Below are 55837 nucleotides of genomic sequence, written 5' to 3'. Positions count from 1 at the left end.
TCCGAAACCCGCTGTGCATGAGTATTTTTCCCGTATCGACCGAAAGGCATCGGAGACGATGCCTGTGCGTTCCAATGCGGCACCGAATCCATTGCCGGTGACATGACCAAGCTCACTCGTCCTCCGTACTTTCAGCATCGGGAAAGCTCTTGACCGCGGCCACGTTGCCGCACAGTGTCCCGCCCACGTCACGGCGTCGAGTGGCAGTTGTGCAGGAAGATAAAAGGATCGAAAAAGGATGCACCGTGCCGGGTTTCGGCCTTTCGCGATCCATGCAATGGTTTTCCCATGCTTGATGTCGCAATCGATCTGGAGAGTGTTCTCGCAGGAATCGATGACCTCTGGAACCCTCGAATCGTCGCCAAAGTCAATGATCACGAGGCGCGAGTAGCGAAATTTCACGGTGAATACATCTGGCATTCACATGCTGATACGGATGAATTGTTTCTTGTCCTCGATGGCCGTCTGAAAATCGAGCTTCTTTCTGAGGACGGGGTGCAAAGCGCCGTCGAGTTGCCGCGTGGCTCCCTGTTCGTGGTTCGTCGCGGACGCCGCCACAAACCAGTCAGTGAAGGGGGTGCCTCGGTGCTGATGCTCGAGTATGGCGGAACGATCACCATCGGCGACGAGGAGGACGTTCCCAGTCACATTCCGTCGACGTCTGGAGTGCCGTTGGCATCTCCGGACTCATCTGCACAGGCACAGGAGGGGTAATGAAGCTCGCGGTGATACCCGGCGACGGGATTGGTCCAGAGGTCACGGCCGAGGCCCTGAAGGTTCTCGACGTGGTCCAACCGGACGTCGATTGCACCATGTACGACTTGGGCGCGACGCGGTACCTTGCCAGTGGGGAATTGCTGCCTCGCACCGTCCTCGAGGAGCTTCGCCTGCACGATGCGATTCTCCTCGGGGCGATAGGTCACCCCGACGTTGCTCCTGGCATTCTGGAGCGCGGCCTGTTGCTTGAACTGCGTTTTGCTCTTGACCACCACGTCAACCTTCGGCCGGCCACAACGGAACCCGACCTAGTTGGCCCTCTGGCAGGCAATCCCCCGATGGACCTTCTGGTGATCCGAGAGGGAACCGAAGGACCTTACACAGGCACCGGCGGGGCCATTCGAGTAGGGACGCCTCACGAGATAGCCATCGAGACGAGCACGAATACTGCGTACGGTATCGAACGCGTCGTCCGCTTTGCCTTCCGAGCAGCCCTCGACCGACGACAACATCTGACTCTCGTGCACAAGACAAACGTCTTGACCTTCGCAGGATCGCTTTGGCAACGGGTCGTCGATCAGGTCGGACTCGATTTTCCCACCGTTACCGTGAGATACCAGCATGTGGATGCGACGACGGTGCACCTGGTGAACAATCCCGGAGCATTCGATGTCATCGTCACGGACAATTTGTTCGGGGACATCATCACGGACCTCGTCGCGGCGATCAGCGGCGGAATCGGACTCGCCGCGAGCGGGAACATCGACAGTTCCGGTACCAACCCTTCGATGTTCGAGCCCGTGCACGGCAGCGCACCCGACATCGCGGGACAGTTCGTGGCGGACCCCGTAGCAGCGGTGAAATCGATCGCACTGATGCTCGGGCACCTCGGTCACCGTGAGTCTGCCGTAAAGGTGGAGAACGCTGTTCGAGGTGAACTTCGCGGTCGAACTCCCGGTTTGCGTCCCGGAACCCGCGATGTAGGCGACCGCCTCGCATCTGCCGCTGGACGATAAAGGAGATCTCAAGTGACACCACCCCGCACGCTCGCCGAAAAGATCTGGGATGCTCACGTTGTCGTTCCCGGCAGCGCCGACGATCGAGCCGAGCCAGATCTGCTCTACATCGATCTACACCTGCTGCACGAGGTGACCAGTCCCCAAGCCTTTGACGGTCTGAGGCTTGCCAAGCGATCGGTGCGACGGCCCGATCTGACGATCGCTACCGAGGATCACAACGTGCCGACCACTGACCTCGACCGTCCTATCGTCGATGTGGTGTCGCGTACTCAGGTGGAGACTCTCCGGAAGAACTGTGCTGAGTACGGGATTCTTCTCCATTCGATGGGTGACCCTGACCAGGGCATCGTGCACGTAATCGGTCCACAACTCGGCTTGACTCAGCCCGGCATGACAATCGTCTGTGGAGATAGCCACACGTCGACCCACGGGGCCTTTGGCGCACTCGCCTTCGGGATCGGAACCAGTGAGGTCGAGCATGTCTTGGCTACTCAGACTTTGCCACTGCGGCCGTTCCGGACCATGTCTGTCACCATCGACGGTGCACTTCCTGCAGACGTCAGCAGCAAGGACCTCATCCTGTCGATCATCGCCACGATCGGCACCGGTGGAGCACAGGGGCACGTTATCGAGTACCGAGGCGCAGCGGTTCGAGCGATGTCGATGGAATCACGAATGACCATGTGCAACATGTCGATCGAGGCGGGTGCCCGCGCTGGGCTAGTCGCACCGGACGACGTTACCTTCGATTACCTTCGTGCGCGTCGTTACGCACCGAGCGCGGGCGACTGGGACCAGGCAGTTGCGAACTGGCGAGCGTTGACGACCGACGAGGGAAGTCGATTCGATCGCGAGATCAGAATCGATGCCAGCACACTGACCCCCTTCGTCACGTGGGGAACAACGCCCGCCCAAGGTCTTCCGCTCGGTGAGGCAATCCCCGACCCTGCACACTGCCTTGACGACAACGACCGTGGGGCGATGACACGAGCGCTGGAGTACATGGGCCTGCAGCCTGGTACTCCCTTACGCGAGGTGCCCGTCGACACCGTATTCATCGGTTCGTGCACCAACGGACGCATCGAAGACCTGCGTGTCGTCGCGGAGATCCTGAACGAACGCCAAGTTGCCGACGGTTTGCGCGTACTCATTGTTCCAGGGTCCCACCAGGTACGTGAGCAGGCCGAAGCTGAAGGATTGGGCGAGATCTTCACTGCGGCGGGGGCGGAGTGGCGTCAGCCCGGGTGCTCGATGTGTCTGGCGATGAACCCTGATCGACTCAAGCCAGGCGAGCGCTCGGCCTCGACCTCAAACCGCAACTTCGAGGGGCGACAAGGCAAACACGGCCGCACGCACTTGGTTTCGCCCGCGGTAGCGGCCGCCACCGCAATTCGTGGAACCTTGTCGGCACCACGGGACCTACTCCCAACAGACGGGACATCGCTGTGAAGCAGTTCATCACCCACTCTGGAATCGGCGTGCCGCTGCTTCGGTCGGACGTCGATACCGACCAGATCATTCCTGCCGAATATCTCAAGCGCATCACGCGCTCTGGGTTCGAAGACGGTTTGTTCGCCTCGTGGCGACATGATGCCGACTTCATACTCAACAGGCATCCCTACGATGGCGGGAGCATCTTGGTTGCCGGCCCTGACTTCGGTACAGGATCTTCACGCGAACACGCCGTGTGGGCACTGCAGGACTTCGGCTTTCGCGTCGTCATCTCGTCGAGGTTCGGCGACATCTTTCGCGGCAACGCGGGCAATGCCGGCTTGCTAGCCGCGCAACTCGCGACCGAAGACGTCGAGATGCTCTGGAAGTCATTGGAGGTGGATCCGACTGTCCCCGTCGCAGTAGATCTGCGTGACCGGACGATCAGACACCTCGATTTCGTGGCCCAGTTTCTCATCGACGATTACACCCGATGGCGGTTCATGGAGGGCCTCGACCACGTCGGCGTGAGTCTGCGGCACACAGATGCTGTTGCAGCGTACGAAGAACGGCGCCCGTCGTTTTTGCCCACCTTGACGACGGAAGGTTGACCGGTGGCTCCTGGACTTCACGGCTCGACTTCGACCACCTCGCGGTGGTTCAGACGCCAGGTGGCCAGACCGGTCGAGGTCACTCAGCGGATCGTCTGCTTTCCTCATGCTGGGGGAACCGCACATGCTTATTCGTCCTGGACGGACAAGTTCCCGTCATCAGTCGAAGTAGTAGCGGTTCAGTACCCTGGGCGCCAAGACAGACTAAGTGAGCCCTGCATAGAGGACATGGGCGATTTGGTCGCAGCGATAGTTGCCGAGATGCCAGCGCTCGCCGAACTCCCGCTCACACTTTTCGGTCACAGCATGGGCTCGGCGGTTGCGTACGAAGTGGCGCAGGCATTGGAGTCTTTAGACACATACCTGGTCGAGGCCGTCTTCGTTTCCGGGCGCCCCGCTCCTAGCGCCCTGCTGAGCGAAACTAAACATCTGCTGCCTGACGCAGAGCTGGTCGAGGCGATGCGGACTCTGAGCGATGTCGACGATGCTGTATACGATCTGCCGAAACTCTGGCCGTTGATATTGCCGCCGCTACGGTCGGACCTACGTCTGTTGGATGGTCATCGTCCCGCCGAACTGTCCCCACTCAATGCCCCGATCGTGGCCATGGGCGGCAAGGCCGACGTCACTTGTTCAATCGACGAACTCGATTCGTGGAGCCGCGCCACTCGACATCCATTAGTTGTGCATGGATTCGAGGGCGGGCACCACTATCCACGACTAAGTGAAGACGAGCTCATCGCTACCATCACGAAGTCGATGACAATCGTTTAGCAACAATGGCTGTCGGGCCCGACTCTTCGGAAGTAGCCACTTTTCACGAATTCGGCATACTTGCTCGGGTCAAACACCACCCTGCGAGGGTGCCAGTGGCGTGGACTCGCAGTATCCTTTGCGATTAGGGAGCGTTGGGTGCCGACCACCATGAGGTTGGAATTATCGCGCAGATGGGTTCGAGCCAACGCTGTCCTGCCGATGAACACAATCCGATCCGCGAAGCGCGCACTTAATTGCGCGGCCACCTAGGCCAACTCGTCTGCATTCACCGCTGCTCCCCCAACCGATCGCGCAACCGCACCAACGTCGTTCGCATCGTCAGAGCTCCTGCGATCTCGGCCACCACATTCGGGTCACACCGTCGATACAACTGCTCCACCGCCGTCCACACAACGCCCTCGGCATCACCGAGACCCGGACGCTTCACCAAATCCAACACCGTCTGCTCAGCAGTAGACACCAACACCGCACCCAAATCGGTATCGATCCGCCCCGCATCCAGACGAGCCGTGTCACTCACCACGACCCTAACCACCGCCAGACGATCCGCCAACCGAATCGGGTCATGTCGCGTCGGCACAGCTACCACCGCAGTCGCCAACGCCCGCGGAATGGCACCGTGCAAGCGGGCCGCGCTGACACCCATCACGACGGCGTCATCGGGACCGTAAGCCGAGACAGCGATACGGGCCACCGCTGCCTCCAACCCGGCATCCACTCGGTCCCGACCTGACTGTCGGGCACCGCCTTGTAGAAGCCTGTCGCCACCCGGTGCAATAGACCCAAGTCCGTCAGCCTCGCAAGCTCGGCTCGCACCATCCGCATCGGAAGCCGCGCGAACTCGGGAGGTAACCCAGTCTGACGACTGTCGACCAAATGCGTTCGAGCCACGGCTGTCCCACCGATGAACACAATCCGATCCGCGAACTGCGCACTCAGGTTGCCACGTAGGTGCGCTGTAGAACCAAGTTGGACGGCCAAGCCGGATGCAGACTCGCCGACCTGGAGGTAATTCTCAGATTCTTGCCACATTGCACCGGCACGCGCGTACACGACGACCGCGGTGACAAGACTGTTTGTCATGCGTCGCGAGCACGGATCAGTCCTTCTTCGTTGCGGCGCGTGCCCATTGCACCGCTGACGGCGAGGGCCGCTCCCCTGGATGGAAGGGTATTGAACTGCTTCGAGCACTCCATCCACCGCACGAATTCCCGCTCGACCACCACCGCGCAACTCCTTGAATCACCCTAGGTTTTGTGCCGCCTCCAGTTGGGGCTGATCCTCGGTGGTGAGGTCAGCGTAGTGGAGTGTTTCGTATTCGATCGGGGGCATGTGGCCGATGCTGGAATGAAGGCGCTTGACGTTGTACCACTCGACCCAACCGGCGGTCGCGTACTCGACGTCTGTGATCGTCTTGTACGGCCCCGAGTGGAAGATCGTCGTTCGGATGCACTCGGTCTTGTACAACCCGTTCGCCGACTCGACGAGGGCGTTGTCGTAGGCGTCCCCGACCGATCCGATGGACGCGGCGATGTTCTCGAGCGCCAACTTCTCGGTCAGCTTCACGGACGTGTACTGGCTACCCGCGTCCGAATGATGTATCAGCTCAGCTGCTTTCACCGGGTGACCTTCGCGGCGGCGCTGCCACAGCGCCATGCGGAGTGGAATCGTCACCAGGTCCACGGTCTTCGACATCGAGGCGTGCCAGGCGACGATCCGCCGGGAGAACACGTCGATGATGAACACCACGTACACCCACCCGGCCCATGTTCGGCAATATGTGAAGTCGGTGACCCATACCCGATTCGGTTCCTCGGCCCGGAACTGTCGGTTCAGCAGGTCACCTGCTCGCACGCCGTCCGCCGATCGGATCGTGGTTCTGATTCCCTTCGCTCGGCGAATACCGTTGTGGCAGAGCGCTTTCATTGCACGGTCCACCGCACCGTAGGACACCCCGGGCAGTACGGTCCGGTCCAGATGTGCGCGCACCTTCACCCTGCCGTACAACCCTTCCGGTGTCATCTTCCGCCGGCCGTGGGCGTCGGTGGTCCACACGAGATCCCTGACCGCGTCGATGACGTGAGCGTCGGAGACGGAGCGTGCGGCCGGCTTGCGTGAACGCCATGCTCGGTAGGTCCGTGCGGCGATCTTGCAGCCCTGATCGCTCAGGACACGGCAGATCGACTCGACCGCAGAACCGTTGGCGCGCAACGAATCTATGAAAGCGATGATCATCGGTTGCGGGGGTCGAGTTCCCCCGCGAAGAAAGTTGTCGCCGCTTTGAGGATGGCGACGTCTTCGCGCAGCTGCTTGTTCTCGGCCTTGAGCTTTTTGATCTCCGCCGATTCTTTCGAGGTAGTGCCGGCGCGGGCGCCTTGGTCGACCTGGGCTTGCACGGCCCAACGCCGCACCGTCTCCTGACCGACACCGACTTGCTTGGCGATCGCCTCCGCCGCGGCGGTCAGCGAGGCGTATTCCGCTGCGTGTGCGTCCAGCAACCGCAGGGCCCTCGAGCGGACCTCCGGATCGATTTTCTTGGGCATGTGCTCATCCTTCCTGACTCAGAAGGAAGCGGCATCAAACCTGGGGTGATTCACCTTGCTAGGAGCACACTCGCCGCGACCAACGACGTTCTCGGAACTTACATCAGCAGATCAACCAGTGGCAGGAACATTCTGCAACTTTCTTGTGACCAAATTTGCACAGTACGGATCATGCCCAGACATCGTCATTCCGTCGAATTATTACTGTTCAATAGTTTGGCGAACTAGCCACTGCGGCTCACTTTGCACAGTTAACGGCCGTCCGACCGGCTACGAAAAGGCGAAACCCGTTGGCACCAAGCAGTGACGCTGCTTGGTGAGCAAATCAATCGAGTCACACCACCCATAAAATTAGCGCGTAACATTTGTCCATCGGTACTGTTAGCAACGAGGCAAGTCTGGGCTTGGGGAACAAAACAGGAGTGAGGGGCGATGGAGTCTGTGTGGCCCGCCATTATCGCGGCGACGGCCGCGATAGCAGCATCAGTTGTAACGCAGTTTTTCATAGCCTCGCGTGAAAAGTCGAAATGGCTAAGCGAAGAGAAATTGAGGTGGGACACCACCCGGCATGGTGCGTATGCGGCTTTCGCTGCGGCGATCAAACATGAACTTCGGCTACACGTGATGTTCGCGGAACATCGCTGGCCGGGTACTTGGATACACCACGCCACCCTCGACTACGCCACCGAGGCTCAGACGCTCACCAGTGCCGAGAGTGCAAGGGCCAATGCGTTTGAAGCCGTAATTCTGCTTGCTAATCCCGAGACTGTCTCCGCCGCACGTCGATGGCAGTCGACAGTGTGGTCGCTGAGGCAAGCGCACGGTGTCGAATTCGAGGGAGCTGGTCAGGAGTTCATGGAGTTGATGGCTTTGACCTCGCCAGCTCGTGAGGAGTTCTACCGATTGGCGCGAGCTGATCTCGGACTAGAGGGTGAGCTTGAACGGGTCGAGCCGACGCCTTACGGAGGCCTACTCCGCTCTTGAGTGAAATCTGAGGCGAGCGTGCAGCAAACCAGGTCTTCAATCAAGTCTCGATGTAGACCTTGGTGAATCCTCCTGTGCAGAGATTTCAAGGAGTCTGGCCCGGACGCCACATTTCCGCGACGCATAAGAAACGAAGTCGCCCTAGCTAAGTAACAAGGCTTTCCTGAGAGCGAATAGCGTGTTAGCCAGTAGACCAACCGCTCTGCCTCCCGCAGGTGAGACCAACACCGCCATCAGAATCCTGACGGCGGCTGCGCTAGCGGGTACCGTCGGCGAGGTGCTGAGCAATCGACCAGTCTTGATGTGCAGAGTGACCCGAAGACCTCTGCATATTGAGGTTCTGCTGCAGCGCGCTTCGTGCGAAATCGTCATGAACTGCCAATTCCGGTTTGGGCTGCTGTCGGCTTCCATGCGCTCATCAACTCGTTGGCGTTCTCCGTTTGAAGACGTCCGCCGTGAGCACCGCGACCGCTGAGCTAACGGGTGACAACTGCCGCGCAGAACGATGAAGCCGCCGCCGCCACGCCACAGCAGCGGTTCAAGCGGCCCGCTCGCTATAGTCTGAGCTATGACAGCCGCCGGCAAGGCACCTGCAACGAGTTCTGACCTATTTGTGTTCGCAGGTGCCGGCGTGTCTATGAGTGCGCCAACCAGTCTGCCGTCGTTCAACTCGATGCGCGACGCTGTGCTTACTCAGCTCGGGTTTAGGGATTACGTTCAAACCGACTGGAATGCAGATCCCTCTGCCAACCAGAAGGTTATCCGAGACATGGCTCCGGAGCCGTTTTTCGGTAGACTAATGGAAGCTGGCACCGACCTGGCACCATGGCTTCGCGATGTGCTCTCCCCAGCTGACGCTCGGGCCAACGCCGCCCATGACGTTCTTGCTGAATTGTGTGCAGCTGGGGCCAAGGTGTGGACGGTCAACTTTGACAAGTACATCGAAGATGCGGCTGCAGACTTAGGCCACGAGATCGACGTTGTTGCTTGGCCGCGACAACCCCAGCCCCACAGTGCAATCGGCGAGTTACTCAAACCGCACGGCACACTCGGCGGTAGTTTCATCATCACACCGGCCGATGTTCTTCGTCCGCTGGCCAACGAATGGCTCACTCGACTACGGGATGACCTCGCAAACAGTACACACATCGTATTTGTCGGCTACAGCGGGCGAGACGTCGATTTTCAAAATATCTGGCGCGACGTGATTACTGGGGGCCAACACATTCTGTGGTTCGATCGGCCCGGAAGCGAAACCGAACGCGAACACAAAGCGCGAGTGCTGAGACCCCTTCCCTCTGTAAGGTTCCCCGCCGCTCAACCCCATATCGGGCGGGCTGGGGAGCCCGACTACAACCCGTCCTGGGACTTCGTAAAATGGTGCCGGGACAATAGGCTCGTCTCCAATGTCGACGTGGCAAGACAAGACAGTTTGCTGGATGATAGAGCATCCCACGACGCTGCCCGCCCCCCGCGATCGGGGCGGATAGCGCGAGCTCGTTTTGCACAGACACTCGGAGACGGTCCGCGTGCCCGTCGACTCCTGTGGCGCAGCATCTGCGTTCCCGGCACCAGCAGCGTCGCTTTCAGGCTTCTGACTCAAGCGTGGCTGAACACTCCGTCTGCAACTGCGCGCGTGGCCGCGGCAGGCTGGCGGTGGATCCCGGCGGCCACGCCGCGGCTCCTGGTATGGCGCGATCGCCTCCATCATTTTCATCTGGTCCAGCGGTACGGCGTCAGCGACCACGTGACCGTCGTGAGCCACACCGACGAACTGCTCAGAACGCAGGGCGAACTGACCGATGCGCTGCGCGGCCTACGCTGGGGCTCTCAAAAGATGTTGGGCAACCACACTGACGTCATAGCCGAGGCGGGGCAGGCTGCACGTGAGAGCCGCAGTACTAACAGCGCGGTGCGGTGCGGTGCGATCTTCCATTGGTGTCACAGCCTGTTGTGGGCTGGCCGATTCGGCGAACTTCGTACAGTTTTCGAAGGCTATTTCAGACCGATCGCGATGATTACTGACACCCGGTGGATGGCTTGGGCAGACTTTATCGAGTCATGTCTGTTGTTGGCAGACAAGGACAATAGAGACGTGGCACGTGCGCTGACGCGGCTCGAGAGTGCTATCGGGCGATTTTCTGCGGAGGGTAATCGCACCGCGCTCGTCAGCCTTCGAACGGTTCAACTGACCGCGATGCGCTTGCGCAACGACACAGCGGGCTACGTTGCCCTTGCCAAGTCTCTGGAAATCGAAAATCGAACAGCCCCTATGGCGACCTTCGGCCGCCAAGCGTTGATTCTTGAACTAGCACAGGGTCTCGCCTACCGGCTCGATGGCACCGAACAAGCGCGTCAGGCTGTAGACCTACTGTGCGAGAGTCAATTTCCCGTCCACGCCGTCGTCGCCAGCGCGCTTCGTGGGCAGCTCGAACCCAATGCGGGGCGGTCTGAGAAATACTTGAGGCGGGCCCGCGAAGCGGCCCAGAACAATGAACTGACCAGCATCGTGGCGTTCTGCGACACCTTGCTCAGCCTGCCTCACGAAGCGCGCGGCTCGATCGAGTTGATCTTTCCCTGAGCAGTACACGACGACTCTAGAGCGTCATCTATGCAGGTGTACCAGCGACGTACTGCCTGTTGCATCTGGCCAGGAGAAATGGCGTGCCCATGGGGGGGTGAAGGACATCCGCGACGAACACCCGGCAGTTGCCGAACTAGGCCAACCGGTAGAGCCGCGTCCCGACTAGATTTGGCCCGACCCAGGGAACGTGACCGGCTATCGGCGCTACACATTCGATACAAACCGAAGTACAGACCAACTGGTTGCTAGCGCGACCGCAAGCCGTTCGTTACTGTGCCTAGTTACCAAAGGCAGCGAGGTGCGGGAGGCGCGGTCAGATGCCAGGGCCATGGAAGGCAGCAGTTACCGGCGCAGGTTCGGGCGTGGGCCGCGAGATCGCCTTGCAACTAGCACGACACAATTGGTCACTCGCGCTCGCCGACAAGAACTACGACGCTCTCCTCGACACACAGTCCCGATGTGCTGCCACGACGGAGATCGCACGCGCGACCCGTGTCGACGTCGCCAATCGCAACGAGATCGACTCGTGGGCAGCATCTTCAAGCAAAGCACTCGACGGTCTTGATGCGGTCTTCAACGTCGCAGGCGTTCTTTACAGCGGCGACGTCATCGACACTCCTCCAGCCGACTTCGATCTCGTGATGGCGACCAACTTCGAGAGTGTGGTGATTAGCTCTCGGGCCTTCCTTACAGACATCCTGAAATCGCGCCGAGGTCGAATTGTGAACGTCTCATCAGCATTCGGGTTCATGTCCGCACCGGGCTATTCGGCCTATAACTCTTCAAAATTTGCTGTCCGCGGCTTCACCGAAGCGTTGAACCAGGAGCTGCGGCTGGCATCACGAACCGCCCGCGCGACGTGCGTCATCCCCGGCGGACTAAAGACATCGATCGCCAGGACAGCACGGTCCGCACCCAGCGTCGACCAGGCCCGCACCGCCGAGCTCTTCGACCGCCGCATAGCCCGAACCGCCCCCGAAGATGCTGCTCGAAAGATCATTGCGGGAGCGTGGAAAGGCAAGTCGCAAGTGATAGTGGGGCAGGACGCCCGCCTCGTGGACGTAACCACACGGGTGCTCGGCCCTCATTACACGCAGATCCTTCCTGCACTGCAGGCACTGCGAAGGCACTGCGAAGGCACTGACTAACCACAGCCCATAGACAATCCACAAACAAGACCTGCGGGGGGTCGGTCAACGATGTCGAACAATTGGATCTTGATAGAGACTTTCGGTGAAGCGGAGCCGTCCGTTATCGGGCTTGGGTCGTCGCCGAAGAGCTTCGTCCCACTCCAAAAGCTCTTTCGGAGCGCGTCGAGCCGTGACGATGCTCGGGCTGCGACAGCCGAGGTGCTCTCTGGCGGGTCTCCCCTGGACGGACGGTCCCGCGATGGCCACAGACGTGTACTTGCAGAACCCCTTCGGACTTTCGCTGGCCACATCCACGGAGTGTGGCTGTGGCTCGGCCGCCACGAGGAGACACCACCTCCACGGGATGCCGCTGGGGCGTGGCAATTCAATCTGACCAGCAGTACCGCGAGTGGTAGCGACGACCTCCTCGACCTTTATCGCGTGCCGGAAGCCGAGCGCGAAACTCAGCGTGCACTCGCAGGTGCCTTCACCCGGCTCGTTACGAATCGCGACGAGAGCGAGGCAATGGCCAAGATCGTGCACTCTGCGCCTGGAACGATTCATCAGGCCGTCTGGACTGTACGCAGAGACGATGGGGAACTTCGAGCAGCACACTTCTCTTGTCGAATGATTCGCGAAAACACCACTGCAGGTGATCAAGTCATCCTTCGCGGAATCACTCACGACATCGGCCCCGCAGGAGAAATCAGCACTGCTCCCCCACCCACGATCCTCGAGCACCGCGTCCTGGAGGCATCTACCAAGGATGGTGAGTTTCGGGCACTTGTGAATCTCCGGACGCTAAACTTGTTGCGTTGGTACAACTCTGAACCGCCGCCGAATATTTGCTGGGAGAACCTTCCCCATCAACCGGCACCGGCAATCCATCCGGACGACTTACCAATTGCGAAGCAGATGTCCAACGCTCTAGCACGCGAACGAACTAGCGGAGTTCTCCGATTCAGAGCGCTCGACGGCGGGTGGAAGCCGATGCACTTGGACGGCGTTCTAGTGTCACTCGATCAGCACACCACAGCCGCGCTCGTGACACTGACCGAGCTTGAGAGAGACTGAAATTGTTCTCAGACTCGCGCGGACCTACAAGGACCGGAGTGGACTGACCGCGGCCGATCGGGCCGATGCGGGAGTGCGTTTATAAGTTGCGTTTTTTACAATGCCTGCGCGCGTGTCGAGCGGGCATCCCGAGTCCTCCGCCACGCAGCGGCCACGGTTTGAGTCGTCACACCGTACGCGCGGGCAAGCAACTCGACACGTTCCTCTGTCTCGGGCTTCCTTCCATGTTCAATGTCAGCGAGAACGGTAGTCGACACCCCGATTTGCTGAGCAGCGTCACCCTGCGACAACGCTGCATGAACTCTCAGGTCGGACAACTTGAGCTGCGCCTCGGGAATCGGAACCAACGCCGCGACAGATGTTCGCAGGGCTTTCGCAATTCGACCAAGAGTCGCAGGAGGTGGAGTCGAGCGCCCCGTTTCCCACGTCGATACGGCCTGCCTAGTCGCGCCCACTTTCGCCGCGAGGTCGTCAGCACTGAACCCCGCACGTACCCGTAGCTCGCGTAAACGGTCAGCGCGGAACCCACGAACTCCGCTTCGCGGCACTGTCCCAACTTCCTGTCGACCTTCCAAGACAGTCCCATCTTCCTCGATCCACCAAGACCTCGAACTGTTGAGAGTTTTATAGTTGCGCGTTACTGTTGCGCGTATGCGCTCATTCGATTTGAGTTACACCAAGCTGAAGCGATTGCGCGGTGCACCAAACCTGTTCTACAGTCCTGATGCGCGCCCAAAAGGGATTCCTCGGTGCTTGTCGATCTCGGCACTGCTTGTAGCGCGGGACATCAGGACGGTCTGCTCCCAGGTTCCGTCCGATCATTCCTGTCGGGAGTTCTACATGTTCGCGTCCACCCTTGCCGCACCGCAGTTGCTGCCTACTGCTGAGCCCAGTGTTCGCAATCGTCGAAGTTCAGCATTGGGCCAATACGGACGAGGTGCGACGGCATGCGCATTTGACCGACATTCCCCCTCTCGCCGAGGTTACGGGGGCGAACCAAAGTGAGTGCCGCCCGGAATGCGATTGAGCCAAATCCTCTCGCACAGCGTCAGTTCTGCCCGGCAATCGTCACGAATCGGACACATGGCGACTTGATTGCGTGCTCGCTCGACCACGGTCACTCCGGTCGCCACCAATTCATCGGCGACGACGGAGCCCTGCTAGCCGAGTGGGGTCCACCCACATCCCGCAACGAGCGATCCATTCCTACCCATAAGCCTTAGACCTGGCAGCGCAGACTGCAACCCGATCCGAGTGGGCTTTCGCTGATAGTCCCACTCGTGAGTTACAGGAACTCCCCGACGTCCTGTAGCTCGACCGGTGGACCGGCGCGAGGGTCGCGCAGCGAGCGCATTTCATCATGTTCAGTGCTGCGCGACCCCGCCGGGACATCACCCTCCGATCTGATACCCGTTCTCACAGAGAGGATCTCGACTAGTGCCGTTTTTCTTGCAGTGGATTCTTTTCGTCCAGTCGCTTCAGTCGTATCTCGGGAAGTAGTGGCGGTGCTGGTGGGGGTGGTATCGGAAGTCTCATACCTTCCGATCCCACTTCCAACGGCCACCGGAATCCACTGTGCAATAGCTCGATTCGCCCGCATCACCCCTCGACTACACACCACATGCTGTCCCAACTCAGTGAGCTCATCCGGGTCGTCAGCTGTCCATCGAAAGGAAGAATGTTGAAGAACAACAACAACTCTCGTGGGAGGCATCGCCGTGTGGCGACTGCCTCGCGCTCCGCGCTGGTGGCCACGGCCACGGTGGCGGTAGCAGCCGCGTTCGCAGGTCCCGCGTTCGCTGACGAGGTGCAGCCTGGACTGTCTACGACGACTCCGGGTCAGCCGGGTTTGTCCACGACCGCTCCAACGGCACCAGTCGAGCCGGAGGGCGGGTTCATTCCCGGCTACACCTCGACGCCGGATGTGCAGTGGCAGTCGCCGCGTACGGTCGACGATTACAAGCAGGGTCGGCAGCAGCGTTCGGTGCAGCCGGCGTACTACGAGGAAACAACTCCGTCGGCTCCTCCGACCGTGCAAGCGCCCCCGGCCCTACAGGCCGCTCCCGAGCCGCCGCCGGTCCCGACGGTGCAGCGCACCCGAATTGCTCCGATCGAGACGCCCGAAGGCAACTACATCCTCGTCGGCGCGGACCCGGTCCCGTACGACCCGAACCTGCTCGATCCGCGCCTTGCTCGCCAGATCAGTAACACCGGCCAGGACCTGCAGGCCCGGGGCGGCAACTGGTTGGTGGACAACGGATTTGCCGACGCCCCTCGCGCTGACAGGATCGCCGCAGGTACAGCGACCGGTGCTGTCGTCGGTGGTGTGACCGGATTCGGTCTGGCTCTGGGCCCGGCCGCGGGCATCACTGTCGGCGGTGCCGCGATCGGTGGCCTGGCCGGTCTGGCCGCGACCACCGCAGCCACTCCCGCGGTGATCTTCGCCGGGCCATTGGGCTACATCTTCGTCCCCGGTGCCGCTGCGCTGGCAGGGGCCGGCGTCGGAGCGGCCATCTCCACTCCGCTCGTCCTCAGCTCCACTGCCGCCGGCGCGGTGGTCGGCGGTCTGATCGGTGCCGGCCTCGCCGGTGGACAGGCCGAAACCATCACCGAACCGGCACCCGCACCGGCGGTGGTTCCCCCGGCCGCGGACAGCGTCCCGACCATCCCGCCCGCCGCAACGGTCGATCTCCCCGGAGCAGTCGGGCAGGTTCGCGACACCCTCGCGGCCGATCCGAACGGCCGCCAGGTTCTCGCGGCCGTCGACACCGCCGCTGCGAACGCCGCGCCGATCGTCGACAAAGCCGTCGACGATGCGTCGGTGTGGGCCGCACCTGCCGTCGAAGCGGCGCAGGGCTTCACCTCCAAGGCCCTCGAGCAGCCCGCCGTGGCACAGACCGTCGCGGCCGCGCAGTCCGCAGCAGCTCCCGTTCTCGACCAGGCCAACAAGGCCGTGAGCGACGCGCTGGCTGCATTCGCACCCGTCCCGGCCTGACCGATCGGGCACGACCGGCCACCACCGGTCGTGCCCGATACCCGGCCACCGCCCCACCCACACAGACCTTTCGAGAAAGGAGGACACCGCAGATGGCTGTCTCCAATACCGACGACGACCAGTGGTTCGCCCCGCTGCCCGCCGAGTCGAGCCCTCCGACATCGCAGCGGCCCGACGCCTCCGAGCCGTCGACGCTCCCTACAGCCCCGCCGCGGGCCTACTCCGATCTCGACCAGCCCGCCGATCGTGGCGGACGAGTTCTCACCCTGCCGGCGTCGACGCCGGCCGTACCGCCGTGGCAGGCCGTGCTCGACGCCGCCGCGCCCACCACCGTGCAGAGCGCACCCGACACCGCCTCGGCCGTGACATCCGGCCCGTCGACGCCGCGGGAGAGCTGGCTGCGACGCAATCGCGCCGCTCTCGCGGTGACCGGATCACTGGCCGCGATCGCAACGCTGGCCACGACCGGCGTTCTCGTACTCACCGGCCCCGACGAGGCACCGTCTCCCGTCGCCGCGCCGCACCTCCTCGACCACTCCGAGACCGCCGCACCCACGACCACCACGGCCCCGACGACGACCGCCCCGAAGGTGCTCACCGCGGCCGAGTGGTGCGCGCAGCAGACCGGTGGCCAGCACGCATCCGCGGATTCCCCGGACCCGGAGCTGGCCGTCATCGGCCGCATCGAGGACGCCTACTACCTCTCCCGCGACATGGCCGCCGTCAACGCTCAACTCGCACCGGGAGTGACGGTCAAACCCGACGAATTCGCTGCCGCGATCGCCGCCATCCCCGCCGGGACCGATCACTGCGTCCTGACCACTCCGCTGGGCCCCTCGCAGTACCGAGTGACGCTGATCGAGCGCCGCCCCGGCGGCGAGCAGAAGCGGTTTGCCTCCGCCATGACCACCCAACGCACTCCCGACGGCACCAGCGCCGTCATCACCGCGATCGGTAGGGCCCCTGAATGACCGAATCCAGCACGGACCCCGGATATCTGGCGTGGCTGACTCCCGCCACCGAGAGCGACGAGAGCCCAGCACCCGAGCCTGCTGCTCCTACCGCGCCCCGTCCCGACACCGGTGCGTCCGACGACCCGGTGGTGGTCGTGGTCGCCGGTGCCCACGGCGGATCCGGTGCCACCGTGGCCACGGTGCTCCTGGCATTGATCGCTGCCTCGGACAGCACCTCGCCCGTGATCGCCCTCGACGGAACACCCGTCGGCGGCGACCTGTCCACCCGCGCCCCCGCAGGACAGCGTTACCCCACCTACTGGCAGGACTGGTTCGTCGGTGACAGCGGAGTACCGGCCGCCCTACCCGAGACCGGCTGGTGCGCCATCGCCCGCGATCGGACACTGGCAGAACAACACTCACCACTGGCAGATGCGGTAGCGGCGCTCCGTGCGATGGGTCGGTCGGTGATCGTCGACGCCGGCGCATCGGTGGGTTCACCGTGGTTCGAGGCCGTGGCGGATCTTGCCGACCACATCGTGGTCACCATCGACGACCGAGCAGGAGCGGCGAACGCGGCCCGCCCGGTCCTGTCCATGCTGCGCCAACGCCTCGGAGCCTCGCAGATGGGGCACGCCGTCCAACTTCTGGTCACCTCACAGCGTCCCGGGGTCGACCACGTCACCGGCCCGCTGACCGAGGCGCTCGCCGGCCGGGTCGCCGGGGTGCACCACCTGCCCTACGACCCGGAGATCGCAGCAGGGATCGAGATCGACCCCGCTCTGCTGTCGAGCTCGTCGTTCGCCGCAGCGCACACCGTGCACACCCGCACTCACCCGAAGGCCGAGCAGCGATGACCAACCCCAGCCGCCTCTCGTACAGAAGCGCCCCACCCGGTTATCGCACCGGCACAGCTCGGCCGACGCCCCGTCCGTGGCCGGACGCGCCTGCTCCTGCGGTCCCACGCACCGCCGTTCCCAGTGAGACCGAACGCATCCATCGACTGTTGTTCAGCGACTACCGAACTGCCGACAACACAACAGATTTCACGCTCACCGACGGACGGAGAACCCGATGACCACCACAGCCCCACCCCGCGGACATGCCAGGACCCGACTGGCGATCACCGCTACCGCGGCCGCCCTCTCGGCCGCGGTGACGATCGCTACCGCCGGAGTCGCACATGCCCAACCAGCACAACCTGATTCGGTCAGCTGCGATGTTCTGCACGTCTTCGGTTGGCAGGGCACCGGCGAATCGGGTGATGCCGCCGAGACCGACCTCGATACCGGATTCCTCGGCACAGCGATCACCATCCCCCTGCGCACGGCCGCCGACCACGCCGACGAGATCGGCCGCACGCTGATCCCCTACGCCGCGAGCTTCGGCGGCAAACCCGGCGACAGCACCAACCTCCCCTACACACAGTCCATTGCAGACGGCTTGGAGTCCGGATCGAAATTCCTCGCCGACTACGCCGCCCGCTGCCCCGGATCACCGGTCGCCCTGGCCGGCTACTCACAAGGGGCACAGGTCGCCTCCGAAATCGCCCGCCTCATCGGATCCGGGAAGGGGCCGATCCCCGCCAAGGACGTCGCCGCAGTCGCACTGTTCTCCGACCCGACCCGCCCCGCCTCGTCGCCGGTGTTCCCGGGCTCCAAGACCCCGAACCAGCCGACCCCGCCTCCCGGGGTCCCCGCCGATGACCTCGACGGCCTGACGGTGACCGCGGCGGCCGCAGACGGCGGCGGCATCGCCCCCACCATCGGCGTCGCATCGGCGTCCGGATCGACCGGCAGCTCCGCCACACAACCCGGATCCTCGAGCAGTACCGCCACGTTCGGGCAGCTCTCGGGCCGAGTCGCACAGTTCTGCACCCCCGGGGATCTCGCGTGCTCGATGCCCGCCAAGTCGACCATCGCATCGACCGTCACCAACATCGCCGGTCAACTGCACCTGCAGGAGCAGGACCCGCAGCAGACCCTCATCGACCTCGCCGGCGCAGTCGGCGGAGCCTCGCTGCGCACCGCCGCCGACGTGGTCACCAACGACGTCGACTTCAAGAACGGAAAGTTCACCGTCTCCAGCGGCGGCAAGACCGTCCTGGGCCGGTTGGCGGAGAACTCCGCTCCCGCCTCGGACACCCCCGATGCCGACGCGAAGATCATCCGCGCCGTCGTCAAGGCCGGTGTGATGGGCCTGGGCGCGGCGGTGACCGTCGCGAAGAAAGTCCTCACCCCCGCCACGATCACCGAACTGGCCACCGTGGGCCTGTCCAACCCTCCGGTCGCTCTCGCATCGCTCGGAGCCAAGGTAGGTGCCGCGGTCGTCGACCTGTTCCCGCCGGCCACCATCTCCTCGGTGCAGCGCAAGATCTACCACGAGATCACCCAGGGAGTCGAGGAGAACCAGGGCCTGTTGACGCTGGCCACCGACGTCCGCTACTGGGACACCGTGCGCCTGCACGGCACCTACGATCAGGTTCCGGTCACCGACAACGGTGAGACTCCGGCGAAGTTCACCGTCGAATGGTTCTCCCGCCTCGCATCCGCCCTCGCATCCGGTGACAGCGCGACCGCCTCGTCGACGCCGGGCAGCTCGACACCGGGCAGCTCGACACTGCCGACCACGGCCACTCCGCGTACCTCCCCGACTCTGCCGCAGGCCTCGGGCAGCGCCACGTCCCGGACGTTGCCGACCCTCGCCCCTCTGACCACCGCCCCGATGACCACCACCGCGGGCAGCGAGGAGTGACCGCCATGTCCACAGTCCCGGTTCCACACTCGGAGTTCACCTCCCACGACCGCGCCCGTGCACTGGTCGCGCTCGCGACCGTCGCTGTGACGTGGTGGCTGGCCTGGTCGGTTCCGATCGCAGAGTGGGCACTGCCTGACTCGACCGTTGCCGACGATCGGGTCGCGCCGACCACCGATGTGATCGCGCAAGGGTGGTGGGCGGTCATCGTCATCAACTTCGCGCTGACCATCGGAAGCGTTATCACCGTCTACCTCGACTACACCCGGGGTCGTCGGTGGAGCGTCACCGCGACGAGAAACGCGGTCGGACTGTTCTGCATCCTGGCGGTGATGTGGGCGGTCTGGACCACGTGCGTGTTCGCTGCGTCCGGGGTGCAGCCCTCGTGAGCGCCGCCGTGAGTGCGAATTCCGTTCGTCGGCAGCGCCGTTCGATCGTCGCCGTCCCGTGCGCTGCTGCCGCGATGGCAGCGCTCGTGTCGGGGTGTGTTCCCGAAACCGTGCTCGATCCGGCCGCAGCGATGCCCGCCCCCGTCTCGGGTGTGGTGGAGCGGGTCATCGACGGTGACACCGTCGATGTTCGGCCGGCCACCGGCGGCGATCCGGTGCGCGTGCGGGTCCTCGGTATCGACACTCCCGAGACCGTCGACCCGGATGCACCGGTGGGGTGCTGGGGCCCGGAAGCGAGCACCTGGGCTCACCAACTGCTCGATCACGCCACTGTCACCCTCACCGGTGACCCGGCTCTGATCTCCGACCACGACCGCTACGGCCGCCTGCTGCGCTACGTGGTGTTGCCCGATGGGCGTAACTACAGCGTCGTCGCCGCAGAGTCCGGGATGGCCCGCGCGTACGTCTTCGGCGATCAGCGACTGAGCGAGGCCGCGAACATCACTGCCGCACAGGCGAATGCACAAACCACCGGTGTCGGTCTGTGGGGTGCGCCGTGCTACGGCCGAGCCACCCCGAGCTGACAGACGCCCGCACGATTGCCCCTCCGACCGTCCACACCACCACCGAGTAAGGAATCGACCCTCATGTCCGGTAGCAGCACTGGCTCGGACGCCGCGACGAAGATCGTCGCCGGCGTCGCCGCGGTGCTGATCGCTGTCGTGATCTCGGTGGTGGTGCTGTTCGTGTCCTCCGGCTCGGACTGCGTGGTCCCCGGCGGGGAGGCGTCCGGCCAGGTCGGAGCAACCGACGGCAGCGGCACCGCCGGTCTGAACGAGAAACAGCTCGCCATCGCCAAGCAGACCGTCGCCATCGGTGAGGCGATGGGTGTACCGGAGCAGGGCATCATCGTCGCCCTCGCGACCGAGTCGCAGGAGTCGACGTTCCGGATGCTCGCCAACTCCAACGTGCCGGATTCACTGAACTACCCCCACGACGCTGTCGGATCGGATCACCTGTCGGTCAACCCGTTTCAGCAGCAGGTCACCATCTGGGGCGATACCGCAACGCTGATGAACCCCGTGACCGCGAACCGCCTGTTCTATCAGCATCTGCTTGCGATACCGGGATGGGAGTCGATGCCGGTCACCGTCGCCGCGCAGACCGTCCAGGGCTCGGCGTATCCCGACGCCTACGCCGATGACGAGACCCTCGCCCGGTCTCTCTACGGCGAATTGAAAGGCGCGGGCAGTGAACTCTCGGACGCCGACAAGGCGATTCTTGCCGACGCCGGTACCTCTGCGGCATCGACGGCAGTTCCGGTCGCGGACGGCGGTTCCGGTGCCGGATGCGCGGCGTCGGTGTCGAACCCGAACGGCCCGACCTTCACCCCCGGCGGACCGTTCGGGCAGAACGTCATCGCCGCGGCGATGCGCTGGCTCGGCACGCCCTATGCGTGGGGCGGCGGCAACACCGACGGCCCCACCAATGGCATCAGCGACGGGGGCGGCGCGGCAGATGCGAACGGCGACACCGGAAAAGTCGGCTTCGACTGCTCCGGACTGACCCTGTATGCGGTGTTCCAGGCATCGGGCGGTGCGATCAGCCTGCCGCACTACACCGGCGACACCTCCAACCCCGGCCAGCTCTACGACGCACGCGGACAGGACATTCCGCTCGATCAGAAGCAGCCAGGCGATCTGATCTATTTCGGATCCGGCGGCAACACCCACCACGTCGGGATCTTCTACGGCGTCGACAACGGCACCGAAATGCTCCTGAACGCACCGCAATCAGGAGACGTCGTCAAAGTCCAACCGCTGTCCGACTTTTCAGGAGAAACGATGTACGTCAGGAGATTCGGATGACACCCACCCCCACCACCCGCCGGACAGGGGCAGCGGTCCTCGTGTTGGCAGCCGGTATCGCTGTGCTCGCCGGTTGTGGAACTTCCACAACCGAGACCCCTCCCGCACCGACCAGTGCTCCCGCACCCTCGTGCACCGCCGGTGTCGACTCCGCCACCGGCGCGGACCTGTGCGACCCGGAGTCGGTGATGACCACGGCCGTGTCGGTCCTGTACTCCTACCACCCGGCCACCCAACCCCAGAAGGGCGTCGACATCGACTCCGCTGCCACGCTTCTCGACCCCGGCTACACCTCACGCCTCGGTGTCTCCTACTCCGCCCTCGCACCGGTCACCGGCAACACCTGGGAGCAGTGGAAAGCCGAGCGGGCCACGGTGCGCGCCGATGCCGCGATCGGCAGCGACGACCACCCCGCCGATACCGACACCGCCATCGCGCGGGTCGTCTCGGTGACCCAGACCGTCCACGACGCCGCCGGTGACCCCGTCTCGCAGCTGCCCACGATGGCGGTCTACACCACCGTCACCCGCACCGGGCAGGGCGGTTGGGCCGTGAGTGGGGTGAGCGTGCGATGAGCGCCGCCCACTGGCACCCCGGCGAGTCCCCGGGCCCTCGCGCCGACATCTGGCCCGGCGCAGTCCCGCGGACACCGCTGTGCGCGGAGCATCCGCTGGTGTGGCTGCTCGGCGCGCACGGCGGCGCGGCCGTCTCGTCGCTGACCGCCTCGCTCGACTGGGCCGGGAACGCCCAGCGCCGCTGGCCCTCCGGTGGCCACGCAGACTCGCCGCTGGTGGCCATCGTGGCCCGTACACACCTGTCCGGGCTCACCGCCGCGCACCGGCTGCTGATGCAGCACTACAACCGCGAGATCCCCGAGTCGATCCGACTGTTGGGTCTGATCACCGTCGCGGACACCGACCGGGCATTGAGCAGTGACCTCAAGCGCGAGCTCGACCGGGTCGAATCCCTCGCCCCGGCCGCGTGGCGGCTCGGCTGGATCGAACCCTGGCGACACATGCTGCCCGCCGACCTGCCCTCCTGGGGCCCGCGCAGCACCCTCCCTCAGGACAAGCGCACCCGCGCCGACACCACCAGAACACCGGTGGCTCCGATCCGCGACGTCCTGCACCCCGGGTTGCTCGCCGCCGCAGCAGCAGCCCTCGATGCCGGTCCACCGCCCACCTGATCACCGACCACCCGACCGGTTCGGATTCGACCGAATCCGAATCTTCATCCCCTCACCGAAGGAAACGATCATGTTGCTCACCACCCTCACCGCCGCCGTCGACCTCGCCGCCGCCGCCGACCTACAGCCGCACACCGATGTCCTGGCTCAGGTCGGACCCTCCGGCGTCGAAGCACCTCCGGGCGAGGAGAAGTACCAGACCTTGATGAACATCGCCCTGTGGGTCGCCACCGGTGTCCTCGCCTGCGTCGGCGTGTGGGCCGGAGTCAAGTTCGCCATCGGCCACCAGGACGGGACGAACTCACGCGGCCAACAGTTCGGGCTCGCGGCCGTTGCGGTCGGAGCCGTCTTCTCCGGCACCGCAACGCTTCTGGTCAACAACTTGATGTACTGACCGGACCAGGACCGACAGCATGACGATGACACTGTCCTCTGCGGCCGCCTACGCCTCGGCGTCGCTGCTCGCCGCTATCCCCACCGGCGACGAACCCCGCACCCCGCCTCCGGAAGCAACCGCACAGCTCGAGCAGATCGGCCGGTACTTCTTCTGGTTCGTCACCGGGGCGCTGGCCCTCGCCGGCGTTCTCGCCGGGGTGTATCTCGCGGTTGCCTACCACCGGCACGGCGAACTCGGCGAAGGCGAAAAACGGGTCGCCATCGTCGCGATCGCCGCCGTGATCGTCGGCACCAGCGGCGGCTGGGCACGGCTGGTCCTGTGACAACCACACCCACTTGGAGGAGAAACACCATGCAGCGCAACACCGTTCGCCGGGCCGTCGTCGGGCTCACCGCCGCCCTGGCACTGACCATCGCCGGATGCGGCTCCGACAGTGCCGATCCGGACGCCAGCAGCGACGGCGCGCAGGTCGTCGACGTCGCCGCCGCCCCGGAAGCGGTGACCTGGACTCCCTACCAAGGAATCTCGGTGCCCTACAGCAGCGTCGACGGACCCACCAGCAACACCGTCTCGGCGGCACCGACCGGATACACCCACACCCCCCAAGGCGCGGTCCTGGCCGCAATCCAAGCCCAGGCCCGGCTCGCCCTGGCCCCCGACTCGAGCTGGACACAGGTCACCTCCACACTGGTCGCCCCCGGTGCCGGACGCGACGCCTACGCCACCGCACGCGCCGGGGCGTCGATCACCACCGCCGCCGACCCGACCACGACCGCAGCGTTCGCCGGATTCCGGGTCCGTGACTACACCGACGACACAGCCGTCGTCGACATCGCCACGAGCATGCCGGGAGGGCAGCTGACCTCGGTTCCGGCGACCGTCCTGTGGCGCGGCGACGACTGGAAGCTTCTGCTTCCCGACCCGGATCCGACGGCCGCCGACGCCGATATCACTGCCCCGGCCGCCACCGATCCGGCCGAGCTGCCCTCGCTCGATGGGTTCACCGCGTTCTCCGCATCCTGATCGACCACCACCTAGCGTGAAAGGCCCTGTGCGCCATGAAGGAATCCCCGTCGCCCGAGCAGACGAACTGGCTCGACGAGCACCCGAAAGCGCGATGGCTCGCGACCTCACGAACCACCGGCATGTTCTCGCTGGCGGTGGTTCTGCTCGTGATCGCACTGGTGGTGGTCGTGTTGGTTCGTGGCCGCGGCGACGACGCTCCTACTGCTGTTCCGCCCCCGGCACCGGCGCCGATCAGCGAGAGCGCCCCGCAGCCGGTTCCCGGCGATGCCGGTGGCGGTTTCGGTCCGTCCATCGCGGACAACCTGGGTCGGGAGATCGCGGTGCCGATCAACGAACAGGGCCAGGTCCTGCCGCAGTCCGATCCCGGTGATCGCGCTCCCTTCGTGGCTGGTACCGCTGTAGCGGCACCAGCGGGCGTCAGATGGGAACGCATCGGCGCGACCGTCGCCCCCTTCTCCACCTCCGACGGGCCCACTCGGATCGAGGGCAGGCTCGCGTACGGATTCGCTCACACTCCACAGGGTGCAGCTCTGGCCGGGTGGCAGATCACCGCCCGAATGCTCCGCAGCGCAGACGATGTCCTCGAGGCCTACGCCAAGCAGGTCGTAGCCGACCCCGGGGTCGCCGAAGCCAAACTCGCCAAGCTCGAGGCCGAGGGACGCAGCGACTTTCGGTTGAACAGGCTCCCGATCTTCCCGGAAGCGTTTCAGGTCACGTCGTACACCGACGAGGTGGCGATCGTGCGATATGCCCTGCCTGCCGGAACCGGTCGGTGGACGTTGACACAACAAACCATGGTCTGGACCGCCGATGGATTCAAAGCCCGCCTCACTGCCAACGAACCCACCTTGGCGGACATCACGACGCTGACGGGATGGACGAGATGGTGACCGCCGCGTGGGGAACCACCGTGCGGCGCGTTCTGGCGGTCCTGATCGCCGTCTGCGCTCTCGCCCTCGCTGTGCCCTCCCTCGCTGCAGCTCAAGAGCCCGCCACCCCCGACACGAGCCAAGAGGAGAGCTCCGGCGACGACGGCGGTCTTTTCGATACGTGCGACACCATCACCGATTCGATCGGAGATGTCGACATCCTCCCGGGGGTGATCAGTTCCGACACCGTCTGCAAAGCAGTCGCGACCGTCGCCGATCCCGGTGCCGCAGTCGGCAAGGCCACCTCGTGGGTGGCCTCCGGCGCTGTCGGTGAAGCAGCCGAAGCGTTCCTCGAAGGCTTCGGGCAGGCGATCAACCTCATGTTCACCTGGTGGCTGAACATTCCGCTGCCCGATCTGGCGAACCCGGAATCGGTCGGCGCGTTCCACGCCTACCTGTACTGGATCAACGCCTCCCTGGTGGCGGTCTCGATCGCGGTGTCGATGGTGCGACTGGCGTTCGCCAATGCCGCCGCCCGCAACGAACGCGCAACCGAAGCGGCGAAGATGCTCACCCGCACGGTGTTCGCGACCGCGACGTTCGCCCCCGCCCTGGTGGCCCTGCATGCCGGATCGGTGGCCATGGGTCGCTGGATCGTCGACGACGCCGCCGGCGGGAACATCGCTGACGTCCTGAAAAACCTCACCGATGTCTCGAACGTCTCGGCCGAGCTGTCGGCCGGGCTGATGTTCATCTTCGGACTCCTGGGAATCCTCGGCGCACTCGTCCAGGCATTGTTCGTGGTCATCCAGTACGCGCTGCTGATCTGCGTGGTGGGGTTCCTCCCTACCGCTGCCGCCGGATCGGGCACCGCACAGGGCGATCAGGCCTACAAGAAGATGATCGGCTTCGCCGTCGCGACCGTGCTGTTCCCCGTGTTCTCCGCCGGCGTCTACGCCCTGGCGCTGTGGTCCGCCGGCGGCGACGACGCGATGAGCCGGTTGTGCGGAATGGCACTGCTCGCCCTCTCGTGCCTGTGCCTTCCGGTCCTACTCCGTCTGATCGTGCCCGCCGTCGCCGCATCCGGCGGCGCATCGGGAGCGTCCGCCCTGGCCGCGATCGGTATCGGCACCGGAGCCGCAGCGGGCGTGGCGATGAAAGCAGTGTCCTCGTCCGGATCGGGCGGAGGCGGATCGAGCATGGCCCCAGCCACCGGCGGCCGCAGCGGCGACGCCCCCACCGGAGCGCAGGCCACACCGCCACCCTCGGGATCGAGCGCAGGCGGGGCAGCGGGTCGCAGCGGCGCAGCGGGTGCATCCGGGGCCGCCGGAGCATCAGGGGCATCGGCAGCAGGTGGAGCCTCGGCCGCAGGTGGAGCAGCCGCCGCAGCAGGCCCGGTCGGCGTCGCCGCCGCCGGAGCCAAACAAGCCACCGCCGCGATCGGCAAAGGCGTCCAAGCCGTCGAAAGCGCAACCGGAGCCGCAGCCGGAGACGGCCACCGCGACGGACACGGGTCGGGCGGTCGATCCGGATGAAACACGGCCGAACACCCCCTGACAGAGCCGACCACCGACCACAACCGACAGACCACAGAGCAGGAGTGAACCGCGATGAGTAACCAGAGCGAGGAACGCACGATCCGCACCTACGCCGGGTGGTTCAACGAACGCCGTGTCTACGCGTTCGGTTTGACCCCGGTCGCCTTCGGAATCCTGGGAGCCATCGTGATCGTGACGCTGGCGATCATGTTCCTCGGCTCGGTGCTGCCAGCACTGATGGTCGGCGGTGTCGGGTTGCTGCTGTGGTTTCCACTGACGATCAACGTCGCCGGCAAGTCGGCCTACGAGGCGCTGTTTCTCAGTCGCCAATGGGGCCGCCAGCAGCGCAAGGCCCAACACATCTACCGTGCGGGCCCGCTGTCGAACCAGTCCGGCGGCCGGGCTCGGCTGCCCGGGATCGGAACGGCGATGGAACTGTGGTGGGCGCTGGACAAGTTCGGCAACCGGTTCGGGATCGTCCGGATGCTCGACACCCACCAGTACACGATGGTGCTGCGGTGCCGGGTCGGCGGCGCAGCAGGCAACGATCAGGAACTGATCGACTCGTTCGTCGGATCGTGGGCGAACTTCCTTGCCGCACTGGGCCAGATCGGCAACGTCGCCGCGATGACCGTCACCGTCGAAACCCTCCCCGAGACCGGCGAGCGGGTGCGGGCGAACATCTCCGCGATCTGCGATCCGGACGCCCCGGCCGAAGCGTTGGCGATCATGGCCGAACGCCTCGCCGCAGCCGACAACGACGGCCAGCGCGTGCACTCGCGAATCTCGATCACCTTCGACTCCACCAGCCCCGCACAGCGCAAGGACCCGATGATGGCCGCCGCCGTGATCGGCAACCAACTGCCGGTGTTCTATCAGCAGCTCGCGCACTGCAACGTCACCGCCCTCCCGATGACCGACCACGAGATCTCCGCCGTCGTACGCCGCGCCTACGCCCCCGAGCAGGAAGCAGATATCGAATCCGCCCTCACCCGTGGCGATTACGTCTGCGACTGGGCCGACGCGGGCCCGATCACCGCCGAAGAAACCAAGGACACCTACCTCCACGACGCCGGCGCATCGCGGGTCTGGGTGATGCGCACCCCGCCGTCCGGATTCCCCACCGAACGGGTCCTGGTCGGACTGCTCTCCCCGAACGCCTCGGTTCCGCGTAAGCGCATCACTTTGATCTACCGCCCCTACAGCCCCGGTGATGCGACCAAGACCGTCGAGGGAGACTTCAAATCCGCTGTCGCGAAGGTCAATACGTCACGCGGCATCGTCGCCGCCGAAGCCGAGATCGAAATCGAAGCGACCCAAGCAGCCCGGCGAGCCGAAGCACGTGGCCACGGCCTGGTGCGGCTGTCGATGGTCGTCACGGCCACCTGCCTCGACGAAGACGACCTCGACGCCCTCGAACCCGACATGAAAGCCCTCGCCGCCGGCGCGCGCCTGAACCTGCGCCCGGCCTACCGCCACCAAGCAGCGGCGTTCCTCTCCGGCCTCGGCATCGGCGTCCTGCTGCCCGATCACGCCACCATCCCCAAAACTCTGCGCGCCTGAACGCCCACCTCACCCAGGAGAATGTCGATGAACAACGAACACACATCCGGCCGACCCACATTCCTCGAAACGCTCGGCGGGAAGGCGATCCCCCTCGGCCACATCAAGGGCCACCTCGATCCCCTCACCGTGACCATCAATGGCGAGAACCGCCGCCTCGATCCACCGGTGTTCTCGACGACGAACAAAGCCGACATCGTCTCCGTGCGAGGCGATGACGAGTTCACCGACGGTGACGGGTTCATGGCCCGTGCCCTGCGGGGTCGCCGCGCTACCGAGAACGGGCCACTGTGATGGCCGATGTCGGTGCAACGTTGCTGCGGCGCAAGCCGATTGCCGATCTCCCCGATGGACACGAAGGGGACACACTCATGAACGACGGCACCAGCCGCACTCGTTCGCCGTTGAATTTGGCGTCGATCCGTCGCCGTGCCCACCTGACGCAGGCCCAGTTGGGCAGCCGATTGGGTGTCAACCAGGCCTCGATTTCCCGAACCGAACGGCAGCACGACCTGCTGTATTCGACGCTGGTCGATTACCTCGCCGGTGTGGCTGGCGATCTACCGCTGACCATCTCCGTCACGGTCGGGAACATCACCACTGTGCTGTCCGACGGTGACAACGGACGTCCGAGTCCGTTCCACGGAGCCACGTCGTCCGACGGGAAGGTGCTGTGATGGCCGGTATCGGTGGAAGGTTCATGCTGCGCAGGAAGATTGCCGATCTGACGCGGGCGAGCGAGCCGCGCCAGGCGACGTCGACTCGGGCGGTCACCGACCCGATGCGGGTGGCCCGCGAGCGTCGCCGCGCCGACGCCCGCGCACGAGCAGCCGCGGAGAAAGCCGAGGTGCGGGCCGCACGTCTGGCCCGTGACCCCTCCCGCACCGACCGCGCTCAGTACCCGTGGCGCAAGGCCGCTCCGATGCGGGCACGCGGGTTCATCGGCCGCGGTGGTGGCCGGATGGGTGTGGTGGACACCCCGCCGAGTTTCCGCGCGACAACCGATCAGGCGTGCGGGATGTGGCCGCACTACGTCGGCACCGGGCACCCGCAGATCGGCACACCCCTCGGTATCGATCCTGACACCGGCCAAAGCGTCTGCTACGACCCCATTTCCGCGGTCTACCGCGCCCGCCTGCAGAACACCCCGTCGGTGTTCCTGCTCGGCCTTCCCTCACTCGGGAAGTCGACCGTGGGCCGGATCATCGTCGGAGGTGCGATCGCCCAGGGTCAGATCCCGATCGTCCCGGCCGACCTCAAACCCGACCAAGCCAAATTGATAGAGGCCCACGGCGGCAAGGTGATCCGCCTCGGACACGGCGAAGGCCACCTCAACCCTCTCGCTGTCGGAGCTCTGGGAACCATCATTCCGCTGCTCGACGACTTCCCGGAGATCCAGCGCAAGGTCCGCGCTCAGGTCTTCCAGCGTCGACGTCGCCTGGTGTTGGGGCTGTGCGAGCTCGAACGCGGCGGAGAGCTCAACCAGAGCGAAACCAACGTCATCTCCACCGCCCTGCGCGAGCTCGACGCCGATTCACGGTTCACCGCCGAGCATCCACCGCTGCTCAAGGACCTGTTCGCGCTGATCGAGGCCGGATCGCCCGAGCTGCACCGCAAGACACTCACGCTCGGCAAGCCCGACCGCTACGCCGACAAGGTCGAACCGCTCCTCGAGACCCTGATCGCCCTGTTCGACGGCGAACTCGGCGAAGTGTTCTCCCAGCAGACCACCACCCCCATCGATGTCTCCGGTGACCGGCCGCCGGTCGGAGTGTGCGTCGACATCTCCGGCATCGGGATCGACGACCCCAAGCTCGAAGCGGCGATCATGCTCGCGTGCTGGTCCGATGCCTTCGGTGCGATCGAGGCTGCCCACGTTCTCGCGGACGCCGGGCTGCGGCCGCAGCGGCACTTCCTGGTGGTCCTCGACGAGCTGTGGCGCGTCCTAGCCGGCGGATCGCGGATGGTGCTACGCGTGGACCAGCTCACCCGCCTGACCCGCACCCTGGGCACGGCACTGATGATGATCACCCACACCGTCAAGGACCTCGAAGCTCTCGACTCCGACGTCGACATATCCCGAGCGAAGGGCTTCATCGAACGCGCGGGGGCGGTGATCGTCGGCGGACTGCCGACCACCGAGATGGACAAGCTCGATTCCATCGTGCCCTTCACCCGCCAGGACCGTGACCTGGTGGCCTCGTGGTCGACCCCGGCCGGGCACGACGACGGCGGACGCGAGATGTCCCCTCCCGGTCGCGGCAATTTCCTGCTCCGCTTCGGCACCGCCCGCAGTCCCGGTGTCCCGTTCAACACCGTCCTGACCCCCACCGAGAAGCGTCTGGACTATCACAACACCAACACCCGATTCGACAACGTCTCCCACGCGGCGTGAGCCCGAGACAGGAACGCACCCATGACAATTCAGCACTGCCTCGTCCCGTTCTCCTCCTCACCGGCGATTCCCGGCCACGACCCTGCGGTGGCTGCGCGATGAGGGGCCGGCCGTATCCGGCAGAGGTGCGCGAACGCGCCACCCGCATGGTCACCGAGCGCGTTCCCGACTCGCCGTCCCCCTGGGCGGCAATCGAATCCGTCGCCTCCCACCTCGGACTGCACCCGAACACCGTCCGGCTCTGGTACCGCCAAGCACAGGGCGTCACCAACGAACGCCCCCTGCTGCCGAGCGAACAGAACGCCGAAATCGCCCGCCTCAGACAGGAACTCGCAGACGCACGCCGACTGAACGCCGAGTTCGTTGCTGGTAGCGGCGATCCCTTCCACCCCACCGAGAGGACACCGCTGTGAGCACAGGACGAGGAGCACGCGGACCGGGAGCTGGACTCGACCCCACCGTGGCCATGCTCGGTGCGGCCGCGGCGATGGCGATCGCCGCCTACGGCGGTAGCGAGGCGGCACTGCACCTGGGCAGTGGCCTCTCGGGCATCGACCAGTCGATCCCCGGTGGCCCCATCTCTCTGGTCAAGGGCCTGGCGACCGGCCAGGTGGTGTGGTCGACCGGGGCAACGGTGGTGATGGTCTTCTTCGGCATTCTCGCCCTCGCGGCCGTCGTCGCCGGCACCGCGTGGCTGATCCGTCGACGCCGGCGGGTGACCCGCGTCGACGACGCCGGGCTGTACCTCGCGCGGCCGAGAGAGGTGGCCCGGTTGACCGACAAGAGCCTGCGCGCCGAGATCGCACGGCTGGGCACACCACTGACCGACGGTGAGGTGCCGGGCGGCACGCTCGGACGGTTGGTGTTGGGTCCGAACAGATTCGGCGTCACCCTCTATCCCGGCCCCGAAGACGTGTGCACGCACATCTGGGGCCCACGCGTCGGTAAGACGACGTGCGTGATCATCCCGCAGATCCTCGCCGCCCGCGGCGCTGTGCTCACCACCTCGAACAAGCGCGACGTCGTCGACGAGACCCGCGCCTATCGAGCCGAGAAGGGCACCGTGTCGGTGTTCGACCCGCAAGGAGTCGCCCTCGAACTGCCGAGCTGGTACTACGATCCTTTGACCTGGGTGCGGTCGGCGCGCCCGTCGGCCACCCGCGCGCTGGCCGACACTCACGGCTCCCCCGACGCAGCTGCCCGGCAGGACGCCCTCGCGGAGTTGCTCGGATCCGATTTCGTCTCCCGGATGGTGCACTCCGCGCAGGAGACGAAAGCTGCGATGTTGGCGAACATCTTCGCCACCTCCACCACCGGCGAGAACGCCCGCCGCGATCCGTTCTTCGATCCGATGGGCGAGCGGCTGATCACCGGGTTCGTCATCGCCGCCGCCGCCGCACGGCTCCCGCTGCCGATCCTGTACAGCTGGGCCACCGACACGAGCAATCAACAGCCGGTGCATCTGTTGCAGGAGCATGGGTTCGAGGCGTGGTCGTCCGCGCTCAAAGCGCAGTACACCGCACCGGACAAGCAACGTGGCGGTGTGTTCGCCACTGCCGCGAACATGCTCGGCTGCCTCGCCTACGCCGAAATCCACCCGTGGATCAGCCGCATGGGCGAGCACGACACCCGCCCGGAGTTCGATCCGGACGCATTCGCCGCCGAAGCCTCCCCCACGCTGTATTCGCTGTCGATGGAGGGCGTCGGTGAGTGCGGCGCGCTGGTGACCGCGTTGACAGTTGCCGTCACCGACGCACTCGTCGACGCAGCCACGGCGACACCGAAGTCGATCGACCCGCCGCTTCCCGCCGGCCGACTACGAGTGCCCGCGACGTACGCCCTCGACGAGGCAGCGAACGTCGTGCGGTGGAAGGATCTACCGAACCTGTACAGCCACTTCGGATCTCGCGGAATCCTGGTTTCGACGATTTTGCAGTCCTGGTCGCAGGGCGAGGAGTGCTGGGGTCAGGGCGGGATGCGCAAACTCTGGGGTGCATCGACCGTGCGTGTCTACGGTGGCGGTGGTTCGACACAGGACGGACGGTTCCTCGACAACGTCTCCGAAGCGCTCGGGGATCACTGGGAGATGACCGAAACCGTCTCGAGCGGCCGCGGTGGCCAGTCCCGGTCGCAGCAACGTCAGCAGATCCGCACCTTGACCAAAGCAGACCTCGTGGCCATGCCCGCCGGGCGGGCCGTGCTCGCCGAAGTGTCCAAATGCCCTGCGGCGCTGGTGGAAACACTGCCCTGGTACACCGGCCCCTACGCCGAAGACGTCGCGGCCGCGAAGGAGCGTGCCGGTGAGGACCCCACTGTCGCCGCCCTCGACGACGACCCGGACCCCGACGACCCGACGTCGGTACTGCCCAAACCGGTCACCCGCCTGCCCAGAGGTGTGAGCCTGGAGAGGACCGCATGAGCATCGACGACACCCCAGCCGACGACACCCCACCCGACGACGAGTTCGACCCCGCCGCCGAACCCCCACCCGAGGACGAGTTCGAGGACACCGAATTCGATATCGACGAAGCCGGCGAGCCCCGGCCGGTCGATCTTCACGCGGCCGGAACGCCCCAACCCGACGTCCCGATGGAGATGCCCCAGCAAGTCATCGACGGGGCGGTCAACCGCAGGCTTCGTCAAGAAGCCGACCGGATCGTTGCCGAGCTCTACCAGAATCGGATGACCCCGGAGCTGGTGCAGCAGATGTACGACGCGACCGTGCGCGCCCTGGACGCGCAGCTGCTCCTCGACGTCCGCGAGGCGCAGGCCACGGCTGCAGCCGCCGAAGCCGCTGTGCGCGATCCCGCTAAGCCGTTCTACCGCAATCGGTTTGAGTTCTTCGAGCAGTTCCTCAGCGAGGTGTACCGCCGCGACGTCGTCAACGGGGGCCAGAAGAAGTGGTGCCTGATGTGGTGGAAGCACAGCGAGGCGGTCCTGGTCGTCGATGCGTTGTGGCGATCGTGGGAGAAGCTACGCGTCGACCCCGGCACAGGAATGTCGGTGTGGAAGAAAGACCACGCCGACCACCACATGAACGTGCTGTTCGATCCCAACGGCACCTTCCAGGACTGCTCGGTCAAGAACGGTCACCGCCCACTGCCGCCGATTCCCTCCGACCCGATCCCCGCCGAGCTGCTCGCCGAAGAGGTCGACGATGCCCCGGTGACCGACGCATGACCGCTGAGCAGCCTGCGGAGCAGGCAATCGCCACCTGGGCCGTCCTGATCGCCAAAGCCGCCGCCCTCGACCTGATCGCCGACGACGACACCGCCCCCACCACACAACCCGAAACCGAGGTATCCCAATGAGCACCGAACACGGCGACATCGGCCGCGAGGGCGGCGCAGTCCTGCGCACGATGCTGCAGGTCGCATTACAGGTCAGCGAACAGCTCGCCCGCCGCCGCGAACAACGCCTTCGCGAGGCAAGCGCAGTCAGCGAACGGCAACGCCACGCCCTCGATGCACGGCTGCGCGCCGAACAGCAGTCGGCCGAGACCGCACTGCGTGCGGTACACCGCGAGCGCTGGTGGGCCTCTGCGACGCCGGAGCAGATCAGCGAGCAGGTCCGATTGGCGCACACCTGGAAGGACCGCTCCCCGATCGCCGCCGACACCGCCGATGTCATCGACGAACAACTGCGCGCCCGCTACGGCATCGCTCGTGACCGCGAGAACCTGGACATGGCCGTGGTCAGCATGGCCGTCCAACGCGACATCGAACGCCACCGCGCCCGCGAGGCCGCCGGCGAACAGTACACCAAGGACGGGTTCACCGTCCTCGAGGAAGAGCCCCGCGCCCCCGGTTTCGTCGACGCGCAGTACCTGCGCACCGGAGAAGGCTTCGACCAACCGATCACCGACGAGCTCGTGCGCCGCGATCCGGCCAGATGGGCGGTACACCTCGTCGACGGACCCGACGGTGTACCGGTGCCCGAGTACTACTGCACCGACCTGGCCGCTCTTCCCGACGTCGACCACGAGCGACCGCAGCTCGCACGGGTGTGGGAGGACAAGTACCTCGACAGCGCGCCACCGGAAAGGCTGGCCGACCTGCACCACATCACCGCCACACCTGCCACCGACATCGCCGCCGGCCGCGCTGCCGGACAGATCCGCGAACGGTTCGGCGTCGACGTCGACGCCCTCGGCGACGATGCCCGCGCCTCCCTCGCGGCGATGCTCACCGATATCGATGCTGCCCGCCGTGCGCCCGCCGCTGCCGAGAAGATCGCAGCCTCGGTCGACCGAGAAGCAGCCCTTACCGCCCTGATGGACCCGGCCGCGGAGATGGACCGGAAGCAGGTCGCGGCCGCATGGCAGTGGTACTCCGACACGCACCCCCGCGAGGCCGAACACCGGCTCTACGTCGGCTCTCCTGCCACCGAGACCGCCGGCGGGCCGTTCGAGGCGTATCTCGATCACGTGGCCACCGAATGGGCCGCACAGCACCACCCCGAGCTGGTGCACGACAACCCCACCGACGGCCAGCGCGACGAGCTGTACAAGGCATGGACCGAACAGAGCGCAACGGGCTACCCGCGACTGGACGACGACGCCACCCGGGCCGTGCTCGGCCCGCCGCCCCCGGTGACCGCCACCGACATCGAGACCGTGGCCGAATGGGCGCGGCACAGGATCCCCTGGGACTACGAACGCTTCACCCAAGGCACCGGGAAGACCAAGGAAACCGGCGAGCTGCATCTGCGGCTCCGATTCGACATCCACCACGCCCAAGAGTGGGCGAACGATCACGCCCCGGCCCTCGCTGCCAAATACGTCCAAACAGAACAGTCCACCGACCGCACCGCCTACCTCAGTGCCCGGGAAGAACTGATCGACTCCTGGAACGCAGTCGGACGGCCCTTCGACGCGCAACTGGCCGACGAACCTGCCCGCCCCGACGAACCGGCCACCGAGAAGTCGGGTGCAGCCGAGCCCAGCGCGCCCGCCTACGACAGCGCCGAACGACGCGAGAAGGAGGCGACCGACCTTCTCGCCGCCGGCGTCGACGAGGAAGCCGTCAACGCCCACCGTCTCGCCGACATCAGCAACGCCAAACCCGCGACCGCCATCGACTTCGACCCGGGCAGCGGCAGCCCCAGAGCAAGCAAGGGTGATCGCTCGAAAGACAAAGACGTCAGTCAGGACCGCAGCAGCCGATAACCAGCGCCCGAGTGCCCCGTCGACAGCTTTGTCGGCGGGGCACGCCGGTGCGTACACAACGTTCGATTCGACCGAGAAAAGATGGGTGAGGGCAGATCATGATGGTTCTGGCTGTGGGGGTCTACGCCGTGGTCGTTGCGGTGCTCGGGGCGGCGCTGCTGCAGCACTGGCGGCGTCGAAAGGACAACAATCCGGCTTCGGTCTATGCAGCGTTGGGAGCCGGGGTCCCGCTCCTGGCGGTGATGGTCGGCGTCGTCATGACTATCGTGGCGGGCTCGATCACCGGACCCGACCCGCGCTATGCCACCGGGTACGTGGTCATCATGGTTGTTGCCTGCGGGTCGGCCGTGGTGCTGTGGACCGTATGGGGTTGGGTCCGCACCCGCGAGCATCTAGAGGCACGCAGGGCCGCCCGACAGCTCGGCACCCCGCCCCCGAAGTATTTCTTCGCGCCCTGGGCAGTGGGCGCGGCGGTTCTCCTGCTCGGCTGGGGTCTCGGCCTGTGGCTGTCGTCGTACATTCCGCGGGCACTGGGTTGGTGGTACGAGAGCCACGGCCCGGTGACGATGGACGAACTGGAACGGATCGTCGACCGCTGGGTCTTGGGGCTCGAGATCTATATGGGGTTGGTCGCCGTCGCTGCTCTGATTGCCGGGGCCTGGCGGTGGAGACAACTTCGCCGGTACGCAGCCGAACTGCGTGAGCAGGCCATCGAGCGCCGTCACGGCGAGGACGATCGCCTCTGAGGCTCTCCCGTGTCAGCGTGAAATAGCGCGCTACACATCGAACACTGAGGTTCCTGGCCGATGGGGTCACCGACGTCGGTGGCCTCCGTGTGACAGACGAACCCGTGCTCATGCCCATTACCCATCTACTGCTCCCGGCCCATGGCCGGTACTGTCGGGCACGTGAACACCGAACACGATGTCGAGCTGCACTCGCATGGTGGCGTGCCGTCCGCATCCGAGGTTGCCGACCTCGAGGAGACACTCCGTCTAGCGCGGGGTGAAGCCCAGCGGTGGGAAACGCTGTTGACTCGATTGGCCAAGTGACTCGCTATCTGAGCGCTGAAGCACTGATTGCCATCAACGCAGAACACGGCGGCACAGGGGCGGGTGTTGCGGACCGTCCGGGCATCGAATCGGCCGCACATCGCCCGCAGACCAATGCCTTTGGTACCGAGTTCTACCCGGACGTGTGGTCCAAGGCCGCCGCATACCTCCACAGCCTCGCCAGCACCCAGTACTTCACCGACGGCAACAAGCGCACGGCATGGCTCGCTGCCATGACCTTCCTGACCCTGAACGGTCATCGAATGCCCCGTGTCGATGACTCCGACTCCGAGGCGCTCGTGCGGTGTGTGGCCGGAGATCTGTTCGCCAGCGACAGCGAACCAGACCGCACGATCGAGGTCGCAGCGGACTGGCTACAGACTCGATACGAACAGCTCAATCGAGTCGGACCCGCCATCGACCCCAGGCTCGAGTTCGTGCAGCTGTGCCACTACTACGAGGTCGATCATGGGCAAGCCGTCTACTCGATGGCCAACGCCGGATTCGACATTCTGCCGGTACCGAACGGGTTTCCACACCCGGCCGACTTCTGCATACTCGGCAGGATCCACTGGCGTCCCGCGGACATCGGTCGGCCCCACACCTTCACTATCACCGTGGCTTCGCTCGACGGCACCAAGCGGGTCAATCGTGCACGGAAGTCCGAGACGCTCTCCGGTCTCCCGGTCCTCACGAGCGATAAATGGCAGTACCCCAACGGCATCGTCCCCTGGACGTTCGCGACAGACATCGACGCAGTGTTCCTCGAAGCCGGCGAGTACGTCATCCGCCTCGATATCGACGGAGAGTGCGCCGCTGAACACGCCTTGACTGTCGTCGATTTCGGGGAACCGCCACCGGACATTCGGCTCGTTTACCCGAGTACCTGAGCACCATGCCAGAGGGTCGGCGCTTTTCCGATGCCAGCAGGTCCAGATCCATAGGGACCGGAGCCGCTCATCTTTCGAGCCCGGGATCATCGCGATGCACATCGCTTCCACTCGATGCTTCGGGTCTGCTCTTGCCCGACTCACCGCGTGCGCGCCGAGCGTCGGGGCCGGCCGTACTGGCCTTCGCGATCCGGTAGGCGTTCAGTGTCTCGGCGTCCAACGTCGATTCGTCGACCGCTGTGGGTTCGGTCTGTCGCTCCGGCGGGCGGTGGGTGCTGCTGACGAGCCGGGAGATCCGCAATCCCTCCGCCGCATCGGCCGACAGATCCTCTCGCTCGTCGGACTGAGCACCGGTCGCACCTGCTGTGGGGGCGTGGGGGTGGACCGCCGAGATGGGCACCTCGGGGCCGGCGCTTGCCCGTGCCGAGTCGACCCCGACACCGCTGCGCGCGGCAACGACATCCGGTGCGCCGTACCGCGCCGACAGGGCCGAATGAAGCCCGTCGAGCTCACCGCTACGCACAGCCACTAGCGCCTGCGAACGAGCCAGATCACCGGCCGCTCTGTGTGCACCCGCGAACGCGTCGACCGTTCGCATGAGCTGACGCAACAACAACACTTGGCTGGCACCCGAACTACGGATCTGGGTCTGCATCAAGATCAATGCAACCCCGCCCGCGCTGGCCCTTTTGTCGACCACCGGTGTGCGCAGGTGCGCCGGGATTTCCGCAGACCGCGCCAACGCCGCCGACGCCGCAGCCAACGGTCCCGGCGTGGTTTCCACCCGCGACGACCACGCCGCGAACACACCTGCCGTGCGGCCCGCTGCCCGCGCCCACTGCGCGTGGTCGTCCACCGGGATCGAGGACAGGTAGCGGTTCCACGTCTCGACGTCGCGAGCGGCACGCGTCATCAACTCCGGGTCGATGTTCGCTCGTTCGCGGCCACCGGTGACCGCCACGGCAGCCCCGCGCCGAGATGCATTCCATTCCTGCTCGGCCGCCGTCGTTGCCGCCGGCGAGGTGTCCCATTCGTCGCGCAGACGAGGCAAGGTCAAGTCCTTGGTCAACCGGCCACCACCGAACCACACCGGCTTGATTCCCTTGGCCCGCTCGGCCTTGCTCGGTGTCGCCGCGACGGAGTATCCGATCACCGAACCCGATGTCGTTCCGGTCGCGTACCGGGGACGCACCAACAGGTTGTCCCCGCGTAGTCGACGCACGAACTCCGCTTCGGTTTTCGACGCCGTTGCCGCTGCCCGCACCCGCCGTTCGATCGTGCGCCGCACCGGCTCGGGCAGGCCCGCCTTCTTCGCCTTCTCCAACTCTGCCAGCGAGACTCCGCGGCTACCGCGCTGCTCCTCCCGCGAGGTGAGCACTTCCAGTCCGTAGCGACGCTCGAGGACGTTGCACGCCTCCTGCGAGCGCGGCCGATCGCGGTAGGTATCGACCTTCGTTCCGTCCTCGCGAACCAGCGACGCCGCGATGTGAATGTGGTCGTTGCCCTCACCGGACAGCCCGTGCCGCACCGCGACCCACCGCGCAGACGGGCGCGGATCGTCCGGGTTGTCGAAGCCCATCTCCTTCATGAAGTCGGCCGCGATGGCAGCCCACTTCTCGTCCGAGAGTTGGCCCTCCTCCGCTTTGAGTGAGAGCGAGCAATGCCAGACATGGGCGTCGAACTTCTCCGCCGACCGGGCGGCGAGTTTCGTTGCGCCCTCGGCCATACGTGCCTTCACCTTCTCGGTGTCGGCCCACATCACCGTCGTACCGAACTGGCGGCGCGGCATGTCGAGTTGATGCGCCACCGACAACGCCCACTGCTTGTCCAGCCGCTCCCCGACCATCGACGCGTCGACCACACTCGAATGCCCCGCAACCAGGTGCGGATCGGTGTGCTCGTTCGCCTTGCCCGGGCCCTGCAAATACACCAGCAACCCCGCGGTCTTCGACCCGCGGGAAATGTTCGCCATCACCGCGAGACGTCCAACATCGCCGCATCGATCCGAACCAGCGTCGCCTGCAACGCCGTCAACGCATTCGACAGCTCTGACGCCAGATCCGAGTCCACAGCACCGGTCGCGTTCGTCGCCTTCGTAATCTGGTTGATGTTGCGCCCGACCTGCCGCACCGACACCGACAACCCAAACATCCGATCGGTGATCTCCAGCTTGTCCGCCGGCGGAAGACCGGTCACCGACCCCTCCGCCGTCGGCGTCAACGCCGCCTCCAACAACAGCCGGGGAACCGTCACCCCGAGCACCCGAGCCCGCGCCTGAATCGCTGCCTCTTCCTCGGCCGACGCCATCACCTGATGCGCGAACGGGCGACCACCATCGACGTTCGGCAACCGTCGCCGACGCAGCGAGCGAGCGATGTTCTTCGCGGCACTCCCCGCCTTCTTCCCCTCGCTCTGCTCGCTCATCTCACCACCCGCCCTTCCTCCTGGTCACCACCGCACTTTCGGCCCAGCGCAGCGACCCCACACCTGGGGACTCACACGTCAGTGTGACAGCCATTCCGGGACCTGTCCAGGAATGGCCCTCATTTACCGTAGGTAAATATTAGCTTGCTCCGCCTGGCGCACGCTGGTGACTCGCGAAGCCAGCGCGGTGAGTCACCAGAAAAGACGCTAGGGACTAGCGCTGCGACTTCCGATTCGGCGCGCGGAGGATGCGCGGCCGTCGAAGGCAAAAATGCGGTTACACAACCAAAAAGAGACAGGACGGTCTCTAGACTTGGTCCATGACAGCGCCCGACGCGAAGCACGTATTTATCTCTTACGTTCGACAGGACGAGGCGGCTGTAGACAAGTTGTGTGACCTGTTGAAGGCCGCCAACATTCCGTACTGGCGCGACCGAGACTCGCTGGGCCCGGGCGACTCGTGGAAACGCGTCATCCGCGACGCTATTCGTGATGGCAGCGCTGTCTTCCTCGCCTGCTTCTCCGAGAACCAGCGGGCCAAAGAAAAGTCCGTGATGAACGACGAGATAGCTATAGCCGTGGAGGAGTTCAAGCAGCGCCGCCCCGACAAGACCTGGCTCATACCCGTGCGTTTCGACGACGGCGACATCGATGCTTGGGACCTCGGAGCCGGGCGATCATTGCGCGATATCAACTACTCCGACCTCTTCGGAGACAGGTACACCACGGAGGCCGTCAAACTCATCGCGAGAATCCAAGACGTGTTCGGCGGGCCTACCTCCGATCCCGCAACGATCCAGGCGTCCGTTAAACAGCTGTCCGAGAAGGATCTGCCGGCCAAGCTGCGAGAGCTGACGAAAACGTTCATTCTCGACCCGACCAAACGCATCGAGCTCGACGACCTCATCGCCTCCGAGACTCAGCGCGTTCTGGCCGAACTGAAATCGACAGATCGGTTTCCGCTCAATGTCACAGCGGAGAACGCCGACCGAGTCGAACGCGACCAGGATCTACTCATCGCGGAACTGGCCACCGACTATTGGCACCTCATCGAACCACTGTGCTGGTCGCTGCAAGTCGCCGCCCGTTACGCCACCACAGGTGAACAGCTGACGCCATGGATTCGCGCACTCAGGGCACTGCACACATTTGCCGCCGAGATGGTCGGCGGACGAACCGTACTCATAAGACTTCGATACATGCCGATGCTCGCCTACGTCGTGACCTCAGCTGTAGCAACCGTCGGTGACGAACGCTGGGACAACTTCCGCCAACTCCTCATCGAGACCACCGTGCCGCTCCGGGCAGGAGACACCACCGTGACATCGGTTGCCGAGGCGGTGGACTTCTACACCCCGTTCGCCGAAGCGGGGAAGAACGCACCCAGCGCACTCGCATACGCGGCGGAACGTGATGAGTACACCCTCGAATCGGCTCTCGCAGCCCTCCGGAACCAAAGCATTACGTACAGACTGCAACCGACTGCGGACTGGATGTGCGCGATGCTTCGCCCCGTGTTCGCCGGCCAATTCGCCGACAACGACTCCTACGAGAATGCGTTCGACCGCGCCGAAATAATGCTCGGACTCGTCACCACGGACAGCATCAGCATGTTCGCTCAACAGAACCCCGATCTGAGCTGGCTCAGCGGCACCCATTGGTTCGGACGGTCCGCCTGGCGGTACAAGCACAGCAGGACTAACCCCGTACACGAGTACGCCCAACTGCTCGACACCGCCGGAACAAATTTCGGCCCCCTGAAGGCCGGGCTCTTCGGTGGTCAAAAGGATCGCGCGAAGGCCGCTATGAAGAGCTACGCGGAACAACTTGCCAAGGTCTCGCGCGGATACTGGTAACCAATCGACCGGCCCTTGCGGTTGTCCCCGGTTGGGGATTCGGACCCGATTGTGGGTGCCTGAGATCGAGCGGAGCGGCCTGGGAACTCTCGGACATCCACATGAGGACACAGTCCGATCCCCAGTTGGGGGCAACCGACCATTTCGAGCCTGGAACACCGGCACTATGAAGCGCATGAGCGAGCACCAGCCACCCGCAGTTTCGGTCGACAGAACACCCAAACGGCAGTCCTGGCAGTCGTCGGGGCTCGCGAAAACTGCGGTCGCCATCAGCTCGGTCGGCGTCGCCTTGGCGGTCATCGCCTTCATCTTGGGGTCGTCTATCGAGTCAGGGCAGGGCACAGCAATCGGTGGGCTGGCGGTACTCGGTGCCGCTGCGGTTACGTTCTACGGCACTCATCTCACACGCGAGCAGACGAAGTCCGACGAGAACAACAAGCACCAACGCGAGGTGATGCGTGATCTTCAATCGCGATTCACCACCAGCGCGACCCAACTCGCAGACGATGCCGCCACCATCAGACTGGCAGGCGTCTACTCACTCGCCTCGCTGGCAGATGACTGGTACACCGCAACAGGATCCACACTCGCCTCCGAGCGTGACCGCCAGGTATGCATCGACGTGCTCTGCGCCTACCTACGCCGCGACACGACCTCCGACACCGCGCTCTACTCCAAGCTGAAAAAAAGCGACAAAGCTGGACGTACCGACGACCTCGAGGCGGAGGAGAAAATTGTGCGCGCGGCGATCATCACCGCGATCCGAACACACACCACGATCGTGCCGAAGGACACGAACGACCCGAAGTGGACGGGCGCGGACTTCGACCTCACCGGGGCGAAACTCGACTCTGCGGACTTGCTAGCCGTAGATCTGGCCACGGCTCTCTTTCCCGGTGCGGATCTCACAAAGGCCACGCTCAACGGGGCCAGACTGAACGGCTGCAACTTCAACGGGACAAAGTTCAGCAATGGGCATCTGAACGGGACGCAACTGACCGGAGCGAACCTGCACAAGGCGCACTTCGACGGCGCGAGGTTGGACGGCGCGAATTTTCAGAACGCAAAAGGACATGCCACGGATTTCACAAATACGAGAGGTGACCTCCCGGTCTTTCGTGGAGCACGGTTGGTCAGCGCGAAGTTCATCCGAGCTCAATTCATGCGGGCCCACTTCGAGGGCGCGTACCTGTACGACGCGAATTTCGAGGGAGCCGAACTGACCCACGCCTCCTTCGATGGCGCAACCATCGACGGCGCAGACTTCACCGGCGTCGACCTAAGCGCTGTCTCGTTCGTCGACGTCGTCATCCACTGGGACGAGCCTGTGTGGCCTGACAACCAGCGTCCGGCTCACGTCACCGTCGCGCCGCCCGCAGAATTTCCCGACCCGAACGATGACTGACGCGACCCGTTGACGCGACACCCGGCGCTGATACCGGCAACCTGACGGATCGAGGGGGAAGTCGACGGGTTCCATCGACGGGCCGGACATAACCAGCGTGCCGAGAGGGCATGATGCGTCGCGTGGCAATGAAGATCATCAAACCAACAATGTTGGCTCTGTCCGCGCCGACTCTGCTCATCGGAATCGGCGCGTCCTGGCACCACCTGACCGAATGGGATCTGACCCAACCCCAGGCGACTCTAATCGCCGGACTGGTTGGCGGGCCATTCCTCATCGCGGCCGCCGCAATCGCTTTTCGTGGACAAGCCCAGACTCGCCAAGACGAACGTGACAAGTTCGAGCAACAGCTTCAGCTCGAGCGCGAGAACTTCGAACGTCAGCTCCGAGAGCAACGCGGACAAGTGGACAAACAGATCGAGATGCAGGCACGCATTGCGGACGCAACGAACGCGACTGTGATGCGAGCGGAAGAGCAAAAGCACCGTCGCGAAGTCACCTTCAATGTGGTCTCCACCGCAATGACAGGGCTACTGGAACTGAGGCTCGCGTTTCTCGCGGCGGGAGAAGCGCTTGATGGCGACCATGACGATGACTTCAGACATAAGGATCCAACATCCGACGACATCTCGACCCCACGGTACGACCTTGCCGCGAAGGAATGTCAGGCACGACGAAACGATGTCAACGCGGCCGCAGCAACCCTGCTCATAGTTGGCTATAAAGATCCCCATGCCGCCCTGGTTCGAGTCACCACGGTTGTCGAGAACAGACTCAGAATTAACCCGAACCGATCATTTCAAGAAGGCGACATCACCCAGTTCGAGAACGCATACAACGACGCGGTGGATTCTTTGCGAGACAAATACGACTGTTGACATCGTGGTCGTGCACACCCATTGGGCGTTATGAACGCAAAGACTCACTAGGCGAAGGCGTCGAGGTCGAGTGCGATTTCGACGCCGTCTTTCTCGACGACGATCTTCGGGTGCACAGCACCGGTCGCCGCGAGGTACTGCCGCAACGTGGACAGCAGTAGATCGTCGCGGCCCTCGATCCGCGACACCGCACCCTGATTCGTCCCGAGCAATGCAGCCATCTGAACCTGGGTGAGGTTGCCGGCCTTGCGTATGTCCGCCAAGCCCTCGGCGTACACCCGGTTCATCGTCTCCCGCTCGGCCGCGAACTCGCGCACCGTCTCCGCGATCACCGGCTTGGTCCGCAACTGCTCAATCCGGTCGTTCGCACGCCGGAACGACTTCTTCTCGCTCATCACTGCTCCCCTTCCGCGGTCTCCCGCAACCAACGCTCGATCGCGACATCAGCCCTTGCGCCGACACCGTCGTAGAACACATCACCCATCCGCGCCTTGTCGGCCGCGAACAACGCCACCACCACCGAACTACTGCCGGGCGGGAACCAACAGATCAACCGCAGCGCAATCTGCGCATCGAACGGATGCGCCGTCCGCCACATCGGAAACTTCTTCGACTGCCGCACCCTCTTGAGGTCAGGCCGATCCTCCACCGGAACACCGTCGAGCTCCCGCAACTGCACCAACGCATCGGTCACCCGAGCGAGCACCCGCACCGACGAAGCATCCCCGGCGTCGGCCTTCGCCTCCACACGATCGAGCCAGTCGAAGAACTCTTCAGGCGCATCGACGTCCACCACCAATTATACCGTCCACGGCATATGCCGCGCAAGATATATCAGGGTTGGTGAGGGTGCATCTGTCGGACCGATTCGATAACGTTGAGGCCGGATATCGGACGGGGTATGAGCCGCCCGAGACCGCGTTGTCAATCAGCGCTGCGCCATTCCGTCGCGCACGCTGCACGCCGTCTCCGGAAGGTCCACACATGTCACTGACCCCTCTCGACCCCGACACCGTTCGCGCCGCCGCACAGGCCGCCCTCGAGACTCGCCTCGGTTTGATCGACGCCATAGTCGCCGCGCAGAACGAACGCGCCATCGCTGCCGCGAAGGTCACCGAAGCGCAAACCGCCGAACGCGCCGCCGCCACCATTGAGCTGGCCGCGATCAAAGCCGCACTCGACGGCGGTTGGTCCGCACCCGAGCTCCGCAAGGCCGGACTGAAAGTCCCCACCTCCGCCGTCACCGGTAAGAAGACCGCCACCACTGCGGCCACCAAGACAACTCCCCGGCCTCCTCGCCTGCAGCCGTCGTCGACGACGAAAACCGAGTCCGACGCTCCCGAGCCGACCGGCACTGAGGCTGAGCAGAACTCGTCCGAGAGCTACGCGAACTCGAGCTGACCGATGCCGTACCTGCTCGGCTCGACCTGGGTACTGGTGTTCGTCGGTGTCGTCGCGGCAGGAGCCGCCGGGCTACGCCTGGCTCTCACTGATGGCTGCGAACCGATGGACCGAACCACCACCGCCTTGTATGCGGCCGCTGCGGTGTGCGGCCTCGCTGCACCCGCGCTCGTCGCACTCACGTAACCGCTTCCTTGCCCGGACCTACCGAAGGCAGACCTTCATGGACACCACCGATCCTCGCGCCTTTCTACCGGCCACCACTCCGCACGATGCACCAACCGCGCCGACTGCACTGATCTCGGTCGAGATCTCGACTCTCGATGAACACGGCGACCCTGGGTTCGTTCACGGCCGCGGGCACTTTCATTTCCACTCGTCCTCGACCACGGCTCGCTTCGCGGTCGTCCAGGCGTACACGATCGCGGACCTGCGGGAGGCCGACGTCGTCGCGGTGACGCTCACCCAGCATGTCGACGACAGTGTTTGCCTCGTGGGCACACCCGGCGAGATCGCGTGCGCACTCGCCGCGATCCCGCTCTACGCACCCGGTGTGCGCTCGGCCGAACTCCCCGCGCCGCGCTACGTCACCGATACCGTCCTCGCCCACACAGATCGGCTCCGGGTGAGCGGGACCGACCCCGATACGCCGACCGTGGACGTACTGGTGCGCTCGGTCCAGCCCGACCCACTACCCGATGCCCTCACCGTCGCTGGGGACGTGCCGGCCGCGACAGCACGCGCCTACGCCGAGTCCCTCGCCCGTGAGATCACCGCAGCGAGCCGCGGCACCAGCGAGGCGGCGGTAGTAGCACTGCCGGGACAGTCGAGGCTGATGGTCGTACACGCCCTTACCGTCTCCGACACCGACGATGCAGCCGTTGACCGCTACACCCGGATCACGCAGCTACGGGCGAACATCGCCGCCCTCGATCCGGTGGCCGATGCCGAATGCGCGGTCGGCCTCACTGCCGAGCTCCACGTACTGGAAAGCCATACCCGTCGGTCGTTCGACGACGAATCGGGCGCAGTGGCGTGATCGACATCGGGTGGAATCTCAGCCTCGCCCCTCCCGCGTCTCCGGCCACCGGCGACGTACCGACCGAAGGACCCACACGATGAGCACACACGACTCCCCCGCCCTGTCCGATCTCGACGCCGTGGAGCTCGACATCCTTGCCGAACTGCGTTCCCCGGAAGCGGTGGCCGCGTTCGAGATGCTGCACGCCTCCGTTCCGGTGGAGACCGGGTCGCGGTTTGCCGAGCTGCTGGCGATCATCAACGACATCTCGGGCCCTAACTTCGCCGTCGACGCATCGCTCGATCTGCTCGATGCGGTGCAGGATTCCGGCGACCTCGCGTTGGTCGTTGCTGCCACGGTCGACGATCCGATCACCGCGCTCGCGCTCGCTCAGCTGCTGCGCACTATCCACCAGGATTGACATGATCCACGCGCCGCAGGAGGCGGCATCAGACCGTCTCGCACTCACTACGGAGCGTGACCGATGGAGCGCGCACGCGTACGCCCGCTATCGCGAGCTCACCGGCCGGATCGACTGGCCACGACCGGACGGTTGCCTGTCCTACGGCGGCTCGTTCACGCAACGCGTCGAAGTGCCGGCATGGTTACGCGAGGTCACTGCTGGGTCACTGACAACCCCGGAATCGCCCGACCTGTGTGTGGCCCGGGTACACGATCCGATCGACTGGCCGACGCTGCTCGCCGCGTACCCGGGTGACCTCGAACTGGTGGTCAACGAGGGGAATCCGGAGTTGAGCCTGACATGAAAGCTGTTGGTGGCGGTGTTCGAGTCGATCACCGGCACCGGCCTGGATGGCGGCCTGCAGCAGCCAATGCGGATTCATCAGTGCGTGCGGTGTGCCGGGGTCCGGCCACTCGAAATCGTCGTCGAGGACGTCGGCCTTGGCGATGTCGAGAGTGGCGGCGGGCGTGGTGGGCTCGTTCATGCCGTCTGAAGCTACGTGTGGCGTCTGTTCGGTGTGCTCACCTGTCTTTGTCACTGTCCTCGCCTTTCGGTTGTGGCCCGCAGAGCACCGTAGTGCCATCCGCCGGTCGTCCGCGTACACGGATCAACTCGCCCGATGGTCAGGATGTGGAGGGTTGCCGAAAAGCGTTAAGTCGGTTGAACGCTGCACGTTGCGCGGTGCCGAGTTCGACCATGTAGTCGAACAGGTATTCCTCGGGTGCCTCTTCGGCGGCCTGGGTCAGTCGTTGGCCGGCGATGTGGAAACTGCGTCGGTAGGACTGGGACAGGACGTTGTCGGCGTAGTGCACGGCGGCGACGGAGTGCGCGCCAGCGGTGACGATGCCCATGAGGCGTTTGCGTAGTGGCGCGTCTTTGGCTCCGTCTGCTCCGGATCGGATGAGCGCGCCGGTGACGGAGGCGAAGTCGTGGGGTTGACCGGCGGCGATGAGGTCGACGATGTGGCCGTACATGCGCGCGTGTGCTGGATCCTCGAAGTCCGCCGAGGTCAGCGTGCTGGTGATCCGCTCGATGTCGGCTCCGTCGGTGCTCTGGCTGCGCACGTCCATCAAGGCGCACAGGAGCATTGCTTCGGGGTCGGTGGCCGGGTCGTAGCCGGGTTCGACCGACGTGTCGAGATTCTCGACGGGTGCGAGGTCCGCACGTGCCTGCGCTGCGTCGTCGCCGGGTGTGGGGACTGCGCGTAGTGCCTTCATCGTGGGCCTCGTGTTCGTGTTGGGGTGGGACGTCGTACCGGTGGGACGTTGCTACCGGCTGTGGTGCATTGCGTCAGTGGTCAGGATGCAGCTTTGTCGATGTCGTTGCGCTCGGCCTCGGCCTGGTTGGCCTGGCGTGCGGTGGGGTGTTCCGCGGTGAGTTCGGCGTCGATCTGGCGGTCGATGTAGTCGGGGTCGGGGGTGTAGACGGGTACGAGTCGCACGGCGGGCCCCCTTCTCTGTATTTGCCGGTTTGTGAGTTTCAGGCGGCGGCGAGCTTGTTCAGGGCGTCGATCTGGAACCCGCTGAAGTGGTGGTTCTCGTCGGCGTAGACGACAGGGGTCTGTCGGTAGCCGAGCTCGTCGGTGATGAATCGGTATGCGTCGGGATCTTCGGTGACGTCGACGATTCGGTAGTTCACCTTCTTTCTATCCAGGAAGATTTTGGTTGCGTTGCAGGGGTCGCATTGCGGTTTTGTGTAGACGGCGATGGGCATATTTCTCTCCTCGTGAGAATTGTTTCGTTGACTCTCATTCTACTGCAATCCCGCTCTTTGTACCAAGGGTTTCACTCCACTTATTGCGACGTAATTGGGTTGTGACATAGCGCTTTTCGGGCATCTGCGCGCATTCCGTTCAGGGGGCCGAACGACTCTATACACGACCGTGCCTTTTTCTCATTCTTTCCGTGTAGCTATTGCATTCGGATGATGCGGCGTAGGATTGGTGGATTCTGTCGGTGATGGACAATGGGCCGGTGACGGCTACGTCAGACCAGTCGACGGTGTGCTCGTAGCAGGTGGGGCAGTCGTGGTCTTCGCATGACGAGCTGGTCGGAGCGCCGCGTGTGTCTTCGTTGAGGCACGGGAGGTCGGGGATGGCACCTGCGGGGCAGTTGTAGTCGCGGCAATCGCAGAGAGTGCCTGCGTAGAGCCCGGTGGTGTGGGTGTGATCGTCGCCTGCTGCGCTGTGGTCCTGGTGCATGACGGGCCTCTGCTCTCCCGACTGGTGGCCGGACCTTCTGCCCTGCCAATTTCTTTTTGCCGTGGTGGCTGGGGAGAGAAGTCAGTGCACGGGGACGACGGGGCAACCCCTCGTCTCGGACAGTTTTCGTGGGAGCGCAGCGACTGCTCGGACAAAAAGTGTTCGGAGCCTTCGGTCGTAGCGCAGCGGAGCGAGGGGTTGAGTCGGCGGTCACGGGTGATGGATGCTCGCCAGAAGCCACCTACGCCACAAAGAAATTTGATTCTTTTCACTCTTGTGAGTGCGGAGCGCAGCGGAGTCCGATTCGGTGCAGCCCGTAGGGGTGCGTGTGGCCCGCGAGGGCCTGCCTGTGAGAGTGGCGGGCCTGCTGTGGTGGGACGCAGAACGCCGCCGGAGCTGGTGCTCTACGGCGGCGCGGTAGTGGGGTACGGCTGTGAACGTGATTGTGCGGGAGCGACGGAGGGTGACCACACTCGGTGTCGCGGTAGCTCGGGGTTATCTCGGTGACGTGCCCACCATGGCCGCGTAATCGTGTAAAAATCACCGCCATGTGGCAACTTCTAGCGCAGGCGAGCGACGCCGCCCCGAGCATTCTCGAACGGTTCGGCCCGGTATTCGTCCCGGTTGGCGTCATTTTGGCGGCGATCATCGCCGGATCATTTGCTGTCCGCAATGCCCGCAAGACTCCACACGAGCAACTGAAGACCCTTGTTGAGATACGGGAGAAGCTGCATATCGTCGATACGCATGTCATTGACGCCGCAATCGACCGTGAAATAGCGAAGATCGATCGCTTGAACGCTGCACGAATCGAGGGGTTCTGGCAATACGCCTGGCAACGGCTGAAGGAATGGTACGACGACCCCACTCCTGACTTGCTGGCCGTGGGCGTCGCGGGCCTCGCCGGTTTGCTGCCGGTTCTACTCAATTTTCTTTTTTAGATGCATGGGGGCCCGCCTCGCAGGGTGAACGGGACGGGCCTGGTGGTCGATGTTTGGCGATCCTCTCGACGTGGGCGGAAGGGGATCGACTGTCGAAATCGCCGGACTGTGGTTGTCGGTGGCCTGTGGCATGGTCGGCGTCTATGGATATACAGACGTCGGCCGTGACGAATCGGTCGCATTTCGATGACTGTCCCCGGTGCAGTAGCCCGATTCCGTTGCCGCTGGGCAACTTCTGTTCTCAGTGCAGGTATCCGTTGCGGGTCGATTCGGAGGAGCGAGGGGCGAGACTTCATGCTGCGAACCTTCGGCGGCTCCGTCGGCGTCGGGGTTAGGGCGCTCTGGTGGTGGCGGGTACGAGGGTGTCGGGTTTGACGAGGTAGGGGTAGACGCCGGGGCCTGGTGTTTCGTTTTCGACGAGGACGAGGCCTCCGTCTTGGATTTCGCGTACGACGACGATGCCGGGTGCGCCGAGTGCGCCGGGTGTGAGGTGGTAGCGGTCGCCGATGTTCACGGTCTCTCCTGTGCTGCTGCGGTGGTGTGTGTTGATTGTCGGTGATCGGCCATCTGCCGGGTGGCCACCGCGGTGGTGGTGTCGGTCATGTGATGGGTGTGATGGCGGCGGCGGGGCACCATTGCCGGTCGAGGTCCAGGCGGCCTTTCTTGTTGCCGGTCGGGATCGAAAAAGACACTGCGGCAAGCCAATCCCCCACACTCGTCCGGGCCCAGGCGAACAGGGTTCCTTCGACGATGGTGTCCATTGCGAGGCCCTCAGCCCTCACTTTCAAGGCCGTGGTGTCTCGGAATCGTCCGCCTCCGGATCGTCCGATCGCGAACGCCACGTTTTGTGCACGTCTGGACAGATTTCCACGTAATGTGTTTTACAACCTTGGAAATGTGAGCGACCGCGGTTTCCCCAGACCTATCAGTCAGAACGTAACGTCTCAGCAACCATTTGGGACTCTTTGGTAAGGGTTCGCCATGCCGGGTTGACGACCATGTCGAGCCAGGCCACGAGATAGATGCTTCCCATGATGAGTAGCGTTGCGTCGACGCCGAAGGTTTGGACGAGTGCACCCGCTGCGAGAGTTCCGATTGGTATTGCAATCCAGCCGATCCCGGACACTGCGCCGAGGACCTGCGGTTGCTGTGGTTCTGGGATTCGTCGGAATTGAAGGTAACCGAAGATTGGGTTGATCAAGCCGGCCGCGAGCCCCGCAACTACCCAGACAGTGACGATTACCGGTAGGTCCTGTGATGTCACCATCACAATGAATCGAGGGCATCCCGCCACGAGGAATGCGACTATGAGCACCATCCGGGTCCTCGACGAGGTTGCGCACGCGGCGAGTCCTACGGTGCCCGCAATGGCGGCACCCGACAGCACCGCGAGCAACACACCGGCAGCAGCGGTGTTGCCGAAGGTCTGTTCCGACCACATGAGTATCAGGAATCCAAGAATCCCCGCGTCGGCGAGATTGACGAGAAAGACCGACCGTGCGAGGGCCCGGAGCGGACGGTCCGCGAATAGAAACTTGAGGCCGGCAAGAATCTGTACCGGTGGCTCGCCTGGCTGGACTTCTGCCGAAAGCGCAGGGAGACTGCGGATTCGCAAGGGTGTAACAGCTGCAATCCCGAACGCCGCAGCTGTAACACTTATGACCGCTGCTGGAGAAACGACGATCAGGAGTAGTGCTGCAACTGGGGAACCTACAATGGTCGCTGTACGGCTCGCCCCCTCCACCAGTGATGTCGAACGCATCAGGGGTGTACCTGAGGCCCTACTGACGTGCGGAATGAGCGCCTGTGCGGCGACGTCGGCTGGTCCCCGGCTGATGCCAATGACGCAACATGTAGCCAATATCAAGGCGTAGCCCCCACCGAACTGGGCTGAGATAGCCAGACCAACTGTGGCGAGAGTAGCGACAGAGTTTCCTACTACGCACGACCGACGAAGTCCGAACTTGAGAACCACACCGCTCCCGAACAATTGCGTTGCCACGTACGGAACCAACTCGGCCGCGGTGGCGGCGGCAGCTTGCGTCGGTGAGTGGCCGACGGACAAGACGAGAAAAGGGATCGCCAACTGAGACACACGGGAACCGAGCATCCCGAAGAACTCAAGTGCGATCAGCGACAACAAAATAGGTCACTCCTCAGGATCTTGCTCGGGGTTTGGGAAGAGTTGGTATTGCACTGTGACCACTACTGATGGATCGTCATCACCCTCTGCGGCTCGCACAGAGTCGTGTCGCGGATAGCGCGCCATGAGTTCAGCTATTTCGTCTTGCAACCCGCGCAGCTCATCTGCGGTCAGACGTAACGAGACATCGCTGATCGTGCTCGCCTCGAGCCAGCGAGTTCCCCACTCATGCTGAACGTTGAGCCATTGCGAGGTACTGGCCTTATGTTGTTCAACTACAGAACGCAGGTATTCAGCTCCGATGGCCTGCGCTTCGGGACCATCGTGGACATTTGTGGTGTAGGTAGACCGTAAGGTTGGACCCCACCACTTCTCCCTGTTGTGGGAGTTCTCGGGTGCCGGAACAGGCTCGATCAATCCTGATTCAGCCAGCTGCCGTAAGTGGTAGCTCGTCAACCCAGAAGAGACGTCGCACCGCTCGGCCATTTTGGTCGCTGTCGATGGCCCAAAGACGCGCAGCAGGCCCAGCATTCGGAGCCGCAGCGGGTGCGCTAACGCAGCGAGTCGCTCACCGCTGACGATCTCGTCCTTAGACGGGTCGAACAGTTGCGGCCGCTTCTCATCCTCGGACACCGTGGTCCACCCTCTTTCCGTAGTTCATGCAAATTACCCCTTGCAAAGGTTACCTTGCAAGGATACGTTGTTGATGTGACCGACGTAATCAGCCCGACAGCATCGGCGTCAACCGACGCCACGCAGTCGGCTCGCGAGACTTACGATTCATTGGCCGAGGTGTACGACGCCTACACTGCCGCCGACGACTACGATCGCTGGTCCTCGATGCTCAACGCAGTGATCGAGGAGATCGTCGGGGTGCGAGCTGTTGGCCGAACCCTGCTTGATGCAGCCTGCGGAACAGGGAAGAGCACGTTCGCCCTGGCCGATCGCGGATATGAGGTTTCCGGGTTCGACATCAGCAGCGCAATGATCGAACAGGCTCGATCCAAGGCGTCACCCGAACAAGCGTCGCGACTGTGGGTAGACGACATGACCGACTTCCACGTCCCACAGCCGTACGACGTCATCACATGCCTCGACGACGCCGTGAACTACGTGTTGAACCCTGCGGATCTACACGCCATGTTTGCGCGAGTTTCCGAAAGCCTCTCTCCTGGTGGGATATTCGCGTTCGACGTCAACAGCCGCCGTACATACGAAACGCACTGGTTGACCGATTCCGTCGATGACAGCTCCGGCAACGTCGTTTTCGCACGACGCAGCCTGACGCCTGAACCCTTCCGCCCTGAACAGCTGAGCAGTTTCATGTTGTACAGCTTCATTCCAGACACGAGCCGCACGAGCTGGCGTCAACTTGTTTGCACACACACCGAGCGCCACTACACAGCAGACTGGCTGACTTCCGCACTGCGCCATCACGGGTTACGTCCGGTTCGCACGATGGGTCTTCATGACAGCGGGACTTTCGATACCCATCTCGACGAGACGTTCCACACCAAGGCAGTCCATTTCGCAGTCAAGGACTAGCCCCCAAAGCTCGGCAATAATGCCGAAACCGCAGACCTTCGGGGTCGCGTCACCATCGAAAGCCGAAAGGAGGTGACACACAATGGGTTCCATCACCGCAACCAGCAAGAAGGCCAGCGCTCTGCGCAACAACAAGAACGTCTGATTGTTCGGCGCACGGGCGCGGAGACCTCCATCCTCCGCGCCCGTGTCCTTTCGCCCAGCAACCATCGGAAACGGATGTGCCGAATGCAACACACTCACTCGCCCGACGCCCAACCGTTCGGCGATACCGTTCCCCGCCTGAAGGACTCTGTCGAGCTGTTCACTTCGCCCGACGGCACAATCCATCTGCTGCCGGCCACCCACGCGACCGATTTTGCGATCACGGACCCCATCGAGGCCCATCATCGGACATTTTCACTTCTCACCGAGGGCAGAACCGCATCAGAGATCTGTCGACTCGTCAACCAAGAGACCGGTATCGACGAGACAGCCGTCGCAAGCTTTCTCCGAGATCTCGCTGCCGCAGGGTTGCTGCACAACGTCACTCCGATTGCATCAGAAATTCCTCCCGACGAGCTGGAACGGTACGACCGGCAGCTTCGATACTTCGCAGAACTCGTGCCTTACGAAACCAAGCCCGTCGAAATACAGCACAGGCTGCGGCGAGCGCGGGTGGGAATCCTTGGACTGGGGGGAATCGGCAGCTGGACTGCGCTCGCGTTGGCCGCAGCCGGGGTGGGTACCTTGCGGATTTGCGACGGTGACACTGTCGACCACAGCAACCTCAACCGGCAGGTCCTATACACCAACGACGATATCGGGCACCCAAAATCGACCGCGGCTGCGTCCGCACTCAGACGGTTTAACCCTTTGGTCTCTGTCGAGACGAGCGATCAGATGGTCATCGACGAACCCTCCGCAGCAGCATTCTCCGCAAACTGCGACCTAGTCATCGAGGCAGCGGACACCCCTGTCGGTGTCCTAAGCCATCTACTCAACGACGTATGCCTGTCCGCCGCGATTCCCCACGTCATCATGAGTCAGTACCCGCCGCTAGTGCGCGTCGGACCGACCTTCGTGCCCGGCTCGACCGGGTGCTTCAAGTGCTACGAAAGCGTTGCAAGTGACGAGTTCGAGCACTACGAGCTGCTGTCTCGCCATCGAACTGACCGCGGCGCGCAGGGTGCCGCATTCGGGCCGATCTGCGGCATCGTAGGAAGTCTCGTCGCCAACGAGGTCGTCAACCTCCTCACTGGGGTGATTTCCCCAGCAACGATCGGGGCCGCCTACACACTCGATACTCGTACCCTTGAGGTCACCCACGAAACTCTGCACATCGCCCCCAACTGTTCAGCGTGCCAACGAAACTGAGCGCGGCGTAGCAGAGGCTGGAAAGTTTGCACCTGCAGCCTACCGACCGTGTTGCGTGCTCGATGCGTCAATAGAGCTCGACGATCGCCGCGTTGGGGTGTAGTCCATCACGATGCGAACAGCGTGATTGCGGTTCCCTCCGTTCCATCGCCGGTTGATCCCACATCCTCCAATCTCCCCTCAACTGAGTCTGTCTCGGGACTGTCTGAATAACGGTTGATCCGGTCCTTGGTTCGACACGCCGAGCTCAGCTTGGTGGGAAGGATCGACGATGACCGAAACACTGGATCCC

At 64.2% G+C, this 55837-nt stretch carries 63 protein-coding genes (1 of these 63 cut by a window edge); 47 read left to right on the top strand and 16 right to left on the bottom strand.

Annotated features, from left to right (window positions below):
* A protein-coding gene (locus AB0O58_RS15405; protein ID WP_366238438.1) for a 2-isopropylmalate synthase crosses the window boundary here: on the bottom strand, positions 1 to 116 show its start. The gene continues 1627 nt to the left of window position 1, outside the view; only the first 116 of its 1743 coding nucleotides appear in the window; its start codon is at positions 114 to 116; its stop codon lies beyond the left edge, outside the window.
* A gap of 172 nt (positions 117 to 288) precedes the next feature.
* On the opposite strand from AB0O58_RS15405, the gene AB0O58_RS15400 reads away from it, so the two are divergent.
* From AB0O58_RS15400 to AB0O58_RS15380, 5 genes are read left to right on the top strand one after another with little or no spacing between them, the layout of a single operon-like run.
* Positions 289 to 714, top strand: a complete 426-nt coding sequence (locus AB0O58_RS15400; protein WP_366238437.1) for a cupin domain-containing protein — start codon at positions 289 to 291, stop codon at positions 712 to 714.
* A complete protein-coding gene (locus AB0O58_RS15395; RefSeq protein WP_366238436.1) occupies positions 714 to 1733 on the top strand; it encodes a 3-isopropylmalate dehydrogenase in 1020 nt (339 codons plus the stop codon). The genes AB0O58_RS15400 and AB0O58_RS15395 overlap by 1 nt, the downstream gene beginning before the upstream one ends.
* 12 nt (positions 1734 to 1745) lie before the next feature.
* Positions 1746 to 3185 (top strand): 3-isopropylmalate dehydratase large subunit, encoded by a 1440-nt coding sequence (gene leuC / locus AB0O58_RS15390; RefSeq protein WP_366238435.1) that lies wholly within the window; start codon positions 1746 to 1748, stop codon positions 3183 to 3185.
* Positions 3182 to 3778: a 3-isopropylmalate dehydratase small subunit gene (gene leuD / locus AB0O58_RS15385; RefSeq protein WP_366238434.1), complete on the top strand. Its 597-nt coding sequence runs from the start codon at positions 3182 to 3184 to the stop codon at positions 3776 to 3778. Before leuC ends, leuD begins: the two co-directional genes overlap by 4 nt.
* A 3-nt stretch (positions 3779 to 3781) precedes the next feature.
* Positions 3782 to 4552, top strand: a complete 771-nt coding sequence (locus tag AB0O58_RS15380) for an alpha/beta fold hydrolase (protein ID WP_366238433.1) — start codon at positions 3782 to 3784, stop codon at positions 4550 to 4552.
* A 268-nt stretch (positions 4553 to 4820) separates the two neighbouring features.
* Here AB0O58_RS15380 and AB0O58_RS15375 read toward each other — a convergent pair whose 3' ends face one another.
* The 3 genes from AB0O58_RS15375 to AB0O58_RS15365 all read right to left on the bottom strand — a co-directional run bounded on the left by AB0O58_RS15375 (position 4821) and on the right by AB0O58_RS15365 (position 7098).
* Positions 4821 to 5273, bottom strand: coding sequence for a type IV toxin-antitoxin system AbiEi family antitoxin (locus tag AB0O58_RS15375; RefSeq protein ID WP_366238432.1), 453 nt, complete (start codon positions 5271 to 5273; stop codon positions 4821 to 4823).
* Between the two features lie 361 nt (positions 5274 to 5634).
* The gene (locus AB0O58_RS15370; protein WP_366238431.1) at positions 5635 to 5781 is read right to left on the bottom strand and encodes a hypothetical protein; all 147 of its coding nucleotides are present in this window, start codon (positions 5779 to 5781) and stop codon (positions 5635 to 5637) included.
* A 16-nt stretch (positions 5782 to 5797) separates the two neighbouring features.
* Positions 5798 to 7098 (bottom strand): IS3 family transposase gene (locus AB0O58_RS15365; protein WP_366238430.1). Its coding sequence is split into 2 segments (ribosomal slippage): positions 5798 to 6825 and positions 6825 to 7098, totalling 1302 coding nucleotides; the frame shifts between segments, so codons are not numbered across the junction.
* Between the two features lie 432 nt (positions 7099 to 7530).
* On the opposite strand from AB0O58_RS15365, the gene AB0O58_RS15360 reads away from it, so the two are divergent.
* The 4 genes from AB0O58_RS15360 (at position 7531) to AB0O58_RS15345 (ending at position 12870) form a co-directional block, all read left to right on the top strand.
* Positions 7531 to 8082 (top strand): hypothetical protein, encoded by a 552-nt coding sequence (locus tag AB0O58_RS15360; RefSeq protein WP_366238429.1) that lies wholly within the window; start codon positions 7531 to 7533, stop codon positions 8080 to 8082.
* 568 nt (positions 8083 to 8650) lie between these two features.
* On the top strand, positions 8651 to 10663 hold the full coding sequence (locus tag AB0O58_RS15355) for an SIR2 family protein (protein ID WP_366238428.1): 2013 nt from the start codon (positions 8651 to 8653) through the stop codon (positions 10661 to 10663).
* Between the two features lie 320 nt (positions 10664 to 10983).
* Positions 10984 to 11814 carry an SDR family oxidoreductase gene (locus AB0O58_RS15350; RefSeq protein WP_366238427.1) on the top strand — a complete coding sequence of 277 codons (831 nt, stop codon included), beginning with the start codon at positions 10984 to 10986 and terminating at the stop codon, positions 11812 to 11814.
* Between the two features lie 51 nt (positions 11815 to 11865).
* The gene (locus AB0O58_RS15345) at positions 11866 to 12870 is read left to right on the top strand and encodes a GAF domain-containing protein (protein ID WP_366238426.1); all 1005 of its coding nucleotides are present in this window, start codon (positions 11866 to 11868) and stop codon (positions 12868 to 12870) included.
* Positions 12871 to 12965: 95 nt separating this feature from the next.
* On the opposite strand, the gene AB0O58_RS15340 is transcribed toward AB0O58_RS15345, so the two are convergent.
* Positions 12966 to 13418, bottom strand: coding sequence for a helix-turn-helix transcriptional regulator (locus AB0O58_RS15340; protein WP_366238425.1), 453 nt, complete (start codon positions 13416 to 13418; stop codon positions 12966 to 12968).
* 1172 nt (positions 13419 to 14590) lie between these two features.
* Between AB0O58_RS15340 and AB0O58_RS15335 the strand changes: the two genes are divergently transcribed.
* From AB0O58_RS15335 to AB0O58_RS15210, 26 genes are all read left to right on the top strand, one after another.
* Complete coding sequence (locus AB0O58_RS15335; RefSeq protein ID WP_366238424.1) at positions 14591 to 15865, top strand: hypothetical protein; 1275 nt, start codon at positions 14591 to 14593, stop codon at positions 15863 to 15865.
* A 92-nt stretch (positions 15866 to 15957) separates the two neighbouring features.
* Complete coding sequence (locus AB0O58_RS15330) at positions 15958 to 16836, top strand: hypothetical protein (RefSeq protein ID WP_366238423.1); 879 nt, start codon at positions 15958 to 15960, stop codon at positions 16834 to 16836.
* A complete protein-coding gene (locus AB0O58_RS15325; RefSeq protein ID WP_366238422.1) occupies positions 16833 to 17675 on the top strand; it encodes a hypothetical protein in 843 nt (280 codons plus the stop codon). Before AB0O58_RS15330 ends, AB0O58_RS15325 begins: the two co-directional genes overlap by 4 nt.
* A 217-nt stretch (positions 17676 to 17892) precedes the next feature.
* On the top strand, positions 17893 to 19572 hold the full coding sequence (locus tag AB0O58_RS15320; RefSeq protein ID WP_366238421.1) for a cutinase family protein: 1680 nt from the start codon (positions 17893 to 17895) through the stop codon (positions 19570 to 19572).
* Positions 19573 to 19577: 5 nt separating this feature from the next.
* Positions 19578 to 19961 (top strand): hypothetical protein, encoded by a 384-nt coding sequence (locus tag AB0O58_RS15315; RefSeq protein ID WP_366238420.1) that lies wholly within the window; start codon positions 19578 to 19580, stop codon positions 19959 to 19961.
* Positions 19958 to 20545: a thermonuclease family protein gene (locus tag AB0O58_RS15310; protein ID WP_366238419.1), complete on the top strand. Its 588-nt coding sequence runs from the start codon at positions 19958 to 19960 to the stop codon at positions 20543 to 20545. The genes AB0O58_RS15315 and AB0O58_RS15310 overlap by 4 nt, the downstream gene beginning before the upstream one ends.
* A 63-nt stretch (positions 20546 to 20608) precedes the next feature.
* Complete coding sequence (locus AB0O58_RS15305) at positions 20609 to 21829, top strand: C40 family peptidase (protein ID WP_366238418.1); 1221 nt, start codon at positions 20609 to 20611, stop codon at positions 21827 to 21829.
* On the top strand, positions 21826 to 22404 hold the full coding sequence (locus AB0O58_RS15300; RefSeq protein ID WP_366238417.1) for a hypothetical protein: 579 nt from the start codon (positions 21826 to 21828) through the stop codon (positions 22402 to 22404). The genes AB0O58_RS15305 and AB0O58_RS15300 overlap by 4 nt, the downstream gene beginning before the upstream one ends.
* Entirely contained in the window at positions 22401 to 23015 is a 615-nt protein-coding gene (locus tag AB0O58_RS15295; protein WP_366238416.1) for a hypothetical protein, read from the top strand. Before AB0O58_RS15300 ends, AB0O58_RS15295 begins: the two co-directional genes overlap by 4 nt.
* A gap of 70 nt (positions 23016 to 23085) precedes the next feature.
* On the top strand, positions 23086 to 23409 hold the full coding sequence (locus AB0O58_RS15290) for a hypothetical protein (RefSeq protein WP_366238415.1): 324 nt from the start codon (positions 23086 to 23088) through the stop codon (positions 23407 to 23409).
* A gap of 19 nt (positions 23410 to 23428) precedes the next feature.
* Complete coding sequence (locus tag AB0O58_RS15285) at positions 23429 to 23734, top strand: hypothetical protein (RefSeq protein WP_366238414.1); 306 nt, start codon at positions 23429 to 23431, stop codon at positions 23732 to 23734.
* A 29-nt stretch (positions 23735 to 23763) separates the two neighbouring features.
* Complete coding sequence (locus tag AB0O58_RS15280; RefSeq protein ID WP_366238413.1) at positions 23764 to 24435, top strand: hypothetical protein; 672 nt, start codon at positions 23764 to 23766, stop codon at positions 24433 to 24435.
* A 35-nt stretch (positions 24436 to 24470) separates the two neighbouring features.
* Positions 24471 to 25328: a hypothetical protein gene (locus AB0O58_RS15275; RefSeq protein ID WP_366238412.1), complete on the top strand. Its 858-nt coding sequence runs from the start codon at positions 24471 to 24473 to the stop codon at positions 25326 to 25328.
* On the top strand, positions 25313 to 26842 hold the full coding sequence (locus tag AB0O58_RS15270; protein WP_366238411.1) for a hypothetical protein: 1530 nt from the start codon (positions 25313 to 25315) through the stop codon (positions 26840 to 26842). Before AB0O58_RS15275 ends, AB0O58_RS15270 begins: the two co-directional genes overlap by 16 nt.
* A 75-nt stretch (positions 26843 to 26917) precedes the next feature.
* Complete coding sequence (locus AB0O58_RS15265) at positions 26918 to 28408, top strand: SCO6880 family protein (RefSeq protein ID WP_366238410.1); 1491 nt, start codon at positions 26918 to 26920, stop codon at positions 28406 to 28408.
* Between the two features lie 27 nt (positions 28409 to 28435).
* The gene (locus AB0O58_RS15260) at positions 28436 to 28702 is read left to right on the top strand and encodes a hypothetical protein (RefSeq protein ID WP_366238409.1); all 267 of its coding nucleotides are present in this window, start codon (positions 28436 to 28438) and stop codon (positions 28700 to 28702) included.
* A complete protein-coding gene (locus AB0O58_RS15255; protein WP_366238408.1) occupies positions 28702 to 29085 on the top strand; it encodes a helix-turn-helix transcriptional regulator in 384 nt (127 codons plus the stop codon). The genes AB0O58_RS15260 and AB0O58_RS15255 overlap by 1 nt, the downstream gene beginning before the upstream one ends.
* Positions 29085 to 30803 (top strand): hypothetical protein, encoded by a 1719-nt coding sequence (locus AB0O58_RS15250; protein ID WP_366238407.1) that lies wholly within the window; start codon positions 29085 to 29087, stop codon positions 30801 to 30803. The genes AB0O58_RS15255 and AB0O58_RS15250 overlap by 1 nt, the downstream gene beginning before the upstream one ends.
* Before the next feature lie 98 nt (positions 30804 to 30901).
* On the top strand, positions 30902 to 31216 hold the full coding sequence (locus tag AB0O58_RS15245) for a transposase (protein WP_366238406.1): 315 nt from the start codon (positions 30902 to 30904) through the stop codon (positions 31214 to 31216).
* Positions 31213 to 33222, top strand: coding sequence for a TraM recognition domain-containing protein (locus AB0O58_RS15240; RefSeq protein ID WP_366238405.1), 2010 nt, complete (start codon positions 31213 to 31215; stop codon positions 33220 to 33222). The genes AB0O58_RS15245 and AB0O58_RS15240 overlap by 4 nt, the downstream gene beginning before the upstream one ends.
* The gene (locus AB0O58_RS15235; RefSeq protein WP_366238404.1) at positions 33219 to 33983 is read left to right on the top strand and encodes a DUF4913 domain-containing protein; all 765 of its coding nucleotides are present in this window, start codon (positions 33219 to 33221) and stop codon (positions 33981 to 33983) included. Before AB0O58_RS15240 ends, AB0O58_RS15235 begins: the two co-directional genes overlap by 4 nt.
* Positions 33980 to 34114, top strand: coding sequence for a hypothetical protein (locus AB0O58_RS15230; protein ID WP_341244130.1), 135 nt, complete (start codon positions 33980 to 33982; stop codon positions 34112 to 34114). Before AB0O58_RS15235 ends, AB0O58_RS15230 begins: the two co-directional genes overlap by 4 nt.
* Positions 34111 to 35970 carry a hypothetical protein gene (locus AB0O58_RS15225; protein ID WP_366238403.1) on the top strand — a complete coding sequence of 620 codons (1860 nt, stop codon included), beginning with the start codon at positions 34111 to 34113 and terminating at the stop codon, positions 35968 to 35970. The genes AB0O58_RS15230 and AB0O58_RS15225 overlap by 4 nt, the downstream gene beginning before the upstream one ends.
* 98 nt (positions 35971 to 36068) lie before the next feature.
* On the top strand, positions 36069 to 36716 hold the full coding sequence (locus AB0O58_RS15220; protein ID WP_366238402.1) for a hypothetical protein: 648 nt from the start codon (positions 36069 to 36071) through the stop codon (positions 36714 to 36716).
* 162 nt (positions 36717 to 36878) lie between these two features.
* Positions 36879 to 37022 carry a hypothetical protein gene (locus AB0O58_RS15215; RefSeq protein WP_366238401.1) on the top strand — a complete coding sequence of 48 codons (144 nt, stop codon included), beginning with the start codon at positions 36879 to 36881 and terminating at the stop codon, positions 37020 to 37022.
* Positions 37019 to 37912, top strand: coding sequence for a Fic family protein (locus AB0O58_RS15210; protein WP_366238400.1), 894 nt, complete (start codon positions 37019 to 37021; stop codon positions 37910 to 37912). The genes AB0O58_RS15215 and AB0O58_RS15210 overlap by 4 nt, the downstream gene beginning before the upstream one ends.
* A gap of 67 nt (positions 37913 to 37979) precedes the next feature.
* Here the strand turns inward: AB0O58_RS15210 and AB0O58_RS15205 are convergent, their stop codons facing one another.
* Both AB0O58_RS15205 and mobC read right to left on the bottom strand, forming a co-directional pair.
* Positions 37980 to 39884 carry a relaxase/mobilization nuclease domain-containing protein gene (locus tag AB0O58_RS15205; RefSeq protein WP_366238399.1) on the bottom strand — a complete coding sequence of 635 codons (1905 nt, stop codon included), beginning with the start codon at positions 39882 to 39884 and terminating at the stop codon, positions 37980 to 37982.
* Positions 39884 to 40336: a plasmid mobilization relaxosome protein MobC gene (mobC, locus tag AB0O58_RS15200; RefSeq protein ID WP_366238398.1), complete on the bottom strand. Its 453-nt coding sequence runs from the start codon at positions 40334 to 40336 to the stop codon at positions 39884 to 39886. Before mobC ends, AB0O58_RS15205 begins: the two co-directional genes overlap by 1 nt.
* 320 nt (positions 40337 to 40656) lie before the next feature.
* Between mobC and AB0O58_RS15195 the strand changes: the two genes are divergently transcribed.
* From AB0O58_RS15195 to AB0O58_RS15185, 3 genes are all read left to right on the top strand, one after another.
* A complete protein-coding gene (locus tag AB0O58_RS15195; protein ID WP_366238397.1) occupies positions 40657 to 42192 on the top strand; it encodes a toll/interleukin-1 receptor domain-containing protein in 1536 nt (511 codons plus the stop codon).
* A gap of 175 nt (positions 42193 to 42367) precedes the next feature.
* Positions 42368 to 43597 carry a pentapeptide repeat-containing protein gene (locus tag AB0O58_RS15190; protein ID WP_366238396.1) on the top strand — a complete coding sequence of 410 codons (1230 nt, stop codon included), beginning with the start codon at positions 42368 to 42370 and terminating at the stop codon, positions 43595 to 43597.
* A gap of 122 nt (positions 43598 to 43719) precedes the next feature.
* Complete coding sequence (locus AB0O58_RS15185; RefSeq protein ID WP_366238395.1) at positions 43720 to 44475, top strand: hypothetical protein; 756 nt, start codon at positions 43720 to 43722, stop codon at positions 44473 to 44475.
* 47 nt (positions 44476 to 44522) lie between these two features.
* Here the strand turns inward: AB0O58_RS15185 and AB0O58_RS15180 are convergent, their stop codons facing one another.
* Positions 44523 to 44870 (bottom strand): helix-turn-helix transcriptional regulator, encoded by a 348-nt coding sequence (locus AB0O58_RS15180; RefSeq protein ID WP_366238394.1) that lies wholly within the window; start codon positions 44868 to 44870, stop codon positions 44523 to 44525.
* Complete coding sequence (locus AB0O58_RS15175) at positions 44870 to 45268, bottom strand: hypothetical protein (protein ID WP_366238393.1); 399 nt, start codon at positions 45266 to 45268, stop codon at positions 44870 to 44872. The genes AB0O58_RS15180 and AB0O58_RS15175 overlap by 1 nt, the downstream gene beginning before the upstream one ends.
* 191 nt (positions 45269 to 45459) lie before the next feature.
* On the opposite strand from AB0O58_RS15175, the gene AB0O58_RS15170 reads away from it, so the two are divergent.
* The 6 genes from AB0O58_RS15170 (at position 45460) to AB0O58_RS15145 (ending at position 47853) form a co-directional block, all read left to right on the top strand.
* Positions 45460 to 45876: a hypothetical protein gene (locus AB0O58_RS15170; RefSeq protein WP_366238392.1), complete on the top strand. Its 417-nt coding sequence runs from the start codon at positions 45460 to 45462 to the stop codon at positions 45874 to 45876.
* Positions 45877 to 45879: 3 nt separating this feature from the next.
* Positions 45880 to 46062: a hypothetical protein gene (locus tag AB0O58_RS15165; protein WP_366238391.1), complete on the top strand. Its 183-nt coding sequence runs from the start codon at positions 45880 to 45882 to the stop codon at positions 46060 to 46062.
* Positions 46063 to 46099: 37 nt separating this feature from the next.
* Positions 46100 to 46915 carry a methyltransferase gene (locus tag AB0O58_RS15160; protein ID WP_366238390.1) on the top strand — a complete coding sequence of 272 codons (816 nt, stop codon included), beginning with the start codon at positions 46100 to 46102 and terminating at the stop codon, positions 46913 to 46915.
* 79 nt (positions 46916 to 46994) lie between these two features.
* A complete protein-coding gene (locus AB0O58_RS15155; protein WP_366238389.1) occupies positions 46995 to 47318 on the top strand; it encodes a hypothetical protein in 324 nt (107 codons plus the stop codon).
* Between the two features lies 1 nt (position 47319).
* A complete protein-coding gene (locus AB0O58_RS15150) occupies positions 47320 to 47664 on the top strand; it encodes a hypothetical protein (RefSeq protein WP_366238388.1) in 345 nt (114 codons plus the stop codon).
* A gap of 9 nt (positions 47665 to 47673) precedes the next feature.
* The gene (locus tag AB0O58_RS15145) at positions 47674 to 47853 is read left to right on the top strand and encodes a hypothetical protein (protein ID WP_366238387.1); all 180 of its coding nucleotides are present in this window, start codon (positions 47674 to 47676) and stop codon (positions 47851 to 47853) included.
* Between the two features lie 130 nt (positions 47854 to 47983).
* Here AB0O58_RS15145 and AB0O58_RS15140 read toward each other — a convergent pair whose 3' ends face one another.
* The 3 genes from AB0O58_RS15140 to AB0O58_RS15130 form a co-directional block, all read right to left on the bottom strand.
* A complete protein-coding gene (locus AB0O58_RS15140) occupies positions 47984 to 48577 on the bottom strand; it encodes a DnaB-like helicase N-terminal domain-containing protein (RefSeq protein WP_366238386.1) in 594 nt (197 codons plus the stop codon).
* Positions 48578 to 48657: 80 nt separating this feature from the next.
* A complete protein-coding gene (locus AB0O58_RS15135; RefSeq protein WP_366238385.1) occupies positions 48658 to 48801 on the bottom strand; it encodes a hypothetical protein in 144 nt (47 codons plus the stop codon).
* Positions 48802 to 48839: 38 nt separating this feature from the next.
* The gene (locus tag AB0O58_RS15130) at positions 48840 to 49073 is read right to left on the bottom strand and encodes a glutaredoxin family protein (protein ID WP_366238384.1); all 234 of its coding nucleotides are present in this window, start codon (positions 49071 to 49073) and stop codon (positions 48840 to 48842) included.
* Positions 49074 to 50108: 1035 nt separating this feature from the next.
* On the opposite strand from AB0O58_RS15130, the gene AB0O58_RS15125 reads away from it, so the two are divergent.
* Positions 50109 to 50501: a hypothetical protein gene (locus AB0O58_RS15125; protein ID WP_366238383.1), complete on the top strand. Its 393-nt coding sequence runs from the start codon at positions 50109 to 50111 to the stop codon at positions 50499 to 50501.
* Between the two features lie 331 nt (positions 50502 to 50832).
* On the opposite strand, the gene AB0O58_RS15120 is transcribed toward AB0O58_RS15125, so the two are convergent.
* The 4 genes from AB0O58_RS15120 to AB0O58_RS15105 all read right to left on the bottom strand — a co-directional run bounded on the left by AB0O58_RS15120 (position 50833) and on the right by AB0O58_RS15105 (position 53277).
* Entirely contained in the window at positions 50833 to 51015 is a 183-nt protein-coding gene (locus AB0O58_RS15120) for a hypothetical protein (RefSeq protein WP_366238382.1), read from the bottom strand.
* A gap of 85 nt (positions 51016 to 51100) precedes the next feature.
* Positions 51101 to 51262: a hypothetical protein gene (locus AB0O58_RS15115; RefSeq protein WP_366238381.1), complete on the bottom strand. Its 162-nt coding sequence runs from the start codon at positions 51260 to 51262 to the stop codon at positions 51101 to 51103.
* A gap of 164 nt (positions 51263 to 51426) precedes the next feature.
* Entirely contained in the window at positions 51427 to 52641 is a 1215-nt protein-coding gene (locus AB0O58_RS15110) for an MFS transporter (protein ID WP_366238380.1), read from the bottom strand.
* Between the two features lie 9 nt (positions 52642 to 52650).
* Positions 52651 to 53277: a helix-turn-helix domain-containing protein gene (locus tag AB0O58_RS15105; RefSeq protein ID WP_366238379.1), complete on the bottom strand. Its 627-nt coding sequence runs from the start codon at positions 53275 to 53277 to the stop codon at positions 52651 to 52653.
* 75 nt (positions 53278 to 53352) lie between these two features.
* Here AB0O58_RS15105 and AB0O58_RS15100 point away from each other — a divergent pair, with 75 nt between their 5' ends.
* Both AB0O58_RS15100 and AB0O58_RS15095 read left to right on the top strand, forming a co-directional pair.
* A complete protein-coding gene (locus tag AB0O58_RS15100; protein ID WP_366238489.1) occupies positions 53353 to 54189 on the top strand; it encodes a class I SAM-dependent methyltransferase in 837 nt (278 codons plus the stop codon).
* 228 nt (positions 54190 to 54417) lie between these two features.
* Positions 54418 to 55545, top strand: a complete 1128-nt coding sequence (locus AB0O58_RS15095) for a TOMM precursor leader peptide-binding protein (RefSeq protein ID WP_366238378.1) — start codon at positions 54418 to 54420, stop codon at positions 55543 to 55545.
* Positions 55546 to 55837 lie beyond the last annotated feature (292 nt).

Source organism: Rhodococcus sp. NPDC080181 (assembly GCF_040702225.1).
GTDB lineage: Bacteria > Actinomycetota > Actinomycetes > Mycobacteriales > Mycobacteriaceae > Rhodococcoides > Rhodococcoides fascians.
The sequence above is the reverse complement of the archived record's forward strand: the minus strand, read 5'-3'. Positions and strand labels throughout refer to the sequence as shown.

What these genes read in the sequence shown, in the direction of transcription:
- AB0O58_RS15400 (WP_366238437.1), top strand. Translation starts at nt 289, where the DNA reads ATGCTTGATGTCGCAATCGATCTGGAGAGTGTTCTCGCAGGAATCGAT.
- AB0O58_RS15395 (WP_366238436.1), top strand. Translation starts at nt 714, where the DNA reads ATGAAGCTCGCGGTGATACCCGGCGACGGGATTGGTCCAGAGGTCACG.
- AB0O58_RS15360 (WP_366238429.1), top strand. Translation starts at nt 7,531, where the DNA reads ATGGAGTCTGTGTGGCCCGCCATTATCGCGGCGACGGCCGCGATAGCA.
- AB0O58_RS15355 (WP_366238428.1), top strand. Translation starts at nt 8,651, where the DNA reads ATGACAGCCGCCGGCAAGGCACCTGCAACGAGTTCTGACCTATTTGTG.
- AB0O58_RS15350 (WP_366238427.1), top strand. Translation starts at nt 10,984, where the DNA reads ATGCCAGGGCCATGGAAGGCAGCAGTTACCGGCGCAGGTTCGGGCGTG.
- AB0O58_RS15345 (WP_366238426.1), top strand. Translation starts at nt 11,866, where the DNA reads ATGTCGAACAATTGGATCTTGATAGAGACTTTCGGTGAAGCGGAGCCG.
- AB0O58_RS15330 (WP_366238423.1), top strand. Translation starts at nt 15,958, where the DNA reads ATGGCTGTCTCCAATACCGACGACGACCAGTGGTTCGCCCCGCTGCCC.
- AB0O58_RS15325 (WP_366238422.1), top strand. Translation starts at nt 16,833, where the DNA reads ATGACCGAATCCAGCACGGACCCCGGATATCTGGCGTGGCTGACTCCC.
- AB0O58_RS15320 (WP_366238421.1), top strand. Translation starts at nt 17,893, where the DNA reads ATGACCACCACAGCCCCACCCCGCGGACATGCCAGGACCCGACTGGCG.
- AB0O58_RS15315 (WP_366238420.1), top strand. Translation starts at nt 19,578, where the DNA reads ATGTCCACAGTCCCGGTTCCACACTCGGAGTTCACCTCCCACGACCGC.
- AB0O58_RS15305 (WP_366238418.1), top strand. Translation starts at nt 20,609, where the DNA reads ATGTCCGGTAGCAGCACTGGCTCGGACGCCGCGACGAAGATCGTCGCC.
- AB0O58_RS15300 (WP_366238417.1), top strand. Translation starts at nt 21,826, where the DNA reads ATGACACCCACCCCCACCACCCGCCGGACAGGGGCAGCGGTCCTCGTG.
- AB0O58_RS15295 (WP_366238416.1), top strand. Translation starts at nt 22,401, where the DNA reads ATGAGCGCCGCCCACTGGCACCCCGGCGAGTCCCCGGGCCCTCGCGCC.
- AB0O58_RS15290 (WP_366238415.1), top strand. Translation starts at nt 23,086, where the DNA reads ATGTTGCTCACCACCCTCACCGCCGCCGTCGACCTCGCCGCCGCCGCC.
- AB0O58_RS15285 (WP_366238414.1), top strand. Translation starts at nt 23,429, where the DNA reads ATGACGATGACACTGTCCTCTGCGGCCGCCTACGCCTCGGCGTCGCTG.
- AB0O58_RS15280 (WP_366238413.1), top strand. Translation starts at nt 23,764, where the DNA reads ATGCAGCGCAACACCGTTCGCCGGGCCGTCGTCGGGCTCACCGCCGCC.
- AB0O58_RS15275 (WP_366238412.1), top strand. Translation starts at nt 24,471, where the DNA reads ATGAAGGAATCCCCGTCGCCCGAGCAGACGAACTGGCTCGACGAGCAC.
- AB0O58_RS15270 (WP_366238411.1), top strand. Translation starts at nt 25,313, where the DNA reads ATGGACGAGATGGTGACCGCCGCGTGGGGAACCACCGTGCGGCGCGTT.
- AB0O58_RS15265 (WP_366238410.1), top strand. Translation starts at nt 26,918, where the DNA reads ATGAGTAACCAGAGCGAGGAACGCACGATCCGCACCTACGCCGGGTGG.
- AB0O58_RS15260 (WP_366238409.1), top strand. Translation starts at nt 28,436, where the DNA reads ATGAACAACGAACACACATCCGGCCGACCCACATTCCTCGAAACGCTC.
- AB0O58_RS15255 (WP_366238408.1), top strand. Translation starts at nt 28,702, where the DNA reads ATGGCCGATGTCGGTGCAACGTTGCTGCGGCGCAAGCCGATTGCCGAT.
- AB0O58_RS15250 (WP_366238407.1), top strand. Translation starts at nt 29,085, where the DNA reads ATGGCCGGTATCGGTGGAAGGTTCATGCTGCGCAGGAAGATTGCCGAT.
- AB0O58_RS15245 (WP_366238406.1), top strand. Translation starts at nt 30,902, where the DNA reads ATGAGGGGCCGGCCGTATCCGGCAGAGGTGCGCGAACGCGCCACCCGC.
- AB0O58_RS15235 (WP_366238404.1), top strand. Translation starts at nt 33,219, where the DNA reads ATGAGCATCGACGACACCCCAGCCGACGACACCCCACCCGACGACGAG.
- AB0O58_RS15230 (WP_341244130.1), top strand. Translation starts at nt 33,980, where the DNA reads ATGACCGCTGAGCAGCCTGCGGAGCAGGCAATCGCCACCTGGGCCGTC.
- AB0O58_RS15225 (WP_366238403.1), top strand. Translation starts at nt 34,111, where the DNA reads ATGAGCACCGAACACGGCGACATCGGCCGCGAGGGCGGCGCAGTCCTG.
- AB0O58_RS15220 (WP_366238402.1), top strand. Translation starts at nt 36,069, where the DNA reads ATGATGGTTCTGGCTGTGGGGGTCTACGCCGTGGTCGTTGCGGTGCTC.
- AB0O58_RS15205 (WP_366238399.1), bottom strand. Translation starts at nt 39,884, where the DNA reads ATGGCGAACATTTCCCGCGGGTCGAAGACCGCGGGGTTGCTGGTGTAT.
- mobC (WP_366238398.1), bottom strand. Translation starts at nt 40,336, where the DNA reads ATGAGCGAGCAGAGCGAGGGGAAGAAGGCGGGGAGTGCCGCGAAGAAC.
- AB0O58_RS15195 (WP_366238397.1), top strand. Translation starts at nt 40,657, where the DNA reads ATGACAGCGCCCGACGCGAAGCACGTATTTATCTCTTACGTTCGACAG.
- AB0O58_RS15190 (WP_366238396.1), top strand. Translation starts at nt 42,368, where the DNA reads ATGAGCGAGCACCAGCCACCCGCAGTTTCGGTCGACAGAACACCCAAA.
- AB0O58_RS15180 (WP_366238394.1), bottom strand. Translation starts at nt 44,870, where the DNA reads ATGAGCGAGAAGAAGTCGTTCCGGCGTGCGAACGACCGGATTGAGCAG.
- AB0O58_RS15170 (WP_366238392.1), top strand. Translation starts at nt 45,460, where the DNA reads ATGTCACTGACCCCTCTCGACCCCGACACCGTTCGCGCCGCCGCACAG.
- AB0O58_RS15165 (WP_366238391.1), top strand. Translation starts at nt 45,880, where the DNA reads ATGCCGTACCTGCTCGGCTCGACCTGGGTACTGGTGTTCGTCGGTGTC.
- AB0O58_RS15160 (WP_366238390.1), top strand. Translation starts at nt 46,100, where the DNA reads ATGGACACCACCGATCCTCGCGCCTTTCTACCGGCCACCACTCCGCAC.
- AB0O58_RS15155 (WP_366238389.1), top strand. Translation starts at nt 46,995, where the DNA reads ATGAGCACACACGACTCCCCCGCCCTGTCCGATCTCGACGCCGTGGAG.
- AB0O58_RS15150 (WP_366238388.1), top strand. Translation starts at nt 47,320, where the DNA reads ATGATCCACGCGCCGCAGGAGGCGGCATCAGACCGTCTCGCACTCACT.
- AB0O58_RS15140 (WP_366238386.1), bottom strand. Translation starts at nt 48,577, where the DNA reads ATGAAGGCACTACGCGCAGTCCCCACACCCGGCGACGACGCAGCGCAG.
- AB0O58_RS15130 (WP_366238384.1), bottom strand. Translation starts at nt 49,073, where the DNA reads ATGCCCATCGCCGTCTACACAAAACCGCAATGCGACCCCTGCAACGCA.
- AB0O58_RS15125 (WP_366238383.1), top strand. Translation starts at nt 50,109, where the DNA reads ATGTGGCAACTTCTAGCGCAGGCGAGCGACGCCGCCCCGAGCATTCTC.
- AB0O58_RS15115 (WP_366238381.1), bottom strand. Translation starts at nt 51,262, where the DNA reads ATGGACACCATCGTCGAAGGAACCCTGTTCGCCTGGGCCCGGACGAGT.
- AB0O58_RS15095 (WP_366238378.1), top strand. Translation starts at nt 54,418, where the DNA reads ATGCAACACACTCACTCGCCCGACGCCCAACCGTTCGGCGATACCGTT.